Genomic DNA, 57,671 nt, shown 5'->3' with positions numbered 1-57,671 from the left:
AAAGAAATGATTATAACATTACATATGATAAGTCCCCAGCGTACGTTTTGATACCACATCGTCTCTTGCATATATGGATGCACAATGACAGACATATATGCGTAAGAAGCAAATATTGCAAAACAACTACTTAAGAAAAACACTTTATAATTACGCCAATTTCCTTTTATATTTTGCAGCGCTAGTTGCCGAATGTTCATCTATCGTCCTCCTGTAACTTACTACATAGGCAAAAAGCTAGAGGTTCCCCTAGCTTTTTACGTGTTTTAAATATCCTCTTTGCGCGATCATAAAGTAAATGGCAGAAGCTAAAATGTATGCTCCAATTACAAGCGCACCTGATTTCCACAAATTAATATAAAGCATTTTTCCTAACGTATGAAGAGCAAATCCACTATGAATGGAACCGATTAAAATTGGGATAAAGAAGATAACTCCCATTTGTCGAATCGCAATTTTGCGAATTTCTTTATCTGTCATACCAATTCTCTTTAACGATTTAAATTGAATACGATCTTGTTCTTTATCGTTAAACCATTTAAAGTATGTCATACTACAAGCGAAGAAGAAGAACAGTACCGCTACGAAGAAACCGATGAACATTGTAATTGCTCCACCTTCTCTTATATCCTTATACGCAAACACTGAATTTCTCAATTCCCCTTGCTTTTCTGGTACAATTTCATTTTTCAAATCTAATACAAGGTTTTCTGTACTTTTCCAATCCTCAATATAATAACCGTAATATTTTGTCTTTTCTTCATCTGGTACGAGTGTTGCATATTTCTCAAAATCTTGATCATTTACAATGAGATATTCACTATCATTAAAAACAGAATACTGCGTTGGATTATTTAATTGAACAGACTGCTTTTGTCCATTAATTGTAAATTCATACGATTTCGTACGATCTATCTTCATCAGTTCATTTGACATATCAACCATAACCATCGTTGCACTACCTGGTGCATTATGAACTTCTGTAGGTTGCTCTCTCTTTTGTTTGCGCACTTCTGCATTATATTCTTTTTCTGAAATAATCGTCATCGGTACTTCATGTTCACTATTAAACAACGTTATTTTCTGTGTTGCCGGTAGTTTAACGTATGTTACTTTTCGCGCATCTTCAAACCCGTGTCTCTTCACAAGCTCCTGTACCTTTTCTTCATTAATAAGGTTATGCGTATTTAACCCCTTTTCCTCATATGAAATAGCATGTGGTGTAAGTTCTACCGTTTTCGCACTCATATTTTCAAAATATACGTACAGTGTACCCACCGCTGAAGATACTACCGCCGTAATGATAGAAATTACAAATAGAAAACGAGCATTATCTTTCATTTTATAAATAAGGTTGCTAAGGACGAACATATTTGGGTACGTATAAAAAGATTGCTTTCTTTTTTGTAATGCTTTTAATACAACTGTACTACCTTGTGTAAATAGTAAATACGTTCCGCCAATTGTCAGTCCCACCACCGGTAAAAAGAGGATGAGGAAATTCAGAAACGTTACTTGGAAGCTAAGTACATATGCAACAATAATACATCCTATACCAACTACACATAACCATGTAAATGCAAACGGCTCTACTTTTTGCTTTCTTGCCTCTCTTAATAAATCAATAATTTGCAAGCGTCCTACTGTCCAAACACTAAACAATGATAGGATTAAAAATAGAATAAAGTATACACCAGCTGTAATAAGAACTGCTTTACTATTCCAAACAAGTGGAAGTGTCTTATCTATTTTTAATAATACGCTTAACGCTTGGAAAAATAATTTTGAACAAAGCATCCCAACCCCAATACCAACTACAATTGCAATACTACCTAACATCAGTTGCTCTAATATAATCATTCGGCCGAGCTGCGATTTCGTTCCGCCTATTAATGTTAGTAGACCAAACTCTTTTTTTCTTGCTCGTAAAAACGTTGAATTTGCATATAAAATAAAGAGTGCCGAGAAGATGACCACAATATAATTCATCGATTCTAATCCTTTTGTGATCATCTTTCTCATACTAATATTACCGCTTACGACATCTGGATGATAAATAAAAGAAGCATACATGAAAAATACGACAATCGATAAACAACTACTTATAAGAAACGCTTTATAGTTACGCCAATTTCCTTTTACGTTATTAAGCGCGAGCTGGCGAAAGTTCATGATATTCTCCTCCTAGCATCGCAAGTACGTCCAGGATTTCTTGGAAAAAGGCTTGTTTCGTTCTTCCTTTATGTATTTCCGAGAAAATTTCTCCATCGCGTATGAAAAGGATACGTTCACAATAACTAGCCGCTACTGGATCGTGCGTAACCATTGCAATCGTTACTTTCTTTTGCTCGTGTAAATCTTGCAGAGCGCCCATTAGCGATTTTGCTGACTTCGAGTCTAAGTTTCCAGTTGGCTCATCTGCTAAAATTAACGTCGGTTCATGAATGATTGCTCTCGCTGCTGCTGCACGTTGTTGTTGTCCCCCAGATACTTCGTATACTTTTTTATTTAAAATTTCTTCGATGTTTAAAAACTTCGCAATTTCTAGTACTTTCGCATCGATTTCATTTACAGATTTCTTCGCCATTACAAGTGGTAAAATAATGTTTTCTTTAATGGATAACGTATCAAGTAAATTAAAATCTTGGAAGATGAACCCTAAATGTGTACGGCGAAACTCCGCTAATTTTGCAGCACGCATTTGATTAATTTCTTCACCATTTACAAGCACATGACCTGAAGTTTGCTTATCAATTGTTGCTAATAAATTTAAAAGCGTCGTTTTCCCACTTCCTGAAGGACCCATAATCCCTACAAATTCGCCTTCTTCTATTTTAAAATTTATATCGTTTAAAGCAGTCGTCGCTACTGAACCTTTTGATTGGTACACCTTCGTTAATCCTTTTACTTCAAGAACACTCATTTCTAATCCCCCTACGTGTTTTCTTCTTACATTTACTATAAGAAAAATAAGAAAAAGAAACGAGTGATTTCCCTTACAAAACGTTTTGTTATCTTACAGTTTTGTCATTTTTCTCATCAATGTATGATATTCTTCATCTTTTGCAAATTGGAACGTGAATGTTGTCCCTTCTCCTTCAGCCGATTGGACATACATTCCATGATGTAAATTATCGCAAATTTCCTTCGTAATATATAAGCCCATCCCAGTCGCTTCTCTCGTTTTACGTCCATTTATTCCCGTAAAAAATGGATCAAATATGCGCTTTACGTCTTGCTCTGGAATACCAATTCCATTGTCCTTAATATGTAATAACACCTTTTGATTTTTCTCTTCAATTTGAAATTGAATTTCTTTTTTCTCTGCCGCTGAAATTTTTGTATACTTGATTGCGTTTACAACAATTTGACCTATAGCAATGCTCAACCATTTTCTATCAGATGCAACCATACAAGTATCTTCTTCAAACATCACTTTCGGAAATACAGACGATTGAATAAAGGATTTCCGATTTTCATTAATAATACCTCGCACGACATCTATAACATTTACTACTTCTATCTTATAATCTTTCGCAAACTGCTCTAGTCTTGCCATATGTAACGCTAAATCTAAACCATTTAGTATACGGTTATTTTCTTCACGAATACTTTCAACTGTTGCTCTTGCCTCACGATGCTCTTTGCCAAACTTTTGCAGCAATAATTCAATAACAGATACTGGTGTTTTCATTTGGTGAATCCATTGGTTCATAAATATCATTTGCTGTTGCTCTTTCGCATGCTGTTTATGAACTTCATTCATATATTGCTGTCTTAATAACGTAAAAGATTCAACGACCATTTCTTGCTCTGATGTATAAGATTCATCAATAAGTAAAGAGTCATGTAATGTATTTCCACCAGTAACATACTTTTCGATCCTCTTTAAAAACACACTCCGTTTTCGGTAATCGTAAATGAGGTATACAGTAAACACAACTGTTCCTAATAAAAGTCCATATAACCACGTACTCCAATCAATGGATTTCTTTTCTAAAAGACTTTGCAGCTGTAAAACGAGCCCAAATAAACAAAGGCTAACAATATAAGAAAGAATTAAAGAAAAGCGGTCCATGAGGTAATTTTTAACCTTCATGCCCTTCGCCCCACTCCGTAAGAAGCGCATAACCATATCCACGTTTCGTTACAATTGCATTTTTAATGCCTAACTCCTCTAGTTTCTTCCTTACACGTTTTACATTTACGGTTAATGTATTATCATCCACAAATGCTACTTCATCCCATAGAGCTTCTAACAGTTCTTCGCGCGTTACATATTGATTCACCTGTTTCATTAAACACTCTAATAAGTAAAACTCATTTTTTGTCAGTTCAGTTTGTTGTCCTTGCCACTCAACAATATGCTGAGACGGGAATAACAACAGTCCATTTACACCTAAACAATCACTCTCAGCGGCAGAAGCATACTCTCCGTAACCACGGCGAAGTGCACTCTTCACCTTTGCCATTACGATATCTAAATGGAATGGCTTCGTAATATAATCATCGCCGCCATTTTCAATCGCCATTACTTGATCCATTTCTCCTGTTCTTGCAGAAACAAAAATAATTGGTGCATTCGATACAGTACGAATTTGACGACACCAATAAAAACCGTCAAAGTACGGTAAATTAATATCAAGTAACACGAGATGAGGATTCACTTTTACAAACTCATCTTTTATTTGACGTAAATCACTTGCTCTAAATGATTGATAGCCATACCTTTCTAAATGCTCTTCTAATATTCCCGCGATTTTCTCATCATCTTCTACAATTAATATTTTATACATGTTCGTTTTCTCCCCATAAAAAAATTCTTCTAAAACCACTCCCCTTTTTATTATAAATTGAAAATTTAATTAGTGGGGATTTTTTCCTATATAAATCCGATTTTTACGATATAAAAAAAGACTGCCATATTTCGGCAGTCTTAATCGATAAATTCAAATTCATATTCAAGAATTTTTACAATATCTCCGTCTTTTGCACCACGTGCACGAAGCGCTTCATCAATACCCATTCCGCGCATTTGACGAGCGAAACGACGTACAGATTCATCACGTGAGAAGTCTGTCATCTTGAATGTTTTCTCGATATCGTAACCAGAGATAACAAACGTGCCATCACTTTCACGTGTAATTTCAAATTTAACACCTTCAGTATCAAATTTGTACATTACACTTGTAGCAGACTCATCCGCAACTTCATGTATTGGGAATTCTGGTGTTGTTTCTATTAAGTTCGCTACTTCAAACAGTAAGTCACGAACACCTTGTCTTGTTACAGCTGAGATTGGGAAGATTTTTACTTCGTCTCCCACTTTCTCTTTAAATGCTTGTAAGTTTTCTTCTGCATCTGGCATATCCATTTTGTTTGCAACAACAACTTGTGGACGCTCAGTTAAGCGAAGATTGTATTCTTTTAATTCATTATTAATCGTTACGTAATCTTCATATGGATCACGGCCTTCTAAACCAGACATATCAATAACATGCACGATTACACGTGTACGCTCAATATGACGTAAGAATTGGTGTCCAAGTCCGACGCCAGCATGTGCGCCTTCAATTAGTCCTGGAAGGTCAGCCATAACGAAGCTGCGATTATCACCAGTTTCAACAACACCAAGATTTGGAACGATTGTTGTGAAGTGATACTCTGCAATTTTCGGACGCGCTGATGATACAACAGATAATAATGTAGATTTACCTACACTTGGGAATCCAACAAGTCCAACGTCTGCTAGTACTTTAAGTTCTAGAATAACATCACGCTCTTGACCTGGTTCCCCGTTCTCAGCGATTTCTGGCGCTGGGTTCGTAGCTGTTGCAAAACGTGAGTTACCACGGCCACCGCGGCCACCTTTTGCAATTACAGCAGTTTGTCCATGCGTTACTAAATCGGCAAGAATTTGACCAGTTTTTTCATCTTTTACTACTGTTCCTGGTGGAACCTTTACAAGTAAATCTTCAGATTTACGTCCGTGCTGACCTTTACTCATTCCGTGCTGACCGCGATCAGCTTTGAAATGACGTTGGTAGCGGAAGTCCATTAATGTACGTAAGCCTTCCTCAACTACGAAAACAACATCTGCACCTTTACCGCCGTCGCCACCTGCTGGGCCACCTTTTGGTACATACTTCTCACGACGATACGCAACCATACCGTTACCACCGTCGCCGCCTTTTACATATATCTTGACCTGATCTACAAACATTATTTCACCACACTTTTTTCAATTGGTTGTAATATAACTGAGACTTCTTCGTCTCGCACTGTATAAGAAATGGAATACCATTTATTGTTTTGGGTCGCAAGCCAATTCTGTAGTTCTTCTACACTCGTTAGCTTACCACGAAAATCAAAAAAGAAACGAGCATTATCCGCGTCACATTCAATTGTGATACAAACATAATTTTCAACATATACGTCTAAACTATGCTGAAGCATCGAGAAAAATTGATTCGTCCATGTACATACAGTCTCATCTAAGTGAGATAAGTTATGTAATTTCCCTAATACTTCGTACTCCAATAAGCACGGCTGCTGTTTCCAATTATATGTTAAAATCCACTCTGAAAATAAAGGCATTGATAGCCCCATCAGATTGGATTCTTGTCTCGCTTCTTGGACAAAACGATCGATGAGACTATGAATTTCTTCCACTTTTCCAAGGGAAAGGTTTCCTTTCACCATCTGCATACGATTGAGCCAATCATGTCTTGAATGGCGCAATGCATCTATAATTGTCCATTTTTCATTCATTTAGATACCCCTTAATATAGAAAAACTCTAACCTGCACTCAGGTTAGAGTTTTCCGTGAGTTCTTATGCTTCTTGAGCAACAGGATATACGCTCACTTGTTTGCGGTCACGACCAAGACGCTCAAAGCGTACTACGCCGTCAACTTTCGCGTATAAAGTGTCATCGCCACCACGACCAACGTTAACACCTGGATAAATTTTTGTACCGCGTTGACGGTAAAGAATTGAACCACCTGTAACCGTTTGACCATCTGCGCGTTTAGCACCAAGACGTTTTGACTGAGAGTCACGACCGTTCTTTGTACTACCTACACCTTTCTTAGATGCGAAAAACTGAAGATCTAATCTTAACATACGTTACACCTCCTGCACTTTTTCTATTAAACGGATATACTTTCCGTAATCAAGTTCGATCGTCTTAAGCGAAACAACTAATCCTTCTAAAAGCGTTTGTGCTTTTTCTGCTGTATGAACGTCTAAATCATTAGGCAATTCATACGTTAAGAATCCGCCATCACTTCCGAGTTCAATAGTTGCTTGCACATTACAAAGTTCTTCCACTGCATTTATAGAACCAAACACAACCGCTGTAGTTCCAGCACAGACAAGGTCTTGTCCATGTGGCGCATAATCGGCATGTCCAGTCATTTTAAATGATTGGATACTTCCTAATTTCGTGCGACTTATCGTAATTTTAATCATGTTAACCAGAATTAAGCGTTGATAGCTTCAACAACTAGCTTAGTGTAAGGTTGACGATGACCTTGTTTCTTACGATTGTTCTTTTTCGCTTTGTATTTGAAAACGATAATTTTCTTAGCGCGACCTTGTTTTTCAACTTTCGCAGTAACTGTTGCACCTTCTACAACTGGGCTACCAACTTTAACGTTTTCGCCACCAACGAAAAGAACTTTGTCAAAAGTAACAGTTTCACCAGCTTCAACATCTAATTTTTCAATGTAGATTGCTTGACCAGCTTCAACTTTAATTTGTTTTCCACCTGTTTCGATAATTGCGTACATACTTGCACCTCCTCTTAATTACTAAGACTCGCCAAAAACGAGGTAGACATAAATGCCTTTAGGGAACCTGTCTTGTGCGGTTGTAGCATATAGCCGTTTAGGTGCTATAAACTATAACATAAAGATGTTATCATGAATCATAGACGGTTGTCAATAAATGTTCTGCTAACTATTTTTTCCGCTCTACAATTTCTTTTTTACTTCCAAAACGAACGATAGCATACTTTTCGATATTATCATCTTTGAAATAAATTTCAAATGGAATATTTTTTTGTAATTCTTTTTGCAAAAACTGTTTTTGCAGTTCTTTAGGCGCAGCGATTAATACCGCTTCATCTTCTATATTGCCATATGTGATTAGTTCTCTCTCTAACTCATACGCAATTGTTTCATGCGACATCACATAACCCGTCGCTTTGCAAGGTACACACTCTTTTAATAATACGTCCCGTAAAGAATGCTTTTTACGTTTACGTGTCATTTCCAAAATCCCTAGCTCCGTAAAGCCGAGCACCCTTGTATATGTGCGGTCATCTTGCATAGCAGCTATAAGACATTCTCTTACCTTTTCTTTATCTTCTCTTTTTTTCATATTAATAAAATCAATTAATATCATACCACCAATATCACGAAGTCTTAATTGGCGTGCAATTTCTTCAGCTGCCATCTCATTTGTGCGAAGTACTGTATCTTGTAAATTTTGTTTTCCCGTAAACTTGCCCGTATTCACATCAATTACAGTCATCGTCTCCATTTGTTCTACAATTAAATAAGCACCATTTGGAAGCCACACAATTTTTTGGAGTGCTTTCTCAATTTCACGCTCTATTCCAAAATGGTTAAACATCGAAGACTTTTCATTATAAAAAGATACTTTTTCTTTTCCAACTTTGTCTTCTAATTCTTTTACTATACTTCTTGTATCTACAACTACTTTTTCAATGGTTTCAATTGGATTCTCTTGAAATACACGATCTAAAAAGGTCGCCGGTCGATGAAGTAATAACGGCGCCTTTCCTTGGCCCTCTTTTCTTTTTAACTCTTCATACAACTGTTGTAACCCTTGCATTTCAGCTTGTATTTCTTCAATTGCTCCTTTTTCAGAAGCAGAGCGGAAAATGTATCCCCCCGTTCCCTCTATTTCAATTTGGAGTAACTGTTGTCTTCTTTTATTATTTTTTATTTTTCGAGAAACAGCGCGCATCTCATCAAACGGCATATAAACGACATATTTCCCGGTAAATTCTATATTCGCTGTCAATTTAGGCCCTTTCGTATCAATTGCCTCTTTCACAACTTGTACGAGTATCGCTTGCCCTTCATGTATACGATAAGAAGATGGTACATCATCGTATGAAAGGTAAGCATGTTTTTCTAAACCGATGTTTACAAAAGCTGCATTCATTCCAGCAATTGTTCTTACGACACGTCCAACATAAATATGCCCAACAATCTCTTGCTCTTCATTACGTTTCCATAAAAACTCAACAATTTTTTTCTTCTCTTCAATTGCAACGCGCTTTTCCGAACCAGCGTAATTCACATATAACGTTTTCAAAATTATTTCCTCACTTTATAATCTTCTTTGCTTTTACAATAATAAAAGGTTAGTGCTATCGTCAACACTAACCGATTAATTCTTCAACTGATGAAGTTGTTCGTTTTTCAGTAAAATATGCATAGAGCAATTCATTTTCATCCAATGTGTAATGCTGTTTATATTTTCCACGGACGATAATAGAATGCTTATATCCTCTACGAAATTTTGTGAAGATCGTATATAAACGATCTTCCGTTTGCACTTCAATAGGTGCAATCTTTTCGATTCCTCTTTTGTTTCCATAATAACGTTCTAATAAAAAACGCATAAATGCATACCGTCTTTGTTTCCACTCTTGATATAATGACACTGCTAAAAATATGAGTAGTACCCACATCATAATATTGTTACTATTCCAGAGTAACTGCCATCCTAATATTACACCAAAAAAAACACATGACAATTGCATCATCTTTTCATGTGCTTGTAAATAAGGGAAACGATATGATAATACATTAAACAATACTTTCCCGCCATCTAACGGCCAAATAGGGAGTAAATTAAATGCTAAAATAATTATATTATTCCACATAAAGAAATAATATAAATCTGTATTCAGCCAACCGACTTCGAACAACATATAACCTACCAGCATCATCCAAACATGTTGAATCGGTCCTGCAATTACGACAACAAGTTCCTCTTTCAATGACTTATTACCATGTTCCTCAAGCTCGGCCACGCCACCAAACGGCAAAAGTTGAATTCTTTTTATACGCCAATTATAGTGTGCTGCTGCAAAAGCATGCCCAAGTTCATGAATAAGAACAATACAAAATAACAGTAGTAACTCTTTAAAACGCGCAGTAAAAATACCAATGACAATAATAACCCAAAATAATGGATGCACGGAAATTTTCGTTAAAACGTCCCTATATTTAATCAAATGATATCACCTGGATCGGATCAATAAATTTTTCATTCTTTTTTATCGCGAAATAAAACTTTCCATTTTTATCATTTGTATCATTACTCACCGTTCCAATTTTTTGTTTCTTTGAAACGTAATCATATAATTTCACTGACATATCGTTTAAGTTTGCATACCATGACTCCGTACCATCTGCATGTTGAATTTGAACTGTATTTCCAAGTTCCTCTTTCTTGCCTGCAAAAACAACTAACCCTTCATTTACTGACTCCACTTTTGCATTTGTAGCTGTTTGGACAAATACACCTTGGCCATTTTTTTGAAACCCTTGCATTACCTTTCCAGAAGCAGGAATTGCATAATCCTTTTGCTGAATACTTCCTTCTTTTTTCTCGTTCGGCGAATAGAATACGAGCGGTTTTCCAAATTGCTTTTCATACCATTTCGCTACAGTAGCAAACTGAAATTCCTCTTTCATCACTTTTTCTGTAACAGCTTTAGCTCCATTGAATGAAGAAGGAGCATTCTTATATAAAATAGCAACCGAAAGAACTAATATTGCTGATAATAAAACTTTGAAGAAAAAGACTTCCTTTCGAAATAAAGGATGCATTTCCTTTTCTCCATCTTCAATAAATACCGCTTCACTATCGAAATTCCCTCCGTTAAAATACTGCTCTTCCTCCATCCTTTCTTGCTCGGCCTTCCTTTTTGCAATCCGCTTTTTAATTTCTTCTACGCGTCTATTCTTCATACTGTCTCCTTTCTTTCGTTAAGCTAATTTCATTAGAAACAGTTGTATACAGTTTGTACATATGTATGAGCTAAGAAAGAAAGATATTCGTGTGAAGAAAAAAGAAAGCACCTCGCATATGTGCGAAGTGCTCTTAACGGATTCCAAAGAAGTTTTTCACCTTTGCAAATACCGATACCTTTTCTTGTTCAAATGCTTGTAATGGTACATTCTCACCTAACAAGCGTCTTGCAATATTACGATAAGCCAACGCTGCTTTTCCGCTTGGTTGCAACGCCACAGGTTCACCTGTATTTGTAGCTCGAATAACTTCATCGTCATCTTCGACAACACCAAGAAGCTCGATTGACAATGTACGTACAATTTCATCAACATCTAACATATCCTGTTCATGAAGCATATGACTACGTACACGGTTAATAACAAGTTTCGGTGGTTCAATATCCTCTTTTTCTAAAAGCCCAATAATACGATCCGCATCGCGCATTGAGGATACTTCTGGAGTCGTAACAACGATTGCTTTATCCGCACCAGCTACCGCATTTTTAAATCCCTGCTCAATCCCCGCAGGACAATCGATTAATATGTAATCATAATCTTGACGTAATACTTGTATTAATTCATCCATTTGTTCAGGTGTTACCGCTGATTTATCACTCGTTTGTGCTGCAGGTAATAAATAAAGATCATCAAAACGTTTGTCTTTAATAAGAGCCTGAGGTAAACGGCAACGCCCTTCAACGACATCAACAAGATCAAATACAATACGATTTTCCAGCCCCATTACTACGTCTAAATTTCGAAGACCGATATCTGTGTCAATTAAGCACACTTTCTTTCCAGATAACGCTAGGGCCGTACCAATGTTCGCAGATGTAGTAGTTTTACCTACTCCGCCTTTTCCAGATGTAATTACTATTGCCTCTCCCACAGCTATACAATTCCCCTTTCTAACTTTGTTAAATTAGGTCTAAGATGAGTGAGAAGTTGCAGGCGATCGACAACAATGTGATTGTTCTCATTAATATACGCACATTCTGCCGCCTCCGCTCCGTCTTCTTTCTCTTCCGGAGCCCGCATTGCCACATCACTAATTCGAAGTTGCATCGGGTTCATAACAGATGCAGCGATTACAGCATCCGAATCCCCATAATACCCAGCATGTGCAATTCCTCTTAATGATCCTACGACAAAAATATTCCCCCCAGCGATAACCGTTCCGCCTGGATTAACATCTCCAATTAACAACAAATTTCCTTTTACATGTAAAACTTGTCCAGAGCGAACAATTTTGGAAATAGGGACAATTTCTGTTTCTTCTTTCCAAGCTATTGCTTCTGCTTTAGTGATAACATCACTTTCAATTGAATCCACAACAAGATTCTTTTTATTACGAATTAACGTACGAATCTCTTCTTGTTGGACTTCTGTTAAATAACGATTTCCTACTTTCACATGCACTTCAATTAAAGAGCGCCCATCACCATCGTAGTAATGTGTAGAAAGTTTTTCGTCTAATTCCACCAATAATTCTGAGAATGAACAACAATCATCTAAATGAAGCGTTATCCCATCTTTTGTCCCTTTTATCGTTACATTTTGTTGCTTTTTTTCTTCCACTAAAGTTCACCCCACCGATTCAATTCGACATAAAATTAGAAAATCCTTTTTTCTTTTTCTTCCATCGCTTTTGAAAGACGCACTATATATCGTCTCAGTGGGAAACAAACTATCAATAAGAAAATAGCATTTAACAATAAAGTAGAAAGGAGACGATCTGTGAAAAAGACATACGCTGGCATATGAGTACGTCCTAATAAAGTTAAGAATCCATACACATAATACTCTAGTGCTACAACACTAGCTAATATGATAGAAACAACAATAAATAAATTCAATTGTAGTACTTTCATCACACTATATACTAAATAAGCTAAAATCGGATAAGCAAAAATATATATCCCGACAAGTTCTGTGTATACGGTATCAAATAAGAAGCCAAATAATAGTCCGTAATAAATCCCTTGGACCGGACTATAATACACTGTAATAAAACATAAGACGATTATAAAGAAATGCGGTGCTGCTATGCTGTCTTTCCAAAACACATCCGTTGGAACAACAGTAGCAAACATATTTTCAAATAGAAACACAAAAAGGAGCAAAAGAGGAAGAGCTGCTCTTTTTAATATCTTCATCATCTCTTCTTCTCCTCCTATTCTAATGGCGCTGAAGGTGTTGCACGTTTAGCAACCGTAATATGCTCTACGTCATTTAAATCAGCGGCAGGTTTTACATAAGCTGTTTTTGTTAAGCCATATGCATCTGGCTGAACTTCAACGATTTTTCCAATTACAAGACCTTTCGGGAAAATATCACCCAGTCCAGATGTTACAACTAGTTGATCTTTCTCTACCGGTGCATCAGAGCCAATCTTTGTGAAAAGAAGTAATTGCTTTTCTTTGTCATAACCTTCAATCAATCCAAAGATTTTCTCTTGCCCTTGTACAATAGCAGAAACGCGATTTGTTCGGCTCATAGAACTTAGTAATTCTACTGATGATGTAAACTGAGATACACTTTTCACTCTTCCAACTAACCCTTGTGAAGTTACTACAGCCATATCTTTTTTAATTCCTTGCTGTGCCCCTTTATCAATTCCAATTAAATCGTACCATTTATCTGGATTACGAGAAACAACAGTAGCTGGAATTTCAGTATACCCGCTATTTAACTCTTTTTTACCAGTTAGCTCTTGTAGCTTCTTGTTATCATCTTCTAATTGTTTTACTTTCCCTGATAGACCTGCATAATTATCTAATTTTGCTTTTAATTCTTTATTCTCTTCATACGTGCGCTTTACATCCTCTACATTTTCGAAGAATCCAGCTACGTATTTCGCTGGCTTTTGGAATACACGTTCTACAACACCGACAGTATCTTTAACAAACTGCTCTGGCCATGTTAAACTGTTCCGTTCTTTCAATGAGATTCCAATCAATGCCACGAGAAGAATAATACTAACCAACAAAACAATTAATCTTTTGTTTAAGAAAAACTGTGGCACGTTCACACCCTCTTAATTTCACTGATTTTTATTTTGCAATATTATCGAGCAGCAGTTTTGAAAAGATCGATATTGTCTAATGCTTTACCTGTTCCAATTGCTACGCAATCTAATGGATCTTCTGCAACAAGAACTGGCATTTTCGTTTCTTCACTAATTACTTTATCTAAATTACGTAGTAATGCCCCGCCACCTGTTAATACGATACCGCGGTCCATAATATCAGCCGCTAATTCAGGTGGAGTTTTTTCTAACGTATTTTTAACTGATTCTACAATCGCATCTACTGTATCTTTTAATGCATCTGCAATTTCTTCTGGCTGAATTAGTACTGTTTTTGGTAAACCACTTACTAAATCACGACCGCGAATTTCCATAGGCTCGATACCTTCTGGCTCGCCTGCAGAACCAATTTCTAATTTTAATGCTTCAGCTGTTCTTTCACCGATCATTAAGTTATAGCTTTTCTTAATGTACTGAATGATTGAATCGTCCATATCATCACCAGCAACACGGACTGACTGGCTTGTTACAATACCACCTAGAGAAATAATTGCAACTTCTGTTGTACCACCACCGATATCAACAACCATACTACCAGTTGGTTCCCAAACAGGTAAGTTTGCACCAATCGCTGCTGCAAATGGCTCTTCGATAGGATAAGCATCACGAGCACCCGCTTGACGAGTCGCATCGATTACTGCACGTCTTTCTACAGCTGTAATACCAGATGGTACACATACCATTACATACGGCTTACGTGAGAAGAAACCGTTTGATTTTTGAGCTTGTTGAATGTAATATTTCATCATTGTTGCAGTTGTTTCGTAATCAGCAATTACACCGTCTTTCATCGGGCGAAGTGCCACAACGTTCCCTGGTGTACGACCAATCATTTGTTTTGCGTCGCTACCTACAGCAACGATTTGTTTCGTATCAGTTTGTAACGCCACTACTGAAGGTTCACGTAAAACTACACCTTTTCCTTTTACATATACAAGCGTGTTCGCAGTTCCTAAGTCTATTCCAAGATCGCGAGTAAATCCACCAAATCCAAACATATTATTTATCTTCCTTTCTTGTTTTCACGGACTCATTTTTTCTTAATTTATATTATAAAAACAGTACGTTTTTTATATCTTTATCCTTTTTGTAGATAAATTTCTACAAAAAACTCATAAATCACATTATAAAACAAAATAAGTAAAAAGCATAGTCTTAAATATGACCTTTTTCCTTTAAACTCACGAATTTATGGTCACCTATTATAATATGATCAAGCACTTCAATTCCGATAATCTGGCCGCATTCTACTAAGCGTTTTGTTACTTCAATATCTTCACGGCTCGGCGTGGGATCTCCTGAGGGATGGTTATGAAGACATATGATAGAGGCTGCTGCACGACGGAAGGCTTCTTTAAAAACCTCCCTCGGGTGTACAATTGACGTGTTTAAACTTCCAATAAAGATCGTTTGCCTATGTATAACTTGATTTTTTGTATTTAAATATAAACAAACAAAATGCTCTTGTTGTAAAAAACGCATTTCTTCCATCATGTATTTCGCACAATCTTCTGGACTTCGAATACTATATCTATTTTGATATTCTAAACGTACCATTCTTCTGCCTAGTTCAAAGGCTGCCATAAGTTGCGATGCCTTTGAAATCCCAATACCATGTATACTAATTAGCTCCTCTAATGTTGCATCTTTCAACATACGTAAGCCATCAAATTGGTGTAAAATTTTATCTGACAACTTTAAAACTGTTTCTTCTTTAGAACCTGTTCTGAGTAACACTGCGAGAAGCTCTCGATTTGATAAACTTCCAGCACCTTCTAACAATAAACGCTCCCGTGGCTGTTCTTCTCTTACAACATCACGAATACCGTTCATCTCTCCACCCCTTTATTTGTTCTCTCAAAGAAAACCCCATGCAATTTTACGCATGGGTTACATCAATATCAAATTGTTTTAATTCCCGAACGAGGCGTGCGATTGGTAAGCCAACTACACTATAGTAGTCCCCTTGAATATTTTGAACGAAAATAGATCCTTTACCTTGAATCCCATAACTACCGGCTTTATCAAGAGGTTCTTTCGACGCGACGTATGTATCAATTTCCTCTTCTGTTAACTCCCAAAATGTAACTTCTGTACGCTCATAAAAAGTAACCGTTTTTTCTTTTGCTATAATCGCAACACCTGTATACACTTCATGTGTTTTCCCTGATAGTAATTGTAACATCTCTTTCGCCTCATCCTCATTAGAAGGCTTACCAAGAATACGCGACTCATATGTAACAATTGTATCTGCACCTAACACAATGTGATCACTATTATTTTCTGCCACCGCTGATGCTTTTTGCAAGGCAAGCGACATTACAATATCAGAAGGCGATGAATATGCACCAATTGTTTCCTCTACTTCACTTACAACGATTTCAAATGGCACACTAGCTAACTCAAGCAATTCCTTCCTCCGAGGTGATCCTGAAGCTAAAATTATTTTTCTCATATTTTCTCCTTCCTTTCTCACATGAAGCAGAACAATTTATATTAATCGTATCAAAGGAATAGTTTGCCCACAAATGAAAGAAATATTAATTTCTCTAACTAAAATAACACTTCTTTATTGCATACGATTATATTCCCATCATAGAGAAAGCACTTTGCTCTAAATTCAAAAGAAAAGAAAGAAGTACATGTACTTCTTTCTTACTCATTTTATTATCCTATCATTTCACTTTCTACGAAACAATTTTTTCATACGAGAGTAAACCATCAATAATAACTTGATTTAATTTCGCCAAAGATTCCTTATCCATCTTCCCATCTTTTACTGTTTGTACAGCTACCGACGTATACATATACAGTTTCTTTGCTTCTTCTCGTTTCATACTTTCCCCTTCTTTTTCAACCTTTTTCCATTCTTTTTCAATTGCTTCTATATCTTTTGGGCTGCTTTTTCCACCAACTTGTACGCTAGAAGCATATTTTGCTAAATGAGTGTATAATGGCTGCACTTTTGTTAAAAATGTCCCTACTTCTTTATCATCTTTCAGCAATGCTTTATCTGTTATATCCCAGCTCTTTTTTAAAACGGAGACACCATCATTTTTATACTTAGTCATTAATTGATTTATAGACTGTTCATCGCTAGCAATACCAACAACTATTGCATACTTATCACCGCTCGGTCTCAAAGCACCAATGCCCCCATTGCCTTTCCATTCTTCAAGAGCTGCCTGTCCCTTTTCTTCAGAAGAATAAAGCCCCCCTTGAACAAAAAATAATTTCATCGGATCCAATGACGTTCCTGCCTGTGCTTTTTGTTTTTCTTCTTTCGGTGCTGGTGTTTGTTCTGCCGTTCCACCCACCCTTGATTCTCCATTTCCAGTCGGCCTTGAAGCTGTCACTTCACTTCCTCCTGTCGTTCCTTGTCCAGTAAGTAAATGAAGCATCCCCATTCCAAACGCCGTACCGATAATGATTGCAGTTGCAACGATTACAATTAATGTATTACTCCACTTCTTTCGGTATTTTTCCACAGACATTGATTTCGCTTTTTGAAACGGAACAACATTTTTCGGTCGTTCACTTTCTACTACCATCCATTCAAATTCATCTTTCTTTTTTTCCTCATACTTCGCTTCTGTTCCATTCACTTTCACTGAGATTGTTCGTGATTGCTTGTCCATACACTCACACCTCACCTCTTATCGTTGTCCGCATCATATCATATTCATTTCATAAAAAAACGAGATATTTGTCAGAGGAATTCGCCAAATAACCCTATATATTTATCTTATATGTATGCATTTGACTTCATTTGTAGAACAAAAAAACTAGATAGCAAAGACTATCTAGTTTTTCTCGCGAATATATTTTCGTACTTCAGAAATGAAATAAAGAGAACCCGTTATGATAAAAACATCATTTTCTGCTATCTTTTCAACTTTTGTATCAATTGCCTCTTTCCAATTTTCAAAAACTAATTTTGATTCTTTCTGTGAATATGATGCAAGCTTGTCAGCAGAAATAGCACGATCAAAGGCGAATGTTGTAAAAATAATTTCATCTGCAATGGTTTCTAATTGGCCTACCATGTTATGTAATTGTTTATCACCAAGGGCAGTAAATAACACTATTACATTTTTATCTTTGTAATGCGCTTCTACTGTTTTCACAAGGCTTTCGATACCTTCTGGATTATGAGCACCATCTATAATAATATCCGGGTTACTTTGCAGCTTTTCAAAGCGCCCAATCCAATATGCTTCCAGTAATCCCGTTCTTATTTCCTCTTCCTCAATTAAAAATGATAAATATGTTTTTACATACATTACTGCCATAAGTGCTAACGCTGCATTTCCTACTTGATGAATGCCTTTCATTGAGATTTGCAAATCTTCAAATGCGGAAAAAGGACAAGTAAAATCAAACTGTTCCCCATCTTCATTAGACTGTTTATGTAACGCTGTAAAATGCTTGCTAAGTTCGTATAAGTTTGCATGATTTTCCTTTGCAACATTTTGAATGACTTGCAAAGCTTCTTCATCTTGTACACCAGTAATTACCGGCACGCCAGACTTAATAATCCCCGCCTTTTCATATGCAATTTCCCCTAGTGTATTTCCTAAAATATGCATATGATCGTGACCGATATTCGTAATAATCGTGAGAACAGGGTGTATGACATTAGTAGAGTCAAAACGTCCACCAAGCCCTGTTTCAAATAAAACAACATCACAGAAATTGACTTTACCGAAATAGTAAATCGCCATAACAGTAATAATTTCAAACTCTGTCGCTTCCCCTAAATCCGTTTCATCTAGTTTTTCCACGACTGGTTTTACCATCTTTACAAGTTCAGTAATCTCTTCGTCTGCAATTGGTGTTCCATTCACACTAATGCGCTCATTAAATGTTTCGATGTAAGGAGAGGTAAACGTTCCTACCTTATATTTCGCGCCTTCTAACATGTAACGCATATATGTTAATGTTGAACCTTTTCCATTTGTACCAGCAAGATGAACACATTTTATATGACGCTCTGGATTTCCAAGTTCTGCTAGCATCCATTTCATTCTTTCTAATCCTGGCTTAATTCCAAATTTCAATCGGCTATGAATCCACCCTATCGCTTCTTCGTATGTATGTATCACGTATGTTTTTCCCCTTTCAAAAGACAACTTTCATAGTTCTATTATACGCAAAGAAAAGAGACTCACCAATATAGTGAGTCTCTAAAAACATTTTTACTTTTCAAGATCTGCTAGACGTTGACGAACTGCTTCGCGTTTTTCTAGGTAATCTTGCTCTTTCGCACGCTCTCCTTCAATAACCGCTGCAGGAGCTTTCGCTACGAAACCTTGGTTAGAAAGTTTCTTCTGTACACGTTCTACTTCTTTATCGAACTTCTCAAGTTCTTTCTCAAGACGAGCTCTCTCTTCATCAAGATTGATAAGATCAGCTAACGGTAAGAATAACTCTGCACCTGATACGATTGCAGTCATTGCTTTTTCTGGCGCTTGTAAGTCCGTTTGAATTGTTAATTCGCTTGGGTTACAGAAACGCTCAATGTAAGAGCTGTTTTTCGTAAGTTGAGCAAGTACAGCCTCATCTTTTGCTTTAATTTGCATTTGAACTTTTTTGCTCATTGGCGTATTTACTTCTGCACGGATGTTACGAACAGAGCGAATGATATCAACTAGAAGGTGCATTTCTGCCGCAGCTTCCGTATCTTGTAAATCTTCGCGAACTGTTGGCCACGCAGCTACTGTAATAGACTCGCCTTCATGCGGTAAATGTTGCCAAATTTTCTCTGTTACGAATGGCATGAATGGGTGTAATAGACGCATTGTTTGATCTAATACGTAAGCTAAAATAGAACGAGTTGTTTTCTTAGCTGCTTCATCTTCACCGTATAGTGGAAGTTTCGCCATTTCAATATACCAATCACAGAAATCGTCCCAAATGAAGTTGTATAATGAACGACCAGCTTCACCGAACTCATATTTATCCATGTTACGTGTTACGCTTTCGATTGTTTCGTTTAAGCGCGTTAAGATCCACTTATCTGCTACTGATTTTTCACCAGTTAAATCGATTTCTTCATACTTCATATCATCCATGTTCATTAATACGAAACGTGATGCGTTCCAAATTTTATTAATGAAGTTCCAAGTAGATTCTACTTTTTCCATGCTGAAACGTAAATCTTGACCTGGTGCACTTCCTGTTGATAAGAAGAAACGCATTGCATCTGCACCGTACTTCTCGATAACATCCATTGGGTCAATACCGTTACCAAGAGATTTACTCATCTTACGACCTTGCTCGTCACGAACTAAACCGTGAATTAATACATCTTTAAATGGACGCTCTCCTGTAAACTCTAAACCTTGGAAAATCATACGAGATACCCAGAAGAAGATGATATCATAACCCGTTACTAGTGCATCTGTTGAATAGTAACGTTTGAAATCTGCTGAATCTTCATTTGGCCAACCAAGTGTTGAGAATGGCCATAACGCTGAACTGAACCATGTATCAAGTACGTCGTTATCTTGATTCCAGTTTTCAATATCTGCTGGTGCTTCTGTACCTACGTATACTTCACCAGTTTCTTTATGGTACCAAGCTGGAATACGGTGTCCCCACCATAATTGACGAGAAATACACCAGTCATGAATATTTTCCATCCAACGTAAATATGTGTTTTCAAAACGCTCTGGTACGAACGTTACTTTTTCTTCTTTTTTTTGTTGAAGCGCTACTGCTTTTTCAGCAAGTGGAGCCATTTTTACGAACCACTGTGTTGATAAATAAGGCTCAACAACTGCACCGCTACGCTCACTATGACCTACTGAATGCATATGTGGCTCGATTTCTACTAATACGCCAGCTTCTTGTAAGTCTTTTACTAATTCTTTACGGCATTCGAAACGATCCATACCGTTATACTTACCAGCTTTTTCGTTCATTGTTCCATCTTCGTTCATTACTAATATGCGTGGTAAGTCATGACGGTTACCTACTTCAAAGTCATTCGGGTCATGAGCTGGTGTAATTTTTACAACGCCCGTTCCGAAATCTTTTTCTACGTACTCATCAGCAATAATCGGAATCTCACGGCCTACGATTGGAAGTGTAACTGTTTTTCCGATTAAATGTTTGTAACGATCGTCTTCTGGATGAACTGCTACTGCTGTATCACCAAGCATCGTTTCTGGACGAGTTGTCGCAAGACGAATGTGACCAGAACCATCTGTTAACGGATAGTTCATATGATAGAATGCACCTTGAACTTCTTTATGAATTACTTCAATATCAGAAAGAGCTGTACGTGTTGCTGGATCCCAGTTGATGATATATTCACCACGGTAAATTAAGCCTTTTTCGTATAATTGAACGAATACTTTATTAACCGCATCTGATAAACCTTTGTCTAATGTGAAGCGTTCACGAGAATAGTCTAGTCCTAAACCAACTTTCCCCCATTGTTGACGAATGTGAGAAGCGTACTCTTCTTTCCACTCCCAAGCTTTTTCAAGGAATTTTTCACGGCCAAGATCGTAACGTGAAATACCTTCTTCACGAAGTTTTCCTTCTACTTTCGCTTGTGTTGCGATACCAGCATGGTCCATTCCTGGAAGCCATAGTACATCGTATCCTTGCATACGCTTCGTACGAGTTAAAATATCTTGAAGAGTTGTATCCCAAGCATGACCTAGGTGTAACTTACCAGTTACGTTCGGAGGTGGAATTACAATTGTATACGGTTGTTTCTTCTCGTCTCCTGTTGCTTCAAAATATTTGCCTTCAAGCCACCATTGATAAAGGCCTTCTTCAACGGACATATGATCATATTTAGTTGGTAAATTCTTTTCCGTGTTTGACATTATTTTCCCTCCTTAAAATAAAAAATGTCCCTCATCCAAAAAGGACGAGGGACATCGCGGTACCACCTTTATTTACAAACAAATTCATAATTTGCTTATACTCTTAATTTGATAACGGACAAATCCGTCTTTTCCTAATAAGAACTATTCCGTTCAGAAAAGATGCTCCAGGGCTACCTTCTAACATAACTATCTAGAGAATCTCTCAGCTAATGATTCTCCTCTCTGAAGACGTTTCATGTTATACTCTTCCCCTTCAAGGCATTTATATGATTGTTAATTATTATATACAATAGTGTAAAAAACGAAACCTTATTCGTCAAGATAAATTTAAAACTACAGCTTTTCGTGCAAAAAAAAGAAGATAAGTAGAATCCTCTACTTATCTTCTTTCCCCCGCTATTTGCGGGCAGTAAGACCTCCACCTCAAAACTCAGCTGAAGCAAAGAAGTTAGATGGGAGCCCTGCTGCCCGTAAACGCCCAATTGGTGAAGGCTAATCATCAGCGGAGAATGCCTTTACTTTATCCGTTCCCTTGCTGGGCAGCTTGTAATTGCGACAGGAAATATTCTATATTGCTAACGAGCCAATGCGATTGTTGCAAACTCTTTACTCCGCGCAGTTCATTTTCCTCGTTGCGATTATCTCTTCTTTTCTTATAAGACTGGATTTGCCGAATAAATTGCGATGGATACGTCATATACGCAAACATAAGTAGTTGCTCTTCTTTCGTAAAAGGGAAATTTTTTTGATACATTTGAAACCATTCAAACCGATCACTTCTTGCGATTGGATATGTGTTTAAAGACCGTGAATAAAAACCTACTATATCTTGCACAGGCGTTGCAAACTTCGATTTTTCTAAACTAATAAAATAGCCATTCCGCTCATAGTCAAATAAAAAATGATTAAGTGACACATTACCATGCACAAAAGTAATACGCGTTTTCTCTTTTTCTTTCATCGCATCGTTCCACTCATTTAATTGCTTCGTTGCAAATTCACGCGCTCTCATTACATGATGATAGTACGTACAATATTGCAATTCAAACGGGGACATATACCATTTTGATTCAGATTCTACGAGAAACTCTTCTAACATCTCACCATCATTTTCCCAACGATCGGATATACTTGTATAATGTTTTTCTAAATCTTCTTCCGTATACGTTTCTTCCTTCACAGTTTTTTGATGCAACGTTCCAAGTGTCTGAAACATTTTATGGTATTGATCATTGTCCTCACCGTTTCCTTCTGCACGTTCTAACCAAGGCATTAAATAATAATTATACGTCCCGTCACTTAAAATATAACTTCCATCCGTCGCATGATATATAGGTACATAATTTGAAAAACCTTTCTCCTTCAAATATTGAATATGATGCAGAAAGTTATTCCGCTCTAACTTTCTGCCTTCTATTTTCTTGAGTGCATATGGACCTTGATTCGTATAAATTTTCATTACATTTCCGTGCTCTTCCATATGCTGCGTATCCAATCTATATTGCCTCACAATAGGTTCATAGTGATTTCGCAACTCAATATCCATACGAATAACCCTTTCTATTCAAAACATAGCCTCTAAGAAAGGAAGTGAGTGAAAACACTCACTTCCTTATTTCGTCTTTACCCTTGAAACGGGAATATAAATAATTTGCCCCGTATTTAAAAATATATCTTCTGTTTGATTGACACGGTGTAAATTTTGTACAGACGTTTCATAACGGTCTGCAATAGATTCAATTGTATCCCCTTCTTGCACGAAATACATTCTTAACTTTGTAAATTCTTCTTCCGGTTCTTTCGTAAATAGTTTTGTTAAATAAAGCGCATTTTCATCTCGCTGTGAGTACTCTTCTTCTTGTTCTTCCTGCTTTTTCGCTTTTTCTTTCTTGAAATCTTTTCGTCCGAACAGTTCAAATTGTGGCGTTGTTTCTTGCTCCTCTTCACGTTCCACAAATTCATGTTCTTCTATTTTCTCTTCTTCTAATTCCTGCTCTTTTCTTTCCTCTAATTGGAACGGTTCAAATGCGTAATCTTCCCACTCATCTGATTCCTTATATGCTGGTTCTTCTACATGCGGCGCCGGTCTATTTTCATCCTCTTGCGCTGAATCTTCTTCTAACTCAGCATACACCGTTTCTTCCTCTTCCTCTTCCTCTTCAACTTCATCCTCGCTTCTCTCTTCATCACACAAACCGGTAATAGATATATCCGCTAATAATTGTAAGCAACCATTTTCCTTTAATTCATAATCAAATTCCTCGATTGATACATATAGCTCTTCAATTACTTTCACTCGATTTCTCGGAATTGATATTTCAAGTGGAAAGGAATGAACAAGTTCATTAACCCCATCTTCTCTTGTTTCTACATAATCAATTGACTTTGCTGGCGATAGTTCTCTTAATGAATACGCCGAATCATCTTTTCGTGCAACATACTCTCCCGTTAAATCTAATTGTCCTCTCACGATTACTTCATGATCAAGCTCTTCTATCTCAACGTCTGGATCTAACGAAATTGACAAAAGTTCTTCGACTTCCTGTCCTTTTTGGAACCACACAGATTCTTTTAATGAAAATCGTAATGAATGATCTGCAGCCACTTCTTTTCCCCCTCCCAAACTATATGTCATTACAGATTTATGTGCGGAAAGCTTACTTTATGAATAAAAAAAATCGCTCCCCTTACGGAGAGCGATTTTCTCTAATACATTACGCTTTTAATTTTGACATTGCAATTTCAGCTGCTGCAATCGTCGCTTCAATATCTGCATCACTATGTGCTGTCGATAAGAATAAACCTTCGAATTGAGATGGCGGTAAGAATACACCTTGTTCTACCATTTCACGATAGTAAGCCGCAAAGAATTCTAAGTTTGAAGATTTTGCTGCATCGTAATTAATAACGGGTTCATCTGTAAAGAAAATACCAATCATAGAGCCTGCACGGTTAATATGGTGAGGAATGCCATGTTTTTCAGCTGCTTTACGTAATCCAGCTTCTAACATTTCAGCTTTACGCTCAAATTCTACATATGATTCTGGCGTTAACTGTACTAACGTTTCATAACCTGCCGCCATTGCAAGTGGGTTACCTGATAAAGTACCAGCTTGGTAAATCGGTCCGCTTGGCGCAACTTGGCGCATAATTTCCGCTTTACCACCGTATGCTCCTACTGGTAAACCACCACCGATTACTTTACCTAAGCATGTTAAATCAGGCGTTACGCCATAATAACCTTGGCCACAATTATAAGCTACTCGGAACCCTGTCATTACTTCATCAAAAATAAGCAATGCACCGTTTTGTTCTGTTACTTCACGAAGACCTTCTAAAAATCCAGGCTGTGGAGGAACAACCCCCATATTTCCTGCTACTGGTTCTACAATTACACAAGCAATATCATCACCGAATTGTTCAAACGCGTATTTTACGCTTTCTAAATCGTTATAAGCTACTGTAATCGTATTTTTCGCTACACCTTCTGGTACACCAGGACTATCTGGTAAACCTAAAGTCGCCACACCAGAACCAGCTTTAATTAATAGCGAATCACCATGACCGTGGTAACAACCGATAAATTTCAAGATTTTATTACGACCTGTATAACCACGAGCTAAACGTAGTGCACTCATTGTTGCTTCCGTTCCAGAGTTAACCATACGCACAATCTCAATTGATGGCACGCGCTCAATAACAAGTTTTGCTAATTTATTTTCAATTTCTGTTGGTGCACCGAAGCTTGTACCTCTTTCAGCAACAGATTTTAACGCTTCTACAACACGATCATTTGCATGACCATGAATTAAAGGACCCCATGATAATACGTAGTCGATATATTCATTCCCATCGATATCATATACTTTAGAGCCTTTTCCACGCTCCATAAACAACGGATTCATCCCAACAGACTTAAAGGCACGAACCGGGCTATTTACGCCACCAGGCATTAAGTCTTGCGCCTCTTCAAACGCTGCAATTGACTTATCAAACTTTTTCATTATTTAGCGCCTCCTTCTTGTAACCATCTTGCTGCATCTTTTGCATGATACGTAATAATTAAATCTGCTCCTGCACGTTTCATACTAATTAATTTTTCAAGAACAACTTCTTTTTCATTAATCCAACCATTTTGCGCTGCCGCTTTAATCATCGAATATTCACCACTTACATTATAAGCGACAACTGGTAAATTAAAGTTATTTTTCACATCACGAACGATATCTAAGTAAGAAAGAGCTGGTTTTACGATTAAGAAATCTGCACCTTCCATTACATCCGATTCTGCTTCACGGAATGCTTCCATACGGTTTGCCGGATCCATTTGATATGTTTTACGGTCACCAAATTGCGGTGCACCGTGCGCAGCATCACGGAATGGTCCATAAAATGCTGATGAATATTTCACAGCGTACGACATAACTGGCACGTGTCCAAAACCATTTTCGTCTAATGCATGGCGAATTGCTGTTACGAAGCCATCCATCATGTTTGATGGCGCAATAATGTCCGCTCCTGCTTTCGCTTGACTTACAGCTGTTTTCGCAAGAACTGCAAGAGACTCGTCATTTAAAATAATACCATCTTCAATTACACCGCAATGACCATGGCTTGTAAATTGACATAAACATGTGTCTGCAACTACTACTAGCTCAGGGAAATCACCTTTAATTTGCTGAATAGCACGTTGTACAATTCCATGATCACAATATGCTGATGATCCAACTTCATCCTTTTCAGCAGGTAAACCAAATACAATAACAGAACGAATACCTAAATCAACAACTTCTTGCATTTCAGCTTGCAATAAATCTAAAGACATTTGATATACGCCTGGCATAGAAGGAACTTCATTACGAACATTTTCACCTTCTAATACAAAAATAGGGTAAATAAAATCTTCCGTATGTAAAAACGTTTCACGCACAAGCGCACGCATGCCCCCGCTTTGTCTTAAACGACGATGACGATTAAATTGTAAAGAGTTCATAGATTTCTATCCCCATTCTTTCATTTTATAGATTCACAAACACATTGTAGTAATGCTTCTACAGTGTACTCTTTCGGCACAATAACAGACGGAAAATAAAGACTTGCCTCTTTTTCCGTAATAGGTCCTATACAAGCAATTGTACATTTTTTTGTCCATTCTCTCCAGTTTGTACCCTCAAGTAAACGAACAAAACTAGTAACAGTTGAAGGGCTCGTAAATGTAATAATGTCTACTTTCCCTAACTTCAATGCCGCTATAAGCTCTTGCTTTTTTTCTATATTCACTTTCGTACCGTATACGGTTAGCTCATCTAGAGAAATACCAATTTCCCGAAGTGCAACCGGAATTACCTCTCTTGCTAAATTCCCTTTCGGAAATAAAATACGTTCATTTCCACTTAATTCTTTTAGAAACTCTTCTGCAAATGCTTCTGCAACAAATAAAGTCGGAACAAAATGAACTTGATAGCCCCTTTTTTCTAACTCTAATTTTGTTTTCACACCTACCGCAGCGATTTTAATGGTTAGTGGTAGTTTCTTTTTTAAACTATCCAGAAAAAAAGCTACACCATTTCTGCTCGTAAAAATAACCCAGTCGTATGAATGTAGCTGCTCTTCAATATGTTGAATTTGCCTATGAGACATACCTTCCATACGCAAAAGCGGAATTTCCAATGGAATTCCGCTCTTTTCTTTCACTGCTACACTCATTTGTTTCGCTTGATGCTGGGCACGTGTAATCAATACCGTTTTTCCAGCGAGAGCGTTCATATTTATTGTTGCTCCTTATTTGCAGCAAGAATGAGTTCTTTGGCGCCTTGCTTAATTAAACGGTCCGCGGCCTCTAATCCTACTTCCTCAGGATTAGTACCCACTACTGTCTCTTTTAATAAAACAGAGCCATCCATAGAGCCGACAAGAGCTGTTAATTCGATTGCATCGTTTTCTGTAAGGGTTGCATATCCAGCAATTGGAACTTGGCATCCACCTTCAAGTTTATGAAGAAATACTCGCTCCGCTGCCACTGTTCTTTCTGTTATCGTATCATTAATATGCGCTAACAATTGCAATAAATCCTTATCATCCTCACGACACTCAATCGCTAATGCACCTTGTCCTACAGCAGGTACACATAACGCTTCATCTAAATGTTCTGTAATAACTTCATCATCCCAGCCCATTCTTTGTAATCCAGCTGTCGCTAAAATAATCGCATCGTAATCTTCTTCTTTTAATTTACGTAAACGTGTATCGATATTCCCGCGAATCCACTTAACTTGTAAATCTGGTCTCGCAGCGAGTAGCTGTGCACTACGTCTTAAACTACTCGTACCTAAAATAGCACCTTCCGCTAACTCTTTAAACGATGCTCCATTTTTTGAGATAAAAGCATCACGAGGGTCAACACGCTTTGGTGTACAGCCAATCATTAAACCTTCTGGAAGTACGGCTGGCATATCTTTCATACTATGTACAGCCATATCGATTTCTTTCGTAAGTAGCGCGTGTTCAATCTCTTTTACAAACAAGCCTTTGCCGCCTACTTTTGAAAGAGTAACATCTAAAATAACATCACCTTTTGTGACAATTTCTTTCACTTCAAATTCATATGGTAGACCTAGGGCTTTTAACTGATCAATAAACCAGTTTGTTTGCGTTAATGCTAGTTTACTCTTTCGTGATCCTACAATAATTTTGCGCATAATTCTCTCTCCTCATTATAAATACCAAAAGTGGAAATTGGATAAACTGCTTAATAGAAAAATGTTTACTAGCATTACGAGAAACGATCCGATATTCCACTGTACAATTTTCTTACCTTGCAACACATCTGCCGCTCGTAAATATAAACCTGTGCAATACACAAATAGAACGACAAAAGATCCGATTACTTTCGTATCATACCAATGGAAATTATCCAATTTTGTATATCCCCATATACATCCTAATAAAATTGCTAGTAAGAAAAATGGAACAGAAAATAAATTTAATCCGTAAGACATAGATTCTAGCTTCGGTAAATTCCCTAACCTTCTTAATCTCGCATTCCATTTTTTCTTTTTTAATAGGCGATATTGTAATAAGTACATAATAGAAAAAATGAACGATACAGTAAACGTTGCGTAAGAAATAATTGCCATACCGACATGCACGTATACAAGTTCTGAAACTAATTGTTCCGCAAGTACTGGCGACATCTTTCCGAGCGGTGTAAAAATAGAAAAAGCGCTTACGCCAAATGCAACAACATTTGTAAAAAAGACTAAAAAGTCGATTCTCATAAATCGATTAATGACTAACGACATCGTAATCAATAACCAAACATAAAAATAAATCCCTGATAATAAAGTTAAAATAGGATTCGTTTCTGAATCTGTAGCCCTAAGCAACATAAAAATAGACTGCAGGACCCATACAATCGCAAGTAACCAAAAAGCAAATCGGTTCGCCTTTCGGTTACTTTGGAAATAATCTATAAAATATAAACTAATGCTACAAGCATATAAAATAATTGCAATATGATAAATAATACTGTTATTTAAAAAACTCATCCGATCATCCTTCCAAATTATAAAGATGGAACGGATGGTGTCCACACTTTTTTATGTTCTACTTCTTCCGCACAACTCTCTACGTCTTCCGTTTCTAAATCGAAAATCTTCGCAAATAACGCTAATTTTTCGCTCGCTCCCTCTTCAGCAGCTATTTCTTTCGCTACTAAAATTGGGTCTTTTAATAATTGATTAATAATACTTTTCGTATGCTTACTAATGACTTTTTTCTCACGATCACTAAGGTTTGGTATTTTTCGCTCTAGGCTTACCATCGTTTCACTTTGGATTGCAAGTGCCTTATCACGAAGAGCTGATATTAATGGAACAACACCAAGTGTACTTAACCACGTTTTAAATAGAACAATTTCCTCTTCAATCATAAATTGAATTTTCTCTGCTTCTTTCAAACGCTCAGCACGGTTTGCCTCCACTACTCCTTGTAAATCATCAATATCATACAAGAAAGAACCTTCTAGCTCATCAATCGCTGGATCAATATCACGTGGCACTGCAATGTCAACCATAAACAAAGGGCGACCAGAGCGCATTTTCTCTACCTTCGTCATCATCTCTTTCGTAATGACATACTCCGATGCACCAGTTGAACTAATTAAAATATCTGCTTCTAATAATGCACATTGTAATTCGCTTAACGATTTTGCATGTCCCATATATTTCTCAGCCATTACTTCTGCTTTCGAAAGCGTCCTATTCATAACTGTTACTTTACGAGCACCACTTCCATATAAGTTTTGCAGTGCAAGTTCGCCCATTTTACCAGCACCAAGAATAAGCACATGACAATCTGTTAACTCGCCAAATATTTTCTTTCCAAGCTCAACAGCAGCATAACTAACAGACATCGCACTTTCCCCGATTGTTGTTTCTGAGTGGGCACGTTTTGCTAATGTAATGACTTGCTTAAACAATTCATTAAAAATTGTGCCTGTTGCTTTAACTTGTTGCGCTTCTAAAAAGCTATCTTTTATTTGACCTAAAATCTGCGTTTCTCCGACTACCATAGAATCTAAACCGCACGTTACGCGGAATAAATGATCTATTGCACCATCTTGTTCAAAAATAGTTAAATATGGCGCGACTTCTTCTATTTCAAGCTGAAACCAATCAGCTAAAAACTTCTTAATATAATACCGTCCCGTGTGTAATTGATCGACAACAGCATAAATCTCAGTGCGATTACAAGTTGATACAATGACATTCTCTAACACGCTCTTTTGATTTTGTAATGTAGTCATCGCTCGCTCTAGTTCTGCTGCCTGAAATGTGAGTTTCTCACGAAATTCTACAGGGGCTGTTCGATAATTTACACTAACAACAAGAATATGCACGCAGCATGTCCCCCTTCACCCGTTTTATCACTTTATCTACTATCATAATACAACTTTCCTCTTATGAATCTGACAATCGTGTGAACAACCGATTATTTTTTAATTATTCTCCGTATGTAATAAAGGAGATTCAGTAACACTAATAAAAAAAACTTCTACTTTATAATGATTATAAATTAATAACTCTATTTGTACGTTACCAAAAAAAGCCCTCATAATCAAGTGATGGAAACTATTCCATATTAATTATAACATCATCTTCCCTATCTTCTTTCATCATGAAGGAAAATATGTATGATTGTTCCAAAATGCAACAAAGACTTTCTCAATACAATGTATTTGACATTGTATTTCTTTTTCGTTATATTGGTTTTACAAAATTAAATTGTGCACAACTTAATTAGAAGGGAGTTATTTATGACAGAGGACTCTTTGCATCTAGATAACCAACTTTGTTTTTCTATTTACGCCTGCTCTAGAGAGGTTACTCGTTTTTATCGACCTTATTTAGAAGAAATGGGTATTACGTATCCCCAGTACATTACTTTACTCGTACTATGGGAGCAAGATGGACTAACAGTAAAAGAAATTGGAGAACGTCTATTTTTAGATTCTGGTACGTTAACACCTATGTTAAAACGCATGGAATCATTAAAACTTGTAAAACGTGTTCGTTCCAAAGAAGACGAGCGAAAAGTTTGTATTGAATTAACAGAACAAGGCAAAGATTTAAAGGAAAAGGCTTGTTCATTACCGACAACGATGGCTACAAACTTAGGAATTACAGAGCAAGAATATCGCTCTTTATTAATTCAACTAAATAAACTAATTGACACAATGAAAACAATTAATGATGGAAAAGGGGAATAAATATGGATAAATTATATACTGCTTCAGTAACAGCAACAGGTGGAAGAAATGGGAAAGTAGTTTCAGATGATGGCATATTAAATCTTGATGTAAAAATGCCGAAAGCACTAGGTGGTGCAGGCGGAGAAGCAACAAATCCAGAACAACTATTTGCAGCTGGTTATGCAGCTTGTTTCGATAGTGCATTACAACTTGTCATTCGTACAAAACGTGTGAAAGTAGAAAGTACAGAAGTAACTGCTCACGTTTCTATCGGAAAAGATACAGATGGTGGTTTCGGTCTATCTGCTGTACTTGATGTACATGTGGCTGGCGTTTCACATAGCGAAGCACAAGAACTTGTAGAAGCGGCTCACGGTGTATGTCCTTACTCGAAAGCAACACGAGGAAATATTGAAGTTACATTAAACGTACGCTAAAAAATTTAGCAAAACAAAAACGCGCGACATTCGTCACGCGTTTTTTGTTTTTGTAAATTTATGAATTGCTTTCCACGCTTCTTCTTTTCCAAGTCCTGTTTCAGAAGAGAATAGAACAATTTCATCGCCAATTTCAACAGCAAGCGTTTCTTTTACAACTTTTAAATGCTTTTGCCATTTCCCTTTCGGAATTTTATCGGCTTTCGTCGCAATAATAATTGTTGGGATTTCATAATGCTTTAAGAAATCATACATCATCACGTCATCACTTGTTGGTTGGTGACGTAAATCAACTACTAATACAGCTGCGTCTAATTGCTCACGAGTTGTAAAGTACGTTTCAATCATTTTCCCCCATGCAGCGCGCTCCGATTTAGATACTTTTGCATATCCATAACCTGGAACGTCAACAAAGTGCATCATCTCATTGATTAAGAAAAAGTTCAGCGTTTGCGTTTTTCCTGGTTTAGAAGAAATACGCACTAACTTTTTACGATTTAAAATTTTATTAATAAAGGAAGACTTCCCCACATTTGAACGACCTGCTAATGCAATTTCTGGTAAATCACTGTCTGGATATTGTTCTGGTTTAACAGCACTAATTACAATATCTGCTTTTGTTACTTTCATTGTTTCACTCCTACTAATGCGTGCTCCAATACTTCATCTAAATGAGATGCAAGCACAAACGTAAGGTTTTCTTTTACGCTCTCTGGAATATCATCTAAATCTTTCTCGTTTTCTGCTGGCAAAATAATTTTTGTTAAGCCTGCGCGGTGAGCACTTAATGTTTTTTCTTTTAAACCACCAATTGGTAATACACGACCACGAAGTGTAATTTCACCTGTCATACCCACTTCTTTACTTACAGGAATACCTGTTAGCGCAGAAATAAGTGCCGTTGCCATCGTAATACCTGCTGACGGTCCGTCTTTTGGAACTGCTCCTTCTGGAACGTGAATATGAATATCATTTTTCTCATGGAAATTCGGATCGATCTGAAGCTCTTCTGCACGAGAACGTATATAACTAAACGCAGCTTGTGCTGATTCTTTCATAACATCCCCAAGTTTCCCTGTTAAAATTAGTTTCCCTTTTCCTGGCGCTACAGAAACTTCAATGGCAAGTGTATCGCCGCCTGCTGCTGTGTAAGCTAGACCTGTTGCCATACCAACTTGGTCTGTTTTTTCAGCTTGCCCATAACGGAATATGTGTTTACCAAGTAAATCAACAATCTTTTTCTCTGTCACAACGATACGTTTACGTTCTGCTGTAACGATAATCTTCGCTACTTTACGGCAAACTTTTGCAATTTGGCGCTCTAGCGTACGAACACCAGCCTCACGTGTATAATAACGAATAATCTCAAGAAGCGCTTCATCACGCACTTGTAAATTACCTTTTCGTAAGCCATGTTCTTTTAATTGTTTCGGCAATAAATGCTCACGAGCAATGTGTACTTTTTCAAGTTCTGTATAGCCAGCAATCGAAATGATTTCCATGCGGTCAAGTAATGGACCTGGAATACTTGAAAGTGTATTAGCAGTTGCTACAAACATAACTTTTGATAGATCATATGGTTCTTCAATGTAATGATCACTGAAGTTATGGTTTTGTTCTGGATCTAATACTTCAAGTAATGCCGCTGATGGATCTCCACGGAAATCGTTAGACATTTTATCAATCTCATCTAATAAGAAGACTGGATTAACTGTTTTCGCCTTTTTCATACCTTGAATAATGCGTCCTGGCATTGCTCCAACATATGTACGACGGTGACCACGAATTTCAGATTCATCACGCACACCACCAAGAGATACACGGACGAAGTTACGATTCAATGATGTTGCAATTGAACGCGCTAATGAAGTTTTGCCGACCCCAGGAGGGCCTACTAAACAAAGGATAGGTCCTTTTAATGAATTCGTTAACTTCTGTACAGCTAAATATTCAAGTACACGCTCTTTCACTTTTTCAAGACCGTAATGATCGTTATTTAAAATCTCTTCCGAATGAGCAAGATCAATTATATCTTCTGTTGCCTCTGTCCACGGAAGCGCTAATAACCAATCAATATAATTGCGAATAACACCACTCTCCGCAGAACTTGCTGGTAACTTTTCATAACGATCTAATTCTTTCAGGGCAGCCTTCATTGTTTCTTCCGGCATTCCTGACTGTTCAATTTTCTCACGAAGTTCTTCTACTTCTCCGCCCTTGCCTTCTTTGTCGCCAAGTTCAGTTTGAATCGCCTTCATTTGCTCACGTAAGAAATATTCTTTTTGCGTGCGCTCCATGGAACGTTTCACTTTTTGCCCAATTTTCTTTTCTAGGCTAAGTAACTCTTGTTCATCTTGAATAATTGAAATAAGTGTTTGTAATCGTTCTTTTACAGATACAATCTCTAAAATCTCTTGTTTCTGCTTCGTTTTAATCGGCAAGTGAGAAGCAATTAAATCAGCTAATCTCCCTGGTTCTTCCACATCAGCTACCGTTGCAAAAGTTTCATTTGAAACTTTTTTCGAAACTTTAATATATTGTTCGAAATGCTCCAGTAACGTACGCATAAAAGCTTTCTCTTCTAAATCATCTTCTACTTCTTCAGTTACCGTTTTAATAGACACTTGTACTACATTTTCTTCTTCGATAAACTCTATTACTTCTGCTCTATGTAAACCTTCCACAAGGACACGAAGCGTACCGTTCGGCAATTTTAACATTTGCTTCACTTTCGCCACTGTACCTACACTATATATGTCATCTTCTTTCGGATCATCGATATTCATTTCTTTTTGCATTGCTAAAAAGATGATATTTTCATCCATTGCCGCCTGCTCTAGTGCTTGTATCGATTTATCACGTCCTACATCAAGATGCAAAACCATCGTTGGATATACGAGAACGCCTCTTAATGGTAGGAGGGGCACGATTCTTTCGTTCGTATTCATACTAGACATAGCACCTCCATAATAAATTAAACTCCTGTTCAACTATTTTATATTACAATACACCTAGATGCAATTGCTGAGATTCCGCGCAATTGTAAATAGCTTGTTTTTCTACCTCACGAAAAGAAAAAGACTCCGATTAAGCATACAAACTTAAACGAAGTCTGGCAAATTTTATTATTGTTTATTTTTACATAGATTGTGCATCTGTTTCGTCTACGTTAGTATGTACATCTAGCTCTCTATGCATATTTCCTTGCATAAACGTTAACTCAAATACTTCTTTTAACTTACGGACAGGAATAATTTCAATTCCCTTGATCGTATACAAAAATGGTTGCATATTTTCAGCAGGAATAATGACTTTCTTAGCTCCCGCTTTTTTCGCAGCTTTTATTTTTGCGTATACACCACCAATAGGCTTTACTTCTCCGTGTATACTTATTTCACCTGTCATCGCTACTTCATTATTTACATACGTGCGATGCACCGCAGAATATACACCTGTTGCCATAGCGATTCCTGCAGAAGGGCCATCAATTGGGATACCCCCTGGAAAATTAATATGTATATCGTATCCTTCTGGCAACACATCTAAAGAACGAAGTACTGTTAATACATTATCAACAGAGCCTTTCGCCATACTTTTACGACGAATAGATTTCGTTTGACTACCAATACTTTCTTCTTCCACAATTCCGGTAACATTTACCGATCCTTTATCTTTCGCCGGAATTGCTGTTACTTCAATTTCTAATAACGCACCTGTATTTGGTCCGTATACAGCAAGACCATTTACAAGACCAATCCTTGGAATCGGATAAATGCGCTTTTCATATTTCGGTGTAAGCTGACTTGAGTGAACAACCCACTCTATATCTTCATCCTTAATGAAAGAACGTTCTTCATTTATCGCCATACCCGCAGAGATTTGCACGAGATTAATCGCTTCTCGTCCATTCCTTGCATACATCCCAATCATCTCAATACCATTTTCACCTATTTGCATTTCCACTTTTTCCGCGGCATTTTTCGCTACTTTTTGAATTTCTTCCGTATCTAATTCACGGAAAAATACTTCTAAGCAACGTGACCGAATAGCAGGAGGAATTTCCTCTGGCGAACGTGTCGTTGCTCCAACTAAGCGAAAATCTGCCGGTAAGCCTTTTTGGAAAATATCATGTATATATGTTGGGATCATTGTATTTTCTTCACTATAGTACGCACTTTCTAAAAATACTTTTCGATCTTCTAACACCTTTAACATTTTGTTCATTTGAATCGGATGGAGCTCGCCAATCTCATCAATAAACAAAATACCACCATGTGCATCTGTTACAGCACCTTTTTTCGGTTGCGGAATACCTGCTTGCCCCATCGCCCCAGCACCTTGATAAATCGGATCATGCACCGAACCAATTAAAGGGTCTGCGATACCACGTTCATCAAACCGAGCTGTTGTCGCATCAAGTTCAATAAATGTTGCATTCGTACGAAATGGAGATTTAGGATTTCGTTTCGCTTCTTCTAATACAAGACGTGCTGCCGCTGTTTTCCCAACACCTGGTGGGCCATATATGATTACATGTTGCGGATTCGGACCACAAAGAGCCGCTTTTAACGACTTAATCCCGTCCTCTTGCCCTACAATATCTAAAAAGGTTGTAGGACGCACCTTTTCTGCTAGCGGCTCTGTTAAAGAAATCTCACGCATTTTACGAAGTTGTTCTAATTCTTTTTTCGATTCTCGATCAATTGAAACTTTTTGTGTTCGTTGATTTCGAAGTAAATGCCAGAAATACAATCCGACAATTACACCAAAAACAAGTTGAACAACTAAAAATATATTTGTCCAGCTCATTATTTATTTCCTCCCGCAATATTTTATCTCTTAGTATTTCCGCGGAGGAACGTAGCTAAACATAAAGAAAAACAGCAATTATAAAAATTGCTGTTTCCCTTTCGCATTATGCAGATGTTTTTGTATCAAGTACAGTACCGTCTTGTAACACCAATTTTGGCGGCTCATTATCAGCTACTGTTTCTTTTGTAAGAATACACTTCTCGATATCTTTACGAGATGGAAGTTCGAACATTACATCAAGCATTAAGCCTTCAATAATAGAACGAAGTCCACGAGCACCCGTTTTACGTTCAATTGCTTTTTTCGCAATTTCGATTAGTGCACCTTCTTCAAACTCTAACTCAACATCGTCAAGCTCCAATAGTTTTTGGAATTGCTTAACAAGTGCATTTTTCGGTTTCGTTAAAATATCAACAAGAGCATCTTCATCAAGTGGCTCTAGGTTCGCAATAACTGGAAGACGACCGATAAACTCTGGAATTAAACCAAATCTTAAAAGATCCTCTGGTAATACGTGAGATAAAACATGCTTCTCATTTACATCAGCATTTTTCTTCTCAGAACCAAATCCAATTACTTTTTCACCAAGGCGACGTTTAATAATCGGCTCAATGCCATCAAACGCTCCACCACAAATGAATAAGATGTTCGTTGTATCAATTTGAATAAACTCTTGGTGCGGATGCTTACGACCACCTTGAGGTGGAACGCTTGCTACAGTACCTTCTAAAATTTTCAGAAGTGCTTGCTGCACACCTTCACCAGATACATCACGTGTAATTGATGGATTTTCGGACTTACGTGCCACTTTATCAATCTCATCAATATAAATGATTCCTTTTTCCGCTTTCTCTACATCATAATCAGCTGCTTGAATTAATTTTAGTAAGATATTTTCTACATCTTCTCCAACATATCCAGCTTCTGTTAAAGATGTTGCGTCCGCGATTGCAAATGGAACATTTAGAATACGCGCTAACGTTTGTGCAAGTAATGTTTTACCACTACCTGTTGGCCCGATAAGTGCGATATTACTCTTCGCTAATTCTACATCATCAATTTTGCTGTTAGAATTAATGCGTTTGTAATGGTTATATACCGCTACCGCTAGTGCTTTTTTCGCGCTATCTTGCCCGATGACATACTCATCTAAGATTTCACGAATTTCTACCGGTTTCGGTACATCTTTGAATTCTACTTCTTCGTCCTTCGCAAGCTCCTCTTGTACAATTTCAGTACAAAGTTCGATACACTCGTCACAAATGTAAACACCTGGACCTGCCACTAACTTTCGAACTTGCGTTTGTGTTTTACCACAGAAAGAACATTTTAATTGCCCTTTTTCATCATTAAATTTAAACATATTTTCACACCCCTTACAAAGTGCTAACCTCTTGCCTTCGTATGTACACGATAAATGTATCGTATGTAAATACATATTATGTCACTACGTGGCGAGAAATACAAATAATATGACTAGTTATGTACAAATAAAAAATTTTTAAAACTTTTGAAATATGTATATTCGACTTGTAAAGGAACTTTTCCTTCTCCATCGAAAAGTTTTATAAATATATTTCTATATTTATAAAACAAGGCACGATTTTAATCGTGCCTTGTTATTTTATTATGCAGCGTTTTCTACTAAGAAGTCTACAGCTTTACGCACTTTAAGATCTTCAGCTAAAGCGTCTACGCTTCCAAGAGCTTGCTTGATAGCGTCTACTGGCATACTGTACATTTCAGCCATTTTTTCAACTTCTGCAGTTACTTCTTCTTCAGTAACTTCGATGTTTTCAGCTTCAATGATAGCTTCAAGAACAAGATTGATTCTTACACGTTTTTGTGCATCTTCTTTCATTTGCTCTTTTAATTTGTCAGCATCAGTACCTGTGAATTGGTAGTAAAGCTCAAGGTTCATACCTTGTTGGCTTAAACGTTGCTCGAATTCACGAACCATACGATCTAACTCAGTGTTGATCATAGCTTCTGGAATTTCGATTTCAGCGTTAGCAGCAGCTAATTCTACTACTTCGTCACGTACTTTGTGCTCAGCTTCGTGCTTTTTGCCTTCTTCTAAGTTTGTGCGAAGTTTTGCTTTTAATTCATCAAGAGTTGCAACCGCTTCGTCTGCTTCTTTAGCGAACTCGTCGTTTAACTCAGGAAGTTCTTTTGTTTTGATTTCGTGAATTGTTACTTTGAATGTTGCTGGTTTGCCAGCTAATTCAGCAGCATGGTACTCTTCTGGGAATGATACTTCAACGTCTTTAGACTCACCAGATTTAAGACCGATTACTTGCTCTTCGAAACCTGGGATGAATGTACCAGAACCGATTGCTAGAGAGTAGTTTTCGCCTTTTCCACCTTCAAATGCTTCGCCATCAACGAAACCTTCGAAGTCGATTACAGCTGTATCACCGTTTTCAACAGTTCCTTCTTCTTTAACAACTAGTTCAGCTTGACGCTCTTGTAAAGATTTTAATTCGTTCTCTACATCTTCGTCAGTTACAGTTGTTTCAACTTTTTCTACTGCTAAACCTTTGTACTCACCTAATTTAACTTCAGGTTTTACTGTAACTTTTGCAGTGAAGATAAGGTTAGCATTTTTTTCGAACTTCTCGATGTCGATTTCAGGATGATCAACTGGGAAGATACCAGCTTCTTCAATCGCTTCACCGTATGCTTTTGGTAAAATGATATCTAAAGCATCTTGGTATAAAGATTCAATACCAAAGCGTTGTTCGAATAATGGACGAGGCATTTTTCCTTTACGGAAACCTGGTACGTTAATTGTTTTTACTACTTTTTTGAACGCAGCGTCGATAGAGTTGTTTACTTCTTTAGCATCAACTTCGATTGTTAAAACGCCAACGTTACCTTCTAATTTTTCCCATTTTGTAGACATTTATTCTTTCCCTCCAACTATAATAATGTATGCACATACCTCTATAGATTAAGATCTTCATTATCTCTTTTTTGAAATAACAAATACACAAATAATCCTCTAGCAAAAGCTTTCAGATATAATGTTCCAATCTACTAATTGCCCAGAAGACAACTACGGTATATTTTGTTCGAGAATAATATGAAACATATTAAGTAAGAGAATTACACTTCTCTTCTCTTACAAACAGGCAGTTTTCTGCCTTTTGCAACCCTTACATTATAACATAGAATATGCTCGTTTCAAGAACTGAACGATTCTTTTTCATAATTATACGGGCAAATATCCTTCTCTTTCAACACGTAATAACCATTGATAGGCAATATGAAACTCTTCCAATTCGATATTGTATGCTGCCATAAGCTCTTCTTCATCAATAGCCAATCCGAAACGCTTTCTTCCAATTCTCTCTAAAACAGCTGACCAAATCTCTTCTTTATCCATTAATAGAGCGAATGGGAAAACGCTAATTTGCAATTCTTTCCAATATGTAACCATCGCTTCAAATATATCGGGATAATTTTGCTCTAATCGACTTGATAATTTATGTATAATGTTATTGGATTGCTCCTCATTATGACCTGTAAATGCTGGAATTACCTTAATCGTATTCCCAAACTTTTCTACCTCTATTTCCTCTTCTACCTGACTTTCTATCATTTTATACAAAATAGAAGTTTTCAAATAGGGGTGTTGCTCTTCGTCTATTAAAAATTTCTTTAAAACAGGTAATGCAAGATCTAAGTCTTTTAATGAAAGTCGCTGAATCGCTCTTAGCTTCTGTCCAAAGTTTTCTCCAAAAATTTCTTTAGTAAACTCATCCAACTCAAAATTTGAATCCACTAGCGATGCGTCTCCCTCATTTAGCATACCTTCTGCAAATAAAGCAAGCTGCGCTAATTTTTCCTTTTGATCAGGCATTATATCTTTCGTTTGTAAAACCTTTTCAACAGTTTCAATAACACCTTCATAATCATTTGTTTGAACTAAAATAGTCACGTACGTTTCAAGAATATCACCAAATAAGACAACTCCTGTTTTAAGCAACTGTTCACATTTGTCTTTCGCTTCTTCCATACGTTTTAATTCGAGTAAACAAATAACTGAAGCTAATTCCGTTTGTTCCGTTTCCGCATTATACTGACGTAATATTTCAAAGCAGCGCAATGCATCTTCGAACTTCCGCTCTTTCAGCGCTAAAAAACCTTCATCAATATAGCGCTCTGATAGTTGTGGAAACAATACGACCGTATTTTCTTTTTTATCCATACGTCCGCCTCTTTTTCTTGATTTTAATTATGTTCAAAGTAAATATATCAAATGCGTAATGAGAACACAACATCCCAAAACTATTTGTTTGAAATATAAAAATATTTAATTTTTACATTCCAATACAAATAAATCTCTACTAAAAATTAAAATTGTACAAGTAAAAATCCCCAGCAACAAACGCAGAGGATTCATCATTAATGGAAAGCTTTTATAATTGTGGGGTATATTACAAGGGTAATAATTTGGAGAACAATAATTGCCATAACAATCATGCTAAAATAGAAGATTGGTTTACTTCGCTTCATTAAAAACATAATAATAAGCATCGTACAAGCAAACAAACTTAAGAAGAACAAACTTGTTGTCGAACTAAGTATACCACTTGGGACAAAGAACAATAACACTACACTACAAGTACCTATAATTCCAAATAACCATTCCATTCATTCACTCATTCCCTTTCCCTCTCATGGCTGTTTTCTCTAAGCAATCAAATGTTTCACAACATCAACTACATACGTTAATTTCTCATACGCTACAAATCCAAAAGCAACCGTCAAGCCCGTTACAACTAATCCTTTCATCATTTCTGCCTCCTCGTTTTATCGTTGTTATCTTCATTATAAAAGATTAGCAATTTCTTACCATCGAACTACCTTACAGTTACCTTACAGAATTGTAAGATTTCAAAAAGAGATTGAAAAACACCTCATATCGCTTGAGGTGCTTTCACGGAATTTATTTATAATCACTTGCAAAATTAACTTTTTTCTCTTGGTTATTTTTCGGAGAATCCACTCTTAAACTAATAGATTTACTAAATAATTTAGGATCAAAATAATTATTCATTACTTTTCTTAACTTACCTTCAGATATTTTCGTATTACAAGAAAACAAAGGATGAAGATCATGTTAATATATTTTTGTACAATTAAGACTTTAATTTACAAGGGGGATTATATATGTTTAAAAAAATGGCCGCAGATGTATTAGGACTAAGCGATGTAGGTTCTGTTATTACACCTAAAGACTATGATAAGGTCGATGCCGATGATTATGTAATGCATGAAGATGGGGAGAAAATTTACTTTCTAATTAAATCGAAATCAGATGAATATTGCTTCACAAACAAAGGGTTAATTCACTTAGACGGTACAAGCGCAACAAGTAAAAAACGTACACTACGCCGCTTTAGCTATAGTAAATATCAAATTAAAAACGTAGCGCTTGAAACTGCGGGAACGATTGATTTAGATGTAGAAATTAAGTTCCAAATGGGCGATGAACACTATTCAATTGATGTCCATAAAAAACATATTGAAGAATTAAAAGATTTATATAAAGCTTTACTTAAAATAGAAGAAATCTCATACGACAACGATATTACATTGCAGTATGCACATAAAAGTTTAGATATGGCATCTAACGCTTTCAGCCGTATTTCAAACGCACAAGTAAATTTAGCAGAACAGTTTAAAGAAATAAACGAAATCGCTTTTAACTGGCTCGTTGATACGAAGAAACAATATAATGTGAAAGATTATGGTTTTGTCTTTGACAAGTTTATTAACAACTAATTTAAAACAAACAAAAAACCTTGTTACCAAAAGATAACAAGGTTTTCTTAGCGTCCCAGGAGAGATTCGAACTCCCGCTCCGCCCATTTCCGTACTATTTTATATATTTTGATCGCAGTCTTAATATATCTTCTCCTTCGCGAATGCCTGCCGATCCTTTCCTCACATTTTTTACGACAGTCCAATTCGGGTTAGTTTCATCACCGATGTTCTGTACTGTAAAATTGCCATCACCATATTTCCGGTGACCTTCCGCCAATTTCTCCGTTAAATCATTCTCATTTGATCTCGCCATCTTTGCGCCATCTCCCTTTTTTATACGACCTTCTTAAACCATCTAACCAATCACAGGTCCAGTCAATTGGAGATTCTCGTTTTCCGCTTCTATTAATTGTAACACACTACCGGGAATAAGTTCCGATAACTGCTGCTGAATTGTACTAGAATGGTAAAGAGTTTTATAATATTGTAAGTAAACAATTAAGAGAATCTGGATATGGATTTGAGTTCCATCATAAACCTATTGATTCTTTAAATTAAATAAGAGGAATAGGGCACATAAATGGCGCTCTTTTTATTTAAGAAAAAGAAGTACATATGCAACTACTTAATATCAAAGGAAAGGTCGCAAATATCAAGAATGAACTACACCTATAACCCAAACATCAAATTTTAGACAAACAAAAAACCTTGTTATCAAAAGATAACAAGGTTTTTTTAGCGTCCCAGGAGAGATTCGAACTCCCGACCGTACGCTTAGAAGGCGTATGCTCTATCCGGCTGAGCTACTGGGACATGGAGCGGGTGAAGAGAATCGAACTCTCGACCAGAGCTTGGAAGGCTCTTGTTTTACCACTAAACTACACCCGCATATGTTATTTTCTTTTCTTCGTTAGCGCCGTTGCCCTATCGACAATATTTATTATATGTATAACCACACATAAAGTCAACACCTTTTTTAAAAGAGGATAAATTTTCTTATCCTCTTTTAAAAACTGCTTGTTCAACTAGTTGTCCGTCTAACGTTTCAAAACGAACTTCCATTTGATTTTCATCCATTTCTAATAAAGCAAATGTCTTTTCTACACGCTGACGTGGTAATAAAATACTGCCTGGATTAATAAATAAAACGCCCTCGATTAATTCCGCACCTAATACGTGAGAATGTCCAAAGCATGCAACTTGCGCTCCCACTTCTTCAGCATGGTACGCTAGCGTTTGTAATGTCATTTTCACATTATGGCGATGTCCATGCACAACTAAGAAGCGAATTCCATCTACATCAGTTACAATTTCATCTTGAAAGTTAGCATAATCACAGTTTCCTTTTACAACACGGAAACCTTGCAGTTCTTCATGAGCAGGCGTTAGCTCTGAATCACCGCAATGAATCATGATATCTACTTTCCCTTCATATTTCTCTTTCAACTGCTGTAATTCCTTCACAGAGCTATGACTATCACTTACGATTAAAGCTTTCATCATTCTCTCTCCCTTATTCTCCTAAAAACCATTCCGGGATTTTTTCTTCTAATTTACGAAGAGCACGGCCACGATGGCTAATAGCATTTTTCTCATCTGAACTTAGTTCCGCCATCGCTTTTTTATATTCTTCCACATAAAAAATCGGATCATATCCAAAGCCGTTTTCCCCGCGGCGTTGTTCTAAAATAAATCCTTCACATGTCCCGTTTACAATGACAGGCTTTTTATCACCTTCAGGGAAAGCAACTGCTAATGCACAATAGAAACGAGCTTTACGCTTTTCAAACGCTACTTCATTTAATTCTTGTAACACTTTATCAATATTCGCTTGATCATCTTTCGGCTCTCCAGCAAAACGAGCTGAATACACGCCTGGTTTCCCGTTTAACGCATCTACAATAAGACCTGAATCATCCGCAATTACAATTGCATTCAACTGTCTACTCAAACTATCCGCTTTTAAGATCGCATTTTCTTCAAATGTTTCACCAGTTTCTTCGACTTCTTCAATATGAGGAAAATCGTGTAATGATTTCACTTCTAAATCAAATCGCTCAAATAACTCAGCAAACTCACGTACTTTCCCCATATTTTTTGTCGCTACAACAACTTGTTTCATACTTTCCACCTCTACTCTATATGAGATACGATGTCACCTAAAGCTTCTTTTTGCATATCAATCAGTTGGAAAATGCCTTGTTCTGCTGCATCAAGTAGTTCATTTAACTGCGCTCTACTAAACGTCGCTTCTTCTCCAGTTCCTTGCACTTCAACAAACTGGCCTTTTCCAGTCATAATCACGTTCATATCAACGTCTGCTTTAGAATCTTCTGCATAGTTTAAATCTAAAACAACACCTTGTTCTTCAACAATCCCTACTGACGTTGCTGCTAAATAATCTTTTACTGGAATTTTAGATACTTTTTCTGCTTGTAATAACTTCTCAAACGCTAATACCATCGCTACATATGCACCTGTAATAGAAGCTGTTCTCGTTCCACCATCCGCTTGAATAACATCACAATCAATCCAAACCGTTCTCTCACCAAGCGCTTCTAAGTCAACTACCGCACGTAATGCTCGTCCAATTAAGCGCTGGATTTCCATTGTACGTCCTGTTACTTTCCCTTTACTTGACTCCCTAATTGTACGTTGTTCTGTCGCACGTGGAATCATCGCGTATTCAGCTGTTACCCATCCTTTTCCTTCTCCACGCATAAATGGCGGGACACGCTCTTCAATTGTCGCTGAGCAAATCACCTTTGTATCCCCAACTTCAATTAATACAGATCCCTCTGGATGTTTTAAATAATTCGTATGAATATGTATATGGCGTAATTCTGTTTTCTCTCTACCATCTACTCGCATAAAAATAACCTCCTCTTAATTACTACTCGTTAGTATAGCCAAATTTAAATGTATGATATGTATACAATAAAAGAAGAGGAACCCAAAAAGCAATTCCTCTTTCTTACTTAAGTATATCAAATTATTGACGATTAAAAACTACCTGTATTCACGTTTTCTGGACGATCTACAGGTTTTATTAACTTTCCGCCCTTTTCATCTATAAGATTTGCTTTTCCATTTACTTCAATAGAAATATTTTTCACACCTTTCTTTTCTGTTAAAGATAAAACTAACGACTTCAATACGTAATTTGAAATCATATTTTTATCTGGGTTTACAAATATATTTTCATTAAAGTTTAATGTAAGGTTTCCGTCTTGTAATTTCGGATTCGTAATAAGCTTAACGCCTGGATTAAAATCATTCAGGAGCGATTGATGGATCGGACCTTTTACAAGTTCATCTATAATTGCTGCATAGTCATTTTCTTTACCTTCCGCAACGCGGCGTGTGACTGGTACGTAGTATTGCTGTTTATTATTATTTTGCGCCATAAAATACAGTGTGACTGGTTTTGTATTTGTTACATCTGCTACTTGTTCATCATCGAAGTTAATACCATTTGCACGGCTCACTCCTTCACCAAGCGGTGTACCACCAACCGGCATCTTTGCCAATTTCTCACCATTTATTTGGAACTGCACTTGTTTTATCTCTGTAAATTGCGTCAACGTCCAAGCTATAGATTCAACGATTTGACGCTCTTCTTCTTTCGCATAGTTTTTCATTTCTTTAGAGAAATCAATAACTGCCGTTCCGTCCTTTTTCAAATCTAAGGTCATCGTTGTATTCGCCGGAATGACTGCACGAAACCCATTCGGTAATAAATTCGTTACCGGTCCATCTTTCACAAGGTATTCTAACGTTTGCTTCACAGTCTCATTTGCTTTCGGAGTAGGTATAGCTAACGTTTGTGGTACAACATAACCATTTTTATCAACAAGGTATAGTTCTCTATTTACCATTTGCCCTTGCTTATCTTTTTTAGCTACTTCTTTCTTCCCACCCTCTGTATACGTAACTTGTTTTGGCGGATCAATTTGTTCAGTTGCTTTCTCTTGATTTATAAAGCCACACCCTGTTAGTAAAACAGCGCTCACAGTAGCACCAACAACCCATTTAAAAGTGGATTTAGGCATGCCATTCCCCCCTAAAATCTAAGTTTGTACTATTATGTATACGAGCTGTTTCACGTTTTAGAACAAGCTGTGCCTCTTATAAATTGAAACTTTAATCAGCAGGGGGCTTACTACCCAGCAAATAGCAAGATAAAACAAAAACTCCTGATTTCTCAGGAGCTCACTTATATAAATTCTACTATTATTCTTTTTCTAAATGAATATGCTTCACATTTTCAATCGGTTGACCGAACCATTTTGATGCAATTTCTTTAAACAAGCCTATTTTTCCTGTTGTTAAGAAGAGATGATCGCTTTGTTCTTCTCCTTCATTCAACATTTTACTATGATATAAGATTGTACTTACTTCACGTGCTGTTTCATCACCAGAACTAATTAGTTGCACTTTATCTCCCATTACTTTTTTAATAACAGGTCCTAAAATCGGATAATGTGTACACCCTAATATAAGTGTATCAATATCGGTACTTTTCAGTGGTTGCAGCGTTTCTCTTACAACTTCATACGCCATTTCACTTTCGAAATTCCCACTCTCTACAAGTTCAACGAAAGGTGGACAAGCTAAACTTTCTACCATAACACGGTTATTAATAGACTTTAACGCCTCTTCGTATGCACCACTTTTCACCGTTCCAATCGTTCCAATAATCCCAACGTGATACGTGTTTGTCACTTTTAAAGCTGTACGTGATCCTGGGTGAATAACTCCTACTACTGGAATTGGTAATTGTTTTTGCATCTCTTCTAATACAACTGCAGTTGCTGTATTACACGCAATAACTAACATTTTAATATTTAAATCTAGTAAATGCTCCGTCATTTCCCACGTAAATTGACGTACTTCTTCTCGAGAACGTGGACCATAAGGACAACGTGCTGTATCTCCTAAATATATGATACGCTCTTTCGGCAACTGACGAATTAATTCCTTTGCTACTGTTAAACCGCCAACTCCTGAATCGATAACACCGATTGCTCTATTCAACTTCATCACCCGTTTTCTCATTCATCATCTTTTATGCTTATCATTATATTTTACACACTTTAAGTTCGCTCACTTCAAATGCTTCTGTATGAAAATTTTCATTTTCCCATGTATAGACTAGGACCTTTTTTATTTTGCTCCTTTTTTTCGTAATTTGCAAGATAGAAAAATAACCGACCTTCTATAAGAAAGTCGGTTTCTTCTATATAAAGTGCATATTCATTGCTCCATCTTTTTTTGAAAAGAAGACATTCCCATTAATAAGAAGAAATGAGCAGAAATTAAAATGACGATAATTTATTTACAGCCCTTTTTATAGCCTTACCTATTTCCACGCTAGACTGTGGATTTTGTCCTGTAATTAAATGACCATCTACTACTACATGCGGCGTAAAATTGGGGGCTACATAAAACAAAGCTCCTTCTTCTTTCAACTTACTTTCTAGCAAAAACGGAACGCGCTTTTCTAAATGTACAGCTCTTTCTTCATCGTTTGTATAACCTGTTATACGCTTACCCGCAACAAAAAACGAGCCATCCTGATTTTTCACACCGACTAAGGAGCTTACTCCGTGACAAACAGCCGCTACAATCCGGTTATTGTTATACATATTCTCAATCAAATTTACTACATATGGATTACCTGGAAAATCTACAATCGCCCCGTGCCCACCACCAAATAAAACCGCATCATAATCCGAAAAATGAACATTTGAAATCGGCCTCGTATTTTGCAATAAAGAAGCTACATGCTTGAATTCGCGAGGTATACCATTCGGAATAGACACTCTATCTATAGGTACTCTCCCACCTTTTATTGACACAATATCAACATCAAACTTAGCCTTTTTAAATACATGATAAGGAGCTGCGAGCTCTTCCAGCCACAAACCAGTCGGGTGTCCATTCATATCATGAGCACTTGTTGAAACTAACAGTATCCTTTTCAACATATCCCCTCCTTATTACCTATTTATGTATGGAGTGTTCTTATCATTCATATAGCAAGTGAAGCAAACAAAAAATAGCCGACTTTTATATAAAAGTCGGCTGCTTTCTTATAATTCGAGCTCTCCCATACGAAGAAGCTCCACAACTGCTTGTGAACGTCCTTTAACCCCTAGCTTTTGCATTGCGTTTGAGATATGGTTGCGAACTGTCTTTTCACTTATAAAAAGTTCACCTGCAATTTCCTTCGTTGTTTTATCTTGAACCAGCAATTCAAATACTTCTCTCTCTCTCTTTGTGAGTAAAGGTTTAGATTGATACGCTTTTTCCTTCAACTGGTATAACCCTCCTTGCTTAAGCCAGAGCTGTGTATGTGTAAGTTGGGTGTTTATTTAGTCAAGATATTGTATGAACGAAATGTGCAGGTGGTGAATAAAAATGGGCTTTATTTCCTATGTTATTTTAGACTTTTATACAGTGCGTACACTCTTTTTATCCACTTACTTTCCAACGCGCCATATTTGTTCTAGCAATATACTTACAACCGTACCTACAAATAAACCATTACCGAATATATATTGCATAATAGACGGCAAGGATTGGAGTGCTCCAGACGGTAAAAACATTACGCCGCTGCCAAATAATACTGCAACGCCTAAGATCGTTACATTCCTTTCACTCATCGGCACTTGTTTTATATTATTAAATCCAATTCCAATTAACTGTACGAACGAAGCCATTAAAACAGCCGATGCAACAGCTGATGGTAAAGATGCTAAGTAACGAATAATACTTGGAAAAAGAGACATTACGACTAGTAACGCACATGCCATTAAGAACGATCGTATATACTTTTGTTTTGTTAAACGTATAAATCCTGCCGTTGCTGGTAACGGAACGACACCTACAGTTGAAAATACAGAAGAGATGAGATGTGAAATCCCCCCAACCCATGTTCCATCTTTCAACTGTTTTTGTTCAATAGTCGCTTTATGAATAGTTGCTTGATTAATTGCTATAATAGCTGCCACCGTATTCGAAACTAAAATACATACCATAACGAAACTTGATACAGCCATACCTGTATTCCATTTTGGAAGTCCCCAAGCAAATATATGTGGAAGTTGCACAAAATGAGTTACTTGAGATGGGATTGTCACTTTTCCTGCAATGAGAAAAATAATCCACCCACTAATTAATCCTATTAAAACTGCATAACTTTTGACAAAGCCTTTTCCAAAATTAGATAGTATAATAACGAACAGAAATATACTAAACGCGATCATTGCTGTAAATCCGTCGATTTGAGAAATAGTAGCTGTAATTCCTAACATTCCTTTTAAAAATACACCACTTAATTGTAAACATAATAAAAGTAAAAACGTCCCTGTCACAAGCGGCGTAAATAAAAATAAAATACGTCCTATAAAACCAGTTACTCCTAATCCTATTAAAATAACACCGGAGATTATCATTCCTAATTCTAAAATTTGCAGTGTACTATGTAATTGATCCTGTCCGGCCGTTGCATAAGCAAGTACGGTAAATACACCAACCCAAGATCCAGCCGGCCCATCCGCAATTGGCAGTCTATGCCCAAGCCACCCTTGTAAAAAAGAAGATATACCAACTACAAAAAACGTACGCTGCATTAAATAAAATATTTCTTCCGTCGTAAGATGAAATAATCCGCCAACGACAATTGGTAGTGCGATTGAATTTGCTAATAAAAATATAAACCATTGCAAAGTTCCCATAATATGATTTTGGTTATGTTGATTGTCCAATTTTTTCATCCCTTCTAGCTTTCCTATAAAAATATATTGTAAGAATAAAAAAGAAGAGTTCTATACTCACCATTAGAACCCTCCTCAAAATATTTAAACGATTCTTCTACACAAGATTATTTAATTCCACCTCATTTAAACTTCCAACAACAATATTTCCTTTATACACGACTAAACGTTTTTCTGTTTGACGCGCTACTGCTTCAGCAGCGCATGTCGCATTCGTCAAAACAAAGCTCGCTTCATCCCCTACATTCGGCCATACTCGCTTCCCTTCATTATTTAACGTTTCTTTTCCTCCTGTAATAAAGCGGAGTGCTTTTCCTAAAGACCTTTCGTCACTCCACCCAAAACGCTCTGCTAATCGATTCGCCTTTTGAAGCATATCACCTGTTCCAAACGGTGACCAATGATCTGTAATGCTATCATTGCCTAATGCAACCTTAACACCTTTTTTATCTAATAACGGAATTGGGATTACTTGTTTACCAATTGGCACTGTTGAAGTAATATCAATATTTACATTTGCGAGTCTTTCTGCCACTTCTTCAGCCTCTTTATCAGTAACACCACCAAGTCCAAGTGCATGACTAATCGTTACACGGCCTTGCCATCCTGCTTCTTCTGTTAAACTTGCCAATCTCTTCATCGTAAACGTTCCAAGATTATTCGCATCGTGCAAATGAATATCAACATCCGCATTAAATTCTACTGCGATATCCATAATTGTATGTAATGACTTTTCAATGTCATTATCTACTGTAGCTGGATCTACTCCTCCGACTAGATGAGCACCCATACGCATCGCATCTTTCACGAGTTGCACAGAATCACTGCGCAATAATCCATGTTGCGGAAACGCAACAATTCTACTAGACACTCGATTTTTATATGTTTCTAATGCCGCTAACGTCGCCTCCAGATTACCAAGCCCAATAATCGGATCGACATTACAATGCGTTCTAATATTCGTTGCACCATTTTGCAGTAGTAACTCTAGCATATTTTCCGCTCTATTTTGGGCAGTCGCTAATTGCTTTGGTAAAATTTTTTCTTCTTCATTAAAACGTGTAAAAATACTTTCTGCTGGCATACAAGCTTTCCATGGGCCACTATAATATGTTTTATCAATGTGAATGTGCATCTCTTTGAAAGCTGGCAACATTAATAAGTTCTTAGCATCAAAAGTTACTATATCTTCCTCTTGAACAATCCCTTTTATAATTTTTTTAATTCGACCATCTTCAATAAGTAAACTGCATAATTCTGTTTCTGTTTGTGAAATTCTCTCTTCTTCATATGTATATCCTGATTCAAGCATTACGTTAGTCAACCAATATACTGTCATCTCTATTTCCCCACCCTTTATTAAAAATCACCTCATAACTACAAGTTTAATATCCACTGAAAATTAAGACAATTAATACGATCACTTCTCACAAAAAAATGTAATACAACCCCATAGTCTTCTCATAAATTTCCATATAGAATAAAAGTATGCAGTTTGATATAAAAAGGAGTTGATTGGAATATGTCAAAAAAGTTATGTAAATCCGAAACTGATAAAATGCTATTTGGTATATGTGGTGGTTTAGGAGAATATTTTGATATTAGCTCTACTCTTATTCGTATCATTTGGGTTATTGCTGTTTTATGTTTTGGGACAGGATTTTTAGTTTATTTCATTTGTTTATTACTTATGCCACGTTCGTACTAACGGCATTATTTCACATACTTAAGAAGAGCAAATCACCTATAGAATCCTATAGGTGATTTTTTCATGAAGAATATTTCATCGTTAAATGTAATACCGCTACTTCTTCTTCTTCATTTTTATAAATATGCTTCTTATTCGCTTCAAATTGAATGGAATCAAACTCATTTAATTCGTATACATCATTCTCCACTTGAATAGACACTTTCCCTTTCATTACCGTTACAAGCTCAATCGCACCTTCATGATGAGCTTCTGGCTCATATATACTATTTGATCGTAAACAAGCACGGTGCATTTCCATCCCTGTTTCTTTCGTATAACGGAACATCGTTTCTAAATGCCACGCTTGTCCTTCATCTACTGCAAATCCTTCTCCACAGCGCGCAACAGCTACAGGTTCTCCAACAACCATTAATCTGGATAAAGGAATTGATAACCCTTTCGTTATTTTCCAAATGACAGCTAGTGTCGGATTTGTTTCCCCTCTTTCGATCTTTCCTAATGTTAATTTACTAACTCCTGTTTTATGAGCTAATTCTTCTAAACTTAATTTCTGTTCATTTCGAATTTGTCTCAATAACTGTCCAACTTGTTGAATGACTTCTTTCGTTTGCATATCTTCATTTTCTTTCATATATAAAACCACCTTAAAGTATAAAATAGTTTACTTTTAATAATTAAAAGTATATCATACTATACATAATTATTTATTTTCGAAAGGAGTGTTATACTTCATGCGCGCAATTTTATTAGGTCTTTTATCATCGGCCTTTTTTTCTGCAACCTTTATTATTAATAGAGCAATGAATGTATCTGGAACGAGCTGGGCTTGGACAGCTTCCTTCCGTTTTTTATTTGCTCTTCCTATTTTATTCCTTATCGTTTTATTTCGCAAAAACTTTAGGGGATTATGGGAAGAGTTAAAAAAACATCCATTGGCATGGATCGGATGGGGTTCTGTTGCCGGTATTGGTTTTTATTCTTTATTAAGTTTCGCAGCTGTCTTTTCTCCAGCTTGGCTCGTTGCTGGAACTTGGCAAGTTACGATTTTAGCTGGTTTACTACTATCACCACTATTTTTCGTGAAAATAGAAACAAAATCAGGTACGAAACTTGTACGTGGAAAAATTCCACTTCGTAGCTTATATGTTGCATTATTTATTTTACTTGGTGTAATTTGTATGCAAGCAACTGCCGCAGGCCATATTACAATGACTCAGTTCATTTCAGGTTTTTTACCTGTCGTATTAGCCGCTTTCTTATATCCGTTCGGTAACCGAAAAATGATGGAGCTTGTTGGTGGACGCCTTGATACGTTCCAACGTGTATTAGGAATGGCAATTGGAAGTCTTCCTATAACAATCTTGCTTGGTATATACGGATTTTCTACTACTGGCATTCCAACATCCAACCAAATACTTCAAGGATTTTTGTTAGCATTATGTTCCGGCGTTATTGCAACGATGACATTTTTCTTTGCTACTGACTTAGCAAAAGATAACCTCGCTCTACTTGGAGCTGTTGAAGCAACACAAGCTGGAACGATGGTCTTTACCGTACTTGGAGAAATCATTTTCTTAAATGGTTCACTCCCTGGAGGACTTTCTCTCATCGGAATGATTATTATCATATTAGGAATGGTTGCAAATAGTATTTTAAACCGTTCTGTTCCAGTCGTTAAACAGAAAAAATCAGCATAAAAAAAGGGTATGGTTCTATAGAGATGAACCATACTCTTTTTTATTGTCCCCCTATTTCGCCTTATCAGAATAGTATTTCATTGGCTGCTTATACTAAAACTTATGTTATAATACGTTTCATGCGCATTAATAGGAGGTAAATTATGTTAAAAAAAGCAATCGCTGAATTTATTGGTACATTTGTACTTGTATTATTCGGAACTGGAGTAGCTGTCACTGGCGGCGGAATTGAAGGAATTGGAACATTAGGAATCGCTATGGCTTTCGGTCTATCTATTGTAGCTATGGCATATAGCATCGGAACAATTTCTGGATGTCACATTAACCCAGCAGTATCAGTAGCTATGTTCATCAACAAACGAATGAACGCTATGGAACTTTGTTATTATGTATTAGCTCAAATTTTAGGTGGTTTATTAGGAACTGCAACGTTAGTAACAATTTTAAAATCTGCTAAAACACCTTTAGATAATTTAGGACAAAATGGTTTCGGAACTCTTGGTTTATCTGGAGCATTTTTAGTTGAGTTCATTTTAACTTTCGTATTTATTTTAGTTATCGTTGCTGTAACAGGTAAAAAAGGAAGTTCTTCTTTAGCTGGACTAGTAATTGGTTTCACATTAGTTTTAATTCACTTATTAGGAATTCCGTTAACTGGAACATCTGTTAACCCAGCTCGTAGTATCGCACCAGCTTTATTTGTTGGTGGAGAAGCACTTTCTCAACTATGGGTATTCATCGTAGCACCAATTCTTGGTGGTATCTTCGCAGCTATCGTAGGTAAATTCATTTTAAATACTGAAAAATAGAATTTTCAATATTTCTGAATAAAAAAAGGCGAGCCCTCATTATGAGGAAGCTCGCTTTTTTTATTCTTTCATTTTAGACTTTAAATTTGTAACTAATTGATCTACCGTTACATTTGCAAGTACGTTTTCCATCGCTTCTTGCGCTTGCATTAAAATAATTTCTAATACTGATTGAATATTAGCTCCTACTGGACATTCAATGTTGGGATTTTCATGGAAGGAAAATAGCTGTCCTTCTTCTACAACTTCCACTGCTTTATATACATCAAGTAATGTAATTTCTTCTAAATCTCGAGCAAGTGTCGTACCACCTTTACCAGCTTGTACATCAACAAGTCCTGCTCTCTTCAACATTCCTGTAATGCGACGAATCACAACTGGATTTGTATTCACACTACCGGCAATCCATTCAGAGGTACAGCGAGAGTTTCGATCTATCGCAAGTAATGTCAGCATATGAACACCTACTGTAAAACGACTACTAATCCCCATCTGCACACCCTCCTTTTTATTCATTCTATTAAAAGACGACTCTTATCATTATATACTATTTTTAATTTATACATAAAGAAAAAGCATGATTTCAATAGGAAATCATGCTTTTCTCTCATTATTGACGCTTTATAAATTTCGCTAAATCTTTAAATTTCACTTTATCTGAGTAATTCATTACGCCGTTTACGTAAATGCGGCTTGTAACAGCATTTAATACCGCAATTGTCGCCAATAAGACTGCTAATGTTATCGTAATTTCTAGCATACCTGCTTCACCAGCTACAATACGTGAGAAGGTAACCATCGGTGTAAAAAATGGAACGTAAGAACTTACAACGACGATAGTACTATTCGGATCACTTAATGATTTAATACTAATAAAGAATGCAGCCATAATTAAAATCATTACCGGGAAAGATACAGCTTGTAAATCCTCCGTCTTAGACACGACAGCTCCAGCAGCAGCATACATCATCGCATAAAGTAAATATCCCGTAATGAAATAAACAAGAAACATGCTGATAACCTTTGCATCTAATTTCGTAAAGTCAATTGGAATACCAAATAGTGAGGCACTTTCTAAATCGACCCAACCTAACAAATATGGAATAAGATAACCACACGCCAATATGACAAGTTGCAATAACGCCGTTGAAACAACCGCTAAAATTTTCGCATACATCATCGTAAGAGGCTTCACTTTCGGAAGCATTACTTCCATTACACGTGACGCCTTTTCAGATGCAATATTCATTGCGATTGTATTTCCGAACGCTACAATAAACATATATAAAGCAAATGTAAAGAAATAGGCAATTCCGAAAGAAGATGTACGATCTTTTATCGCTTCTTGCTTTACTTGAATTTCTGTTTGTAATTGCTGTGCAATTTCTGTTGAAACATTATTTTTGGCAATCGTCACCATCGTATATTGTTGCTTTAAATATCCTGCCATAATTGCAGAAGTTGCTTGGCTTGGAAATCCATTATACATATATGTAATCGATGGAGCCCCATCCTTTTCCGTCACATAGAATAGACCATCTAAATCGCCTTCTTCTACTTGCTTATGCAGTTTATCAAAATCATCCTTTGAACCAATTGTTATTTTTGCTGATGGCAATAGCTTATTTAGCTCATCTTTTTGTACTTTATATGTGGAACTCTCTACTACAACTGCAATTTTATCTTTATCCTTATTTTTATCATCGCCTGAAGTAAAATGATTAAATGCAAAAATCCCAAACACAACTAAAAATAAAATCGCACTCGTAATTAATGATTTTTTAGATAAAAATGCTTCCCTAAAATAAAATGAAAATACGTGAGAAAATTTACGCATCGTTATTTCGCCCTCTCTACAAAGATTTCGTTTAACGTCGGCTCTAACATTTTGAATTGTCGTAAGCTAACACCTTGCTCTTGCAACTGTTGCAAAATCTTGAGAGCTTCCGCATCGTCTTGTACTTTCACATAAAGAAGGCCTTGTTGTTTTTCATACGATACATGTATAGCTTCTAATCCCTTTTCATTCTCTACTGTATCTTCAATCGTTAAATTACGGAAACCGTATTCTTTCTTAATATCACTTAGCTGTCCTTTTACGACTGCTTCACCTTTTTTCAAAATACATACATGTTGGCAAAAAGCCTCTACTTGTTCCATACGATGACTTGATAAAATAATCGTCTTTCCGCTCTGTACTTGTTCTTCAATAATACTAGCTAACATCCCAGCATTAACTGGATCGAGGCCGCTGAATGGTTCATCTAAAATGAGAAGTTCCGGATTATGAAGAAGAGCAGCAATTAATTGGATTTTTTGCTGATTCCCTTTTGAAAGCTCTCCAGCCGTTTTAAATTTATATTCTGGTATCGCTAAACGCTCTAACCAGTGATCAATAGCGTGATCCACTTCTTTCTTCGACATTCCTTCTAATCTACCAAAATATCGCAGCTGATCTATTACTCTACTTTTTGTATATAAACCTCTTTCTTCTGGTAAATACCCAATTGTTACACCACTATTTCCAAATGCTTTTCCATCCCATGTAATCGAACCTTCATTAGGCGTTAATAATCCGAGAAGCATTTTGATTGTTGTTGTTTTCCCTGCACCATTTCGTCCAAGTAACCCTAGTACTTCACCTTTTGGTAACGAAATTTGCAAACCGTTAACTGCTTTTGATTCCCCAAATTGTTTCGTTAAGTTTTGAATTTGTAAACTCAAGTATAAAGCCTCCCCTTTAGTATCATTCGTACTCTCTTTCAAAGACTATGTTTATTCAAGACAAAATATAGCACCGCGCTTCATCCTCTTATATGTAAACATCGTCATTAATCCATCATTTGTTCTATTTAGTTAAAATTGTAAATAACAAAGTTCTTTTTGTCAATTATAATTGTCAT

The 57,671-nt window shown here is 36.7% G+C and carries 58 protein-coding genes, 2 tRNA genes, 1 pseudogene and 2 other annotated features (1 of these 63 running past the window's edge); of the genes and pseudogenes, 7 read left to right on the top strand and 54 right to left on the bottom strand.

All coding sequences use genetic code 11. The features are described 5' to 3' along the window. The 31 genes from ABWK52_RS02905 to hemA form a co-directional block, all read right to left on the bottom strand. Nucleotides 1-200, bottom strand: partial view of an ABC transporter permease gene (locus ABWK52_RS02905; protein ID WP_001026367.1) — the start only. Its footprint begins 1,714 nt before the window's first position; only the first 200 of its 1,914 coding nucleotides appear in the window; it begins with the start codon at nt 198-200; the stop codon falls past the left edge of the window. A gap of 49 nt (nt 201-249) precedes the next feature. Further along, complete coding sequence (locus tag ABWK52_RS02900; RefSeq protein WP_001011424.1) at nt 250-2,172, bottom strand: ABC transporter permease; 1,923 nt, start codon at nt 2,170-2,172, stop codon at nt 250-252. Beyond that, on the bottom strand, nt 2,147-2,923 hold the full coding sequence (locus ABWK52_RS02895) for an ABC transporter ATP-binding protein (RefSeq protein ID WP_000114529.1): 777 nt from the start codon (nt 2,921-2,923) through the stop codon (nt 2,147-2,149). The genes ABWK52_RS02900 and ABWK52_RS02895 overlap by 26 nt, the downstream gene beginning before the upstream one ends. 93 nt (nt 2,924-3,016) lie before the next feature. Further along, complete coding sequence (locus ABWK52_RS02890; RefSeq protein ID WP_000865399.1) at nt 3,017-4,099, bottom strand: HAMP domain-containing histidine kinase; 1,083 nt, start codon at nt 4,097-4,099, stop codon at nt 3,017-3,019. Next, nucleotides 4,089-4,796, bottom strand: a complete 708-nt coding sequence (locus ABWK52_RS02885; RefSeq protein ID WP_000276723.1) for a response regulator transcription factor — start codon at nt 4,794-4,796, stop codon at nt 4,089-4,091. Before ABWK52_RS02885 ends, ABWK52_RS02890 begins: the two co-directional genes overlap by 11 nt. A 140-nt stretch (nt 4,797-4,936) precedes the next feature. Beyond that, nucleotides 4,937-6,223, bottom strand: a complete 1,287-nt coding sequence (gene obgE / locus ABWK52_RS02880) for a GTPase ObgE (RefSeq protein WP_098542251.1) — start codon at nt 6,221-6,223, stop codon at nt 4,937-4,939. After that, nucleotides 6,223-6,771, bottom strand: a complete 549-nt coding sequence (locus ABWK52_RS02875; RefSeq protein WP_001003584.1) for a sporulation initiation phosphotransferase B — start codon at nt 6,769-6,771, stop codon at nt 6,223-6,225. The genes obgE and ABWK52_RS02875 overlap by 1 nt, the downstream gene beginning before the upstream one ends. Before the next feature lie 63 nt (nt 6,772-6,834). Further along, on the bottom strand, nt 6,835-7,125 hold the full coding sequence (rpmA, locus tag ABWK52_RS02870; protein WP_000944958.1) for a 50S ribosomal protein L27: 291 nt from the start codon (nt 7,123-7,125) through the stop codon (nt 6,835-6,837). Nucleotides 7,126-7,128: 3 nt separating this feature from the next. After that, entirely contained in the window at nt 7,129-7,473 is a 345-nt protein-coding gene (locus ABWK52_RS02865; protein WP_002001054.1) for a ribosomal-processing cysteine protease Prp, read from the bottom strand. Nucleotides 7,474-7,484: 11 nt separating this feature from the next. After that, entirely contained in the window at nt 7,485-7,793 is a 309-nt protein-coding gene (gene rplU, locus ABWK52_RS02860) for a 50S ribosomal protein L21 (protein ID WP_000270907.1), read from the bottom strand. A 14-nt stretch (nt 7,794-7,807) separates the two neighbouring features. Beyond that, nucleotides 7,808-7,885, bottom strand: a sequence feature (ribosomal protein L21 leader region). Between the two features lie 77 nt (nt 7,886-7,962). After that, the gene (locus ABWK52_RS02855) at nt 7,963-9,351 is read right to left on the bottom strand and encodes an Rne/Rng family ribonuclease (protein WP_000855488.1); all 1,389 of its coding nucleotides are present in this window, start codon (nt 9,349-9,351) and stop codon (nt 7,963-7,965) included. Nucleotides 9,352-9,418: 67 nt separating this feature from the next. Next, the gene (spoIVFB, locus tag ABWK52_RS02850; RefSeq protein ID WP_098542252.1) at nt 9,419-10,279 is read right to left on the bottom strand and encodes a stage IV sporulation intramembrane metalloprotease SpoIVFB; all 861 of its coding nucleotides are present in this window, start codon (nt 10,277-10,279) and stop codon (nt 9,419-9,421) included. Further along, nucleotides 10,272-11,018, bottom strand: coding sequence for a stage IV sporulation protein SpoIVFA (gene spoIVFA, locus ABWK52_RS02845; RefSeq protein WP_000797471.1), 747 nt, complete (start codon nt 11,016-11,018; stop codon nt 10,272-10,274). Before spoIVFA ends, spoIVFB begins: the two co-directional genes overlap by 8 nt. Nucleotides 11,019-11,151: 133 nt before the next feature. After that, on the bottom strand, nt 11,152-11,949 hold the full coding sequence (gene minD, locus ABWK52_RS02840) for a septum site-determining protein MinD (RefSeq protein WP_000503309.1): 798 nt from the start codon (nt 11,947-11,949) through the stop codon (nt 11,152-11,154). Between the two features lie 2 nt (nt 11,950-11,951). Then, entirely contained in the window at nt 11,952-12,638 is a 687-nt protein-coding gene (minC, locus tag ABWK52_RS02835) for a septum site-determining protein MinC (protein WP_000391525.1), read from the bottom strand. Between the two features lie 35 nt (nt 12,639-12,673). Then, nucleotides 12,674-13,219: a rod shape-determining protein MreD gene (gene mreD, locus ABWK52_RS02830; protein WP_000975766.1), complete on the bottom strand. Its 546-nt coding sequence runs from the start codon at nt 13,217-13,219 to the stop codon at nt 12,674-12,676. A 14-nt stretch (nt 13,220-13,233) separates the two neighbouring features. Next, entirely contained in the window at nt 13,234-14,085 is an 852-nt protein-coding gene (mreC, locus tag ABWK52_RS02825) for a rod shape-determining protein MreC (protein WP_001135488.1), read from the bottom strand. A gap of 41 nt (nt 14,086-14,126) precedes the next feature. Continuing rightward, nucleotides 14,127-15,146, bottom strand: a complete 1,020-nt coding sequence (mreB, locus tag ABWK52_RS02820) for a cell shape-determining protein MreB (protein ID WP_000466736.1) — start codon at nt 15,144-15,146, stop codon at nt 14,127-14,129. A gap of 157 nt (nt 15,147-15,303) precedes the next feature. Then, nucleotides 15,304-15,981, bottom strand: a complete 678-nt coding sequence (gene radC, locus ABWK52_RS02815) for a DNA repair protein RadC (RefSeq protein ID WP_001013391.1) — start codon at nt 15,979-15,981, stop codon at nt 15,304-15,306. A 46-nt stretch (nt 15,982-16,027) separates the two neighbouring features. Further along, a complete protein-coding gene (locus ABWK52_RS02810) occupies nt 16,028-16,603 on the bottom strand; it encodes a Maf family protein (protein WP_001226291.1) in 576 nt (191 codons plus the stop codon). A 232-nt stretch (nt 16,604-16,835) separates the two neighbouring features. Then, entirely contained in the window at nt 16,836-17,786 is a 951-nt protein-coding gene (locus tag ABWK52_RS02805) for a hypothetical protein (RefSeq protein ID WP_000361014.1), read from the bottom strand. A gap of 165 nt (nt 17,787-17,951) precedes the next feature. Beyond that, nucleotides 17,952-19,253, bottom strand: coding sequence for a bifunctional folylpolyglutamate synthase/dihydrofolate synthase (locus tag ABWK52_RS02800; protein WP_000582036.1), 1,302 nt, complete (start codon nt 19,251-19,253; stop codon nt 17,952-17,954). Between the two features lie 93 nt (nt 19,254-19,346). Beyond that, nucleotides 19,347-21,992, bottom strand: coding sequence for a valine--tRNA ligase (locus tag ABWK52_RS02795; RefSeq protein ID WP_098542254.1), 2,646 nt, complete (start codon nt 21,990-21,992; stop codon nt 19,347-19,349). A 37-nt stretch (nt 21,993-22,029) separates the two neighbouring features. Further along, nucleotides 22,030-22,261: a binding site (T-box leader), on the bottom strand. Nucleotides 22,262-22,515: 254 nt separating this feature from the next. Continuing rightward, nucleotides 22,516-23,541 carry a spore coat protein YsxE gene (ysxE, locus tag ABWK52_RS02790; protein ID WP_000350658.1) on the bottom strand — a complete coding sequence of 342 codons (1,026 nt, stop codon included), beginning with the start codon at nt 23,539-23,541 and terminating at the stop codon, nt 22,516-22,518. A 66-nt stretch (nt 23,542-23,607) separates the two neighbouring features. Next, nucleotides 23,608-24,630 carry a stage VI sporulation protein D gene (gene spoVID, locus ABWK52_RS02785; protein WP_141403608.1) on the bottom strand — a complete coding sequence of 341 codons (1,023 nt, stop codon included), beginning with the start codon at nt 24,628-24,630 and terminating at the stop codon, nt 23,608-23,610. Between the two features lie 79 nt (nt 24,631-24,709). After that, the gene (gene hemL / locus ABWK52_RS02780) at nt 24,710-25,999 is read right to left on the bottom strand and encodes a glutamate-1-semialdehyde 2,1-aminomutase (protein ID WP_000712943.1); all 1,290 of its coding nucleotides are present in this window, start codon (nt 25,997-25,999) and stop codon (nt 24,710-24,712) included. After that, a complete protein-coding gene (gene hemB / locus ABWK52_RS02775) occupies nt 25,999-26,988 on the bottom strand; it encodes a porphobilinogen synthase (protein ID WP_001087065.1) in 990 nt (329 codons plus the stop codon). The genes hemL and hemB overlap by 1 nt, the downstream gene beginning before the upstream one ends. A gap of 20 nt (nt 26,989-27,008) precedes the next feature. Continuing rightward, nucleotides 27,009-27,761, bottom strand: a complete 753-nt coding sequence (gene hemD / locus ABWK52_RS02770) for a uroporphyrinogen-III synthase (protein WP_000992342.1) — start codon at nt 27,759-27,761, stop codon at nt 27,009-27,011. Nucleotides 27,762-27,763: 2 nt separating this feature from the next. Beyond that, complete coding sequence (gene hemC / locus ABWK52_RS02765) at nt 27,764-28,693, bottom strand: hydroxymethylbilane synthase (RefSeq protein WP_001226396.1); 930 nt, start codon at nt 28,691-28,693, stop codon at nt 27,764-27,766. Between the two features lie 15 nt (nt 28,694-28,708). After that, the gene (locus ABWK52_RS02760) at nt 28,709-29,542 is read right to left on the bottom strand and encodes a cytochrome c biogenesis protein (RefSeq protein WP_000008991.1); all 834 of its coding nucleotides are present in this window, start codon (nt 29,540-29,542) and stop codon (nt 28,709-28,711) included. A 17-nt stretch (nt 29,543-29,559) separates the two neighbouring features. Beyond that, nucleotides 29,560-30,894 (bottom strand): glutamyl-tRNA reductase, encoded by a 1,335-nt coding sequence (gene hemA, locus ABWK52_RS02755; RefSeq protein ID WP_000547867.1) that lies wholly within the window; start codon nt 30,892-30,894, stop codon nt 29,560-29,562. A 417-nt stretch (nt 30,895-31,311) separates the two neighbouring features. On the opposite strand from hemA, the gene ABWK52_RS02750 reads away from it, so the two are divergent. Beyond that, nucleotides 31,312-31,764, top strand: coding sequence for a MarR family winged helix-turn-helix transcriptional regulator (locus tag ABWK52_RS02750; protein ID WP_000133916.1), 453 nt, complete (start codon nt 31,312-31,314; stop codon nt 31,762-31,764). 2 nt (nt 31,765-31,766) lie between these two features. Further along, nucleotides 31,767-32,183 carry an organic hydroperoxide resistance protein gene (locus tag ABWK52_RS02745; protein ID WP_000359781.1) on the top strand — a complete coding sequence of 139 codons (417 nt, stop codon included), beginning with the start codon at nt 31,767-31,769 and terminating at the stop codon, nt 32,181-32,183. A 33-nt stretch (nt 32,184-32,216) separates the two neighbouring features. Here the strand turns inward: ABWK52_RS02745 and ysxC are convergent, their stop codons facing one another. From ysxC to ABWK52_RS02710, 7 genes are all read right to left on the bottom strand, one after another. Continuing rightward, nucleotides 32,217-32,813: a ribosome biogenesis GTP-binding protein YsxC gene (gene ysxC, locus ABWK52_RS02740; protein WP_000869116.1), complete on the bottom strand. Its 597-nt coding sequence runs from the start codon at nt 32,811-32,813 to the stop codon at nt 32,217-32,219. Then, complete coding sequence (gene lon, locus ABWK52_RS02735; RefSeq protein ID WP_000097285.1) at nt 32,810-35,140, bottom strand: endopeptidase La; 2,331 nt, start codon at nt 35,138-35,140, stop codon at nt 32,810-32,812. The genes ysxC and lon overlap by 4 nt, the downstream gene beginning before the upstream one ends. A gap of 181 nt (nt 35,141-35,321) precedes the next feature. Continuing rightward, complete coding sequence (lonB, locus tag ABWK52_RS02730; protein WP_000119180.1) at nt 35,322-36,992, bottom strand: ATP-dependent protease LonB; 1,671 nt, start codon at nt 36,990-36,992, stop codon at nt 35,322-35,324. Nucleotides 36,993-37,098: 106 nt separating this feature from the next. Continuing rightward, nucleotides 37,099-38,358 carry an ATP-dependent protease ATP-binding subunit ClpX gene (clpX, locus tag ABWK52_RS02725; RefSeq protein ID WP_000472289.1) on the bottom strand — a complete coding sequence of 420 codons (1,260 nt, stop codon included), beginning with the start codon at nt 38,356-38,358 and terminating at the stop codon, nt 37,099-37,101. 264 nt (nt 38,359-38,622) lie between these two features. After that, nucleotides 38,623-39,900 carry a trigger factor gene (tig, locus tag ABWK52_RS02720; RefSeq protein ID WP_097995622.1) on the bottom strand — a complete coding sequence of 426 codons (1,278 nt, stop codon included), beginning with the start codon at nt 39,898-39,900 and terminating at the stop codon, nt 38,623-38,625. Between the two features lie 309 nt (nt 39,901-40,209). Continuing rightward, nucleotides 40,210-41,208 (bottom strand): hypothetical protein, encoded by a 999-nt coding sequence (locus ABWK52_RS02715; RefSeq protein ID WP_000358272.1) that lies wholly within the window; start codon nt 41,206-41,208, stop codon nt 40,210-40,212. A 197-nt stretch (nt 41,209-41,405) separates the two neighbouring features. Beyond that, the gene (locus tag ABWK52_RS02710) at nt 41,406-41,654 is read right to left on the bottom strand and encodes a hypothetical protein (protein ID WP_001983650.1); all 249 of its coding nucleotides are present in this window, start codon (nt 41,652-41,654) and stop codon (nt 41,406-41,408) included. A gap of 519 nt (nt 41,655-42,173) precedes the next feature. Between ABWK52_RS02710 and ABWK52_RS02705 the strand changes: the two genes are divergently transcribed. Next, nucleotides 42,174-42,788 (top strand): PH domain-containing protein, encoded by a 615-nt coding sequence (locus ABWK52_RS02705; RefSeq protein ID WP_000473866.1) that lies wholly within the window; start codon nt 42,174-42,176, stop codon nt 42,786-42,788. A 94-nt stretch (nt 42,789-42,882) separates the two neighbouring features. Here the strand turns inward: ABWK52_RS02705 and ABWK52_RS02700 are convergent, their stop codons facing one another. Next, entirely contained in the window at nt 42,883-43,083 is a 201-nt protein-coding gene (locus ABWK52_RS02700; RefSeq protein WP_000124460.1) for a hypothetical protein, read from the bottom strand. Between the two features lie 152 nt (nt 43,084-43,235). Between ABWK52_RS02700 and ABWK52_RS29700 the strand changes: the two are divergent. Then, nucleotides 43,236-43,328, top strand: a pseudogene (locus tag ABWK52_RS29700) (DUF6572 domain-containing protein); the annotation flags it as partial. 181 nt (nt 43,329-43,509) lie between these two features. Here ABWK52_RS29700 and ABWK52_RS02695 read toward each other — a convergent pair. The 11 genes from ABWK52_RS02695 to ABWK52_RS02645 all read right to left on the bottom strand — a co-directional run bounded on the left by ABWK52_RS02695 (nt 43,510) and on the right by ABWK52_RS02645 (nt 51,890). Then, nucleotides 43,510-43,583, bottom strand: a tRNA-Arg gene (locus tag ABWK52_RS02695). A 1-nt stretch (nt 43,584) separates the two neighbouring features. Next, nucleotides 43,585-43,658: transfer RNA gene (locus ABWK52_RS02690), tRNA-Gly, on the bottom strand. 108 nt (nt 43,659-43,766) lie between these two features. Beyond that, nucleotides 43,767-44,270 carry a metallophosphoesterase gene (locus ABWK52_RS02685; protein WP_000645505.1) on the bottom strand — a complete coding sequence of 168 codons (504 nt, stop codon included), beginning with the start codon at nt 44,268-44,270 and terminating at the stop codon, nt 43,767-43,769. 13 nt (nt 44,271-44,283) lie between these two features. Next, nucleotides 44,284-44,892, bottom strand: coding sequence for an XTP/dITP diphosphatase (locus ABWK52_RS02680; RefSeq protein WP_000815943.1), 609 nt, complete (start codon nt 44,890-44,892; stop codon nt 44,284-44,286). 11 nt (nt 44,893-44,903) lie between these two features. Further along, the gene (rph, locus tag ABWK52_RS02675) at nt 44,904-45,641 is read right to left on the bottom strand and encodes a ribonuclease PH (RefSeq protein ID WP_001261765.1); all 738 of its coding nucleotides are present in this window, start codon (nt 45,639-45,641) and stop codon (nt 44,904-44,906) included. A 131-nt stretch (nt 45,642-45,772) separates the two neighbouring features. Beyond that, the gene (gene gerM, locus ABWK52_RS02670) at nt 45,773-46,822 is read right to left on the bottom strand and encodes a spore germination protein GerM (RefSeq protein ID WP_001126746.1); all 1,050 of its coding nucleotides are present in this window, start codon (nt 46,820-46,822) and stop codon (nt 45,773-45,775) included. A gap of 181 nt (nt 46,823-47,003) precedes the next feature. Next, entirely contained in the window at nt 47,004-47,813 is an 810-nt protein-coding gene (gene racE, locus ABWK52_RS02665) for a glutamate racemase (RefSeq protein WP_000774005.1), read from the bottom strand. A 275-nt stretch (nt 47,814-48,088) separates the two neighbouring features. After that, nucleotides 48,089-48,760 carry a type 1 glutamine amidotransferase domain-containing protein gene (locus ABWK52_RS02660; RefSeq protein ID WP_000919606.1) on the bottom strand — a complete coding sequence of 224 codons (672 nt, stop codon included), beginning with the start codon at nt 48,758-48,760 and terminating at the stop codon, nt 48,089-48,091. Between the two features lie 105 nt (nt 48,761-48,865). After that, complete coding sequence (gene gerE, locus ABWK52_RS02655; RefSeq protein WP_000659484.1) at nt 48,866-49,090, bottom strand: spore germination transcription factor GerE; 225 nt, start codon at nt 49,088-49,090, stop codon at nt 48,866-48,868. A 165-nt stretch (nt 49,091-49,255) separates the two neighbouring features. Continuing rightward, nucleotides 49,256-50,551, bottom strand: coding sequence for a purine/pyrimidine permease (locus tag ABWK52_RS02650; RefSeq protein WP_002062437.1), 1,296 nt, complete (start codon nt 50,549-50,551; stop codon nt 49,256-49,258). A 97-nt stretch (nt 50,552-50,648) separates the two neighbouring features. Further along, nucleotides 50,649-51,890 (bottom strand): amidohydrolase family protein, encoded by a 1,242-nt coding sequence (locus tag ABWK52_RS02645; protein WP_000219559.1) that lies wholly within the window; start codon nt 51,888-51,890, stop codon nt 50,649-50,651. A gap of 183 nt (nt 51,891-52,073) precedes the next feature. On the opposite strand from ABWK52_RS02645, the gene ABWK52_RS02640 reads away from it, so the two are divergent. Next, nucleotides 52,074-52,259 (top strand): PspC domain-containing protein, encoded by a 186-nt coding sequence (locus ABWK52_RS02640; RefSeq protein WP_000038411.1) that lies wholly within the window; start codon nt 52,074-52,076, stop codon nt 52,257-52,259. Between the two features lie 61 nt (nt 52,260-52,320). On the opposite strand, the gene ABWK52_RS02635 is transcribed toward ABWK52_RS02640, so the two are convergent. Next, entirely contained in the window at nt 52,321-52,893 is a 573-nt protein-coding gene (locus ABWK52_RS02635; RefSeq protein WP_000661924.1) for a helix-turn-helix domain-containing protein, read from the bottom strand. 100 nt (nt 52,894-52,993) lie between these two features. On the opposite strand from ABWK52_RS02635, the gene ABWK52_RS02630 reads away from it, so the two are divergent. Together ABWK52_RS02630 and ABWK52_RS02625 are read left to right on the top strand one after the other, a co-directional pair. Beyond that, nucleotides 52,994-53,959, top strand: coding sequence for a DMT family transporter (locus ABWK52_RS02630; protein WP_001201627.1), 966 nt, complete (start codon nt 52,994-52,996; stop codon nt 53,957-53,959). 143 nt (nt 53,960-54,102) lie between these two features. Then, nucleotides 54,103-54,768: an aquaporin gene (locus tag ABWK52_RS02625; RefSeq protein WP_000913213.1), complete on the top strand. Its 666-nt coding sequence runs from the start codon at nt 54,103-54,105 to the stop codon at nt 54,766-54,768. 60 nt (nt 54,769-54,828) lie between these two features. On the opposite strand, the gene ABWK52_RS02620 is transcribed toward ABWK52_RS02625, so the two are convergent. The 3 genes from ABWK52_RS02620 to ABWK52_RS02610 all read right to left on the bottom strand — a co-directional run bounded on the left by ABWK52_RS02620 (nt 54,829) and on the right by ABWK52_RS02610 (nt 57,492). Further along, nucleotides 54,829-55,260: an Rrf2 family transcriptional regulator gene (locus tag ABWK52_RS02620; protein WP_000512998.1), complete on the bottom strand. Its 432-nt coding sequence runs from the start codon at nt 55,258-55,260 to the stop codon at nt 54,829-54,831. A gap of 118 nt (nt 55,261-55,378) precedes the next feature. Next, nucleotides 55,379-56,605, bottom strand: coding sequence for an ABC transporter permease (locus tag ABWK52_RS02615; RefSeq protein ID WP_001224984.1), 1,227 nt, complete (start codon nt 56,603-56,605; stop codon nt 55,379-55,381). Nucleotides 56,606-56,607: 2 nt separating this feature from the next. Continuing rightward, entirely contained in the window at nt 56,608-57,492 is an 885-nt protein-coding gene (locus tag ABWK52_RS02610; RefSeq protein WP_000058117.1) for an ABC transporter ATP-binding protein, read from the bottom strand. Nucleotides 57,493-57,671 lie beyond the last annotated feature (179 nt).

It is taken from the genome of Bacillus sp. AP50 (assembly GCF_040492675.1).
Taxonomy (GTDB): domain Bacteria; phylum Bacillota; class Bacilli; order Bacillales; family Bacillaceae_G; genus Bacillus_A; species Bacillus_A cereus.
Note: the sequence above shows the minus strand (reverse complement) of the source record. Positions and strands in the feature narration are given on the sequence as shown.

Excerpts from the sequence above, each read along its gene's own strand:
- racE (WP_000774005.1), bottom strand. The coding sequence starts at position 47,813 with ATGAAGTTGAATAGAGCAATCGGTGTTATCGATTCAGGAGTTGGCGGT.
- mreB (WP_000466736.1), bottom strand. The coding sequence starts at position 15,146 with ATGTTTGGATTTGGTGGATTTACTCGCGATCTTGGAATAGACTTAGGA.
- ABWK52_RS02900 (WP_001011424.1), bottom strand. The coding sequence starts at position 2,172 with ATGAACTTTCGCCAGCTCGCGCTTAATAACGTAAAAGGAAATTGGCGT.
- ABWK52_RS02700 (WP_000124460.1), bottom strand. The coding sequence starts at position 43,083 with ATGGCGAGATCAAATGAGAATGATTTAACGGAGAAATTGGCGGAAGGT.
- ABWK52_RS02895 (WP_000114529.1), bottom strand. The coding sequence starts at position 2,923 with ATGAGTGTTCTTGAAGTAAAAGGATTAACGAAGGTGTACCAATCAAAA.
- ABWK52_RS02630 (WP_001201627.1), top strand. The coding sequence starts at position 52,994 with ATGCGCGCAATTTTATTAGGTCTTTTATCATCGGCCTTTTTTTCTGCA.
- hemB (WP_001087065.1), bottom strand. The coding sequence starts at position 26,988 with ATGAACTCTTTACAATTTAATCGTCATCGTCGTTTAAGACAAAGCGGG.
- ABWK52_RS02710 (WP_001983650.1), bottom strand. The coding sequence starts at position 41,654 with ATGGAATGGTTATTTGGAATTATAGGTACTTGTAGTGTAGTGTTATTG.
- ABWK52_RS02650 (WP_002062437.1), bottom strand. The coding sequence starts at position 50,551 with ATGAAAAAATTGGACAATCAACATAACCAAAATCATATTATGGGAACT.
- ABWK52_RS02795 (WP_098542254.1), bottom strand. The coding sequence starts at position 21,992 with ATGTCAAACACGGAAAAGAATTTACCAACTAAATATGATCATATGTCC.
- hemD (WP_000992342.1), bottom strand. The coding sequence starts at position 27,761 with ATGAACGCTCTCGCTGGAAAAACGGTATTGATTACACGTGCCCAGCAT.
- obgE (WP_098542251.1), bottom strand. The coding sequence starts at position 6,223 with ATGTTTGTAGATCAGGTCAAGATATATGTAAAAGGCGGCGACGGTGGT.
- radC (WP_001013391.1), bottom strand. The coding sequence starts at position 15,981 with ATGAACGGTATTCGTGATGTTGTAAGAGAAGAACAGCCACGGGAGCGT.
- ABWK52_RS02890 (WP_000865399.1), bottom strand. The coding sequence starts at position 4,099 with ATGAAGGTTAAAAATTACCTCATGGACCGCTTTTCTTTAATTCTTTCT.
- ABWK52_RS02640 (WP_000038411.1), top strand. The coding sequence starts at position 52,074 with ATGTCAAAAAAGTTATGTAAATCCGAAACTGATAAAATGCTATTTGGT.
- ABWK52_RS02705 (WP_000473866.1), top strand. The coding sequence starts at position 42,174 with ATGTTTAAAAAAATGGCCGCAGATGTATTAGGACTAAGCGATGTAGGT.
- rplU (WP_000270907.1), bottom strand. The coding sequence starts at position 7,793 with ATGTACGCAATTATCGAAACAGGTGGAAAACAAATTAAAGTTGAAGCT.
- ABWK52_RS02680 (WP_000815943.1), bottom strand. The coding sequence starts at position 44,892 with ATGAAACAAGTTGTTGTAGCGACAAAAAATATGGGGAAAGTACGTGAG.
- ABWK52_RS02745 (WP_000359781.1), top strand. The coding sequence starts at position 31,767 with ATGGATAAATTATATACTGCTTCAGTAACAGCAACAGGTGGAAGAAAT.
- ABWK52_RS02620 (WP_000512998.1), bottom strand. The coding sequence starts at position 55,260 with ATGGGGATTAGTAGTCGTTTTACAGTAGGTGTTCATATGCTGACATTA.
- ysxE (WP_000350658.1), bottom strand. The coding sequence starts at position 23,541 with ATGGATATTGAGTTGCGAAATCACTATGAACCTATTGTGAGGCAATAT.
- lon (WP_000097285.1), bottom strand. The coding sequence starts at position 35,140 with ATGTCTAGTATGAATACGAACGAAAGAATCGTGCCCCTCCTACCATTA.
- hemL (WP_000712943.1), bottom strand. The coding sequence starts at position 25,999 with ATGAAAAAGTTTGATAAGTCAATTGCAGCGTTTGAAGAGGCGCAAGAC.
- spoVID (WP_141403608.1), bottom strand. The coding sequence starts at position 24,630 with ATGACATATAGTTTGGGAGGGGGAAAAGAAGTGGCTGCAGATCATTCA.
- tig (WP_097995622.1), bottom strand. The coding sequence starts at position 39,900 with ATGTCTACAAAATGGGAAAAATTAGAAGGTAACGTTGGCGTTTTAACA.
- ABWK52_RS02660 (WP_000919606.1), bottom strand. The coding sequence starts at position 48,760 with ATGTTGAAAAGGATACTGTTAGTTTCAACAAGTGCTCATGATATGAAT.
- hemC (WP_001226396.1), bottom strand. The coding sequence starts at position 28,693 with ATGCGCAAAATTATTGTAGGATCACGAAAGAGTAAACTAGCATTAACG.
- ABWK52_RS02685 (WP_000645505.1), bottom strand. The coding sequence starts at position 44,270 with ATGAAAGCTTTAATCGTAAGTGATAGTCATAGCTCTGTGAAGGAATTA.
- ABWK52_RS02885 (WP_000276723.1), bottom strand. The coding sequence starts at position 4,796 with ATGTATAAAATATTAATTGTAGAAGATGATGAGAAAATCGCGGGAATA.
- ABWK52_RS02760 (WP_000008991.1), bottom strand. The coding sequence starts at position 29,542 with ATGAGTTTTTTAAATAACAGTATTATTTATCATATTGCAATTATTTTA.
- ABWK52_RS02715 (WP_000358272.1), bottom strand. The coding sequence starts at position 41,208 with ATGGATAAAAAAGAAAATACGGTCGTATTGTTTCCACAACTATCAGAG.
- gerM (WP_001126746.1), bottom strand. The coding sequence starts at position 46,822 with ATGCCTAAATCCACTTTTAAATGGGTTGTTGGTGCTACTGTGAGCGCT.
- ABWK52_RS02805 (WP_000361014.1), bottom strand. The coding sequence starts at position 17,786 with ATGGACAAGCAATCACGAACAATCTCAGTGAAAGTGAATGGAACAGAA.
- mreD (WP_000975766.1), bottom strand. The coding sequence starts at position 13,219 with ATGATGAAGATATTAAAAAGAGCAGCTCTTCCTCTTTTGCTCCTTTTT.
- ABWK52_RS02635 (WP_000661924.1), bottom strand. The coding sequence starts at position 52,893 with ATGAAAGAAAATGAAGATATGCAAACGAAAGAAGTCATTCAACAAGTT.
- ABWK52_RS02645 (WP_000219559.1), bottom strand. The coding sequence starts at position 51,890 with ATGACAGTATATTGGTTGACTAACGTAATGCTTGAATCAGGATATACA.
- rph (WP_001261765.1), bottom strand. The coding sequence starts at position 45,641 with ATGCGAGTAGATGGTAGAGAGAAAACAGAATTACGCCATATACATATT.
- clpX (WP_000472289.1), bottom strand. The coding sequence starts at position 38,358 with ATGTTTAAATTTAATGATGAAAAAGGGCAATTAAAATGTTCTTTCTGT.
- spoIVFA (WP_000797471.1), bottom strand. The coding sequence starts at position 11,018 with ATGAAGAATAGACGCGTAGAAGAAATTAAAAAGCGGATTGCAAAAAGG.
- ABWK52_RS02865 (WP_002001054.1), bottom strand. The coding sequence starts at position 7,473 with ATGATTAAAATTACGATAAGTCGCACGAAATTAGGAAGTATCCAATCA.
- ABWK52_RS02615 (WP_001224984.1), bottom strand. The coding sequence starts at position 56,605 with ATGCGTAAATTTTCTCACGTATTTTCATTTTATTTTAGGGAAGCATTT.
- lonB (WP_000119180.1), bottom strand. The coding sequence starts at position 36,992 with ATGAGCTGGACAAATATATTTTTAGTTGTTCAACTTGTTTTTGGTGTA.
- ysxC (WP_000869116.1), bottom strand. The coding sequence starts at position 32,813 with ATGAAAGTAACAAAAGCAGATATTGTAATTAGTGCTGTTAAACCAGAA.
- ABWK52_RS02625 (WP_000913213.1), top strand. The coding sequence starts at position 54,103 with ATGTTAAAAAAAGCAATCGCTGAATTTATTGGTACATTTGTACTTGTA.
- ABWK52_RS02810 (WP_001226291.1), bottom strand. The coding sequence starts at position 16,603 with ATGAGAAAAATAATTTTAGCTTCAGGATCACCTCGGAGGAAGGAATTG.
- ABWK52_RS02750 (WP_000133916.1), top strand. The coding sequence starts at position 31,312 with ATGACAGAGGACTCTTTGCATCTAGATAACCAACTTTGTTTTTCTATT.
- ABWK52_RS02875 (WP_001003584.1), bottom strand. The coding sequence starts at position 6,771 with ATGAATGAAAAATGGACAATTATAGATGCATTGCGCCATTCAAGACAT.
- rpmA (WP_000944958.1), bottom strand. The coding sequence starts at position 7,125 with ATGTTAAGATTAGATCTTCAGTTTTTCGCATCTAAGAAAGGTGTAGGT.